Source organism: Streptomyces sp. NPDC079141 (assembly GCF_040686775.1).
GTDB lineage: Bacteria > Actinomycetota > Actinomycetes > Streptomycetales > Streptomycetaceae > Streptomyces.
In genome coordinates this window covers 1-56405 of record NZ_JBFBLP010000003.1, presented here as the reverse complement: position 1 = coordinate 56405, position 56405 = coordinate 1, and the positions used below count along the sequence as shown (strand labels likewise).

Genomic DNA, 56405 nt, shown 5'->3' with positions numbered 1-56405 from the left:
CACGCAGGGGCGTGATGAAGCGGGTCGCGATCACTTCCTTGAGCATCGCCCCAGGTTACTGGGGAGTCGTCGGCGGCCTGAACGGCGGACGCGCCTGGCCCGTACCTCTGAGTGTGATCCGAACGTGGAAGGGAAGGCCGGCATGACCAGCGAATCGCTCCAGCCGCTCGCGACCCCGAGCCGCCGAACCGTCGTGGCGGCGGTGGGCGCCGTGGGACTGTCCTTCGGGCTGAACGCGTGCGGGTCGGAGGACGAGTCGTCGTCCGCGTCCGCCGGGACCGTCGTGGCGAAGACCTCGGACATCCCCGAGGGCGGCGGCAAGGTGCTCAAGGACCACAAGGTGGTCGTCACCCAGCCGACGCAGGGCACGTTCAAGGCCTTCTCGTACGAGTGCACCCACCAGGGATGTCCGGTGACGGGCGTCTCCGGCGGCTCGATCACCTGCCCGTGCCACAAGAGCAGGTTCTCGATCGAGGACGGCAGCGTGCAGGGCGGACCCGCGCCGAAGCCGCTGCCCGCGCGCGAGGTCACCGTGGACGGGGACTCGATCACGCTTGCCTGAGCCGGCCCCGTGACCGCCTCAGGGCGCCGATCGCCTCGTCGGTGGTCACCAGGGTGGCGACCAGGGCGAGCGTGTGCCGGATCATCGCGGGGGTGTACTCGGCGGGCACGCCGGCTATCGCGTCCGTGGGCACGACGGCGGTGTAGCCGCGGTTCACGGCGTCGAACACGGCGTTGGGGATCGCCACGTTGGCGGAGACCCCGGTCACGACCAGCGTGCGGCAGCCCAGGTTGCGCAGCAGGGCGTCGACGTCGGTGCCCTGGATCGGCGACAGCCCGTGCAGCCGTCGTACGACGAAGTCCTCCTCGGTGACCTCGATCGGGGCGGCGATGCGGACGGCGGTGGTGCCGGACAGCTGCTGGACGGGGAGGCGTTCTGCGGCGCGGAAGAGGCGGGCGTTGCGGCTCGCGCCGCGGCCGTCGGGGCGGCGCTCGGCGACCGCGTGGACGACCTGAACGCCGGTCTCGTGGGCCACCTCCACCAGGCGGGCGACGTTGGCCAGGGCGCCCGAGGAGCGGGCCTGCTTGGCGAGTTCGGGCAGTGCGCTGTCCGGTCCGACGACGCCCTGCTGGCACTCGACGGTGAGCAGCACGGTGCGGTCCGGGTGGAGGAGTTCGCTGAGCTGGTCGTTCGACGGCATGTGTGCCCCCTGGGAGCCGGCGGTGTGGGGCGGGCGAGGTTAGCCACCATTGCGCGACGACGGAAGACGACCCATCCTTTTCTGACGTGATGTCAGAGGATCTCCTCATCGGGGAGGACCTTCTCTGGCACGACGTGGGAGAAGAGGGGGCCGTATGACCGTCACTCAGCGCCGGGGCCGGAAGATCATGATGACACCGGTCGAGCTGGACGAGTTCCTGACCACCCAGCGCACCTGCCGGCTCGCCACGGTGTCGGCGGACGGCGCTCCGCACGTGAGCACGCTGTGGTTCGCCTGGGACGGGACCTCGCTCTGGCTGTACTCGGTGGTGCGCAGCAAGCGCTGGGCCGACCTGCGGCGCGACCCCCGGGTGGCGGTCGTGGTCGACACGGGCGAGGAGTACGACGAGCTGCGCGGCGTCGAGCTGTCCGGCACGGTGGAGTTCGTGGGCGAGATCCCGCGCACCGGGGAGCTGCGCGCCGAACTCGACGTGCCGGAGACGCTGTTCGCCCGCAAGAACTTCGGCCTGGAGGAGATGCCGCACGACGGCCGGCACGCCTGGCTGCGACTGACGCCCGCCAAGACCGTGTCCTGGGACTTCAGGAAGCTGGCGACCCTGTAACGCTCTCCCCCGCCGCCCGCAGTGCCTTCACCGCCGCCCTGATCGAGGGGCGGCGGTCGGCGTCCGCGCGCCACACGACGTACACATGGCGCCGCACCCGCTGCTTGAGCGGCACGGTGACGACCTCGGGCGGCATCGGGTGGCGCCCGAGCAGCGGGACGACGCACACACCCAGCCCCGCGGCGACCAGCCCGAGCTGGGTGTGCGTCTCGGCGGCGCGGTGGCCGACGATCGGTTCGATGCCCTTGGAGCGCAGCGTGAACATCAGCCACTCGTGGCAGAACTCGCCCTGGCCCCAGGTGATCCACTCGTCCTCGGCGAACTCGGCGAGGTCCACCTCCGCCCGGCCGGCGAACCGGTGGCCGACCGGCATCGCCACATCGGCGGGGTCGTCCAGGATGGGCGCCTTCACCAGGCCGTCCGGCAGCGGCATCGGCTTGTTGTACCAGTCGAGCACCACGGCGAGGTCGAGATCGCCGCGCACCACACCGGCGACGCCGTTCTCCGGCTCCAGTTCGCAGGAGCGCAGCCGCAGCGCCGGGTGCTCCGCGCGCAGCGCCGCGAGGGCGGTCGGGAACAGCCCGCGCGCGGCGGTCGGGAACGCCGACAGTCTCAGCTCGCCGGCGACCTGACCGCGCTGCGCCTCCAGGTCGGACTGGGCGAGCTCGACCTGGGACAGGATCCGCGCGGCGTGCTCGGCGAGCAGCCGGCCCGCGTCCGTGAGCCGCACGCCACGGCCGTTCTTGGCGAGGAGCTGCTGGCCGACCTCGCGCTCCAGCTTGGACATCTGCTGGGAGACGGCGGACGTCGTGATGTGCAGCCCCTCGGCCGCGCCGCTGACCGAGCCGTGCCGGGCGAGGGCGTCGAGGGTGCGCAGGCGCTCCAGGTTCAACATGTAAGCAATACTACGAGATACGGCTCGGAAAAACTCACTTGTGCTACGAGGTTTTGGTGCCGCAGGGTGATCCCATGACCACCGCCACCGCTTCCCGTGCGGCGCTCGACTGGCGCCTGCGTTTCGCCACCCTCTCCCTGATCTGGGGCTTCAGCTTCCTGCTCATCAAGGTGGGCACCGAGGGCTTTGCGCCCTTCCAGGTCACGCTCGGCCGGCTGCTGTTCGGCACGGCGGTACTGGCGGTGGCGATGGCGGTGAAGCGGGAGCGGCTCCCGCGTGGGGCACGCACGTGGGCCCACCTGACGGTCGCCGCGTTCCTCCTGAACGCGCTGCCGTTCTCGCTGTTCTCGTACGCGGAGCTGACGATCCCGTCGACGCTCGCGGGCATCTGCAACGCGACCTCGCCCCTGTGGGGCATGGCCCTGTCCCTGATCGCCCTGTCCGAGGACCGACCCACCCGGCTGCGCGTCGCCGGCCTCGGCCTGGGCTTCCTCGGCGTCCTGACGGTGCTCGGCGCCTGGCAGGGCTTCACCGGCCTGGACGCCAGGGGCACGGGGATGGCCCTGCTGGCCTCGCTCAGCTACCCGATCGGCTGGATCTACGTCCGCCGCACACTCGCCGGCACCAACTCCTCGAACCTGTCCCTGACCGGCGCCCAGCTGCTGCTGGCCACCCTCCAACTAGCGCTCGTCACCCCCCTGTTCACCTCGTTCCCCACCCACTTCCCCGTCCTGCCCCTGCTCGCCGTCACCGCCCTCGGCGCCCTCGGCACCGGCATCGCGGTCCTCCTCCAGTACGGCCTGGTCGCCGAGGTCGGCCCCACAACGGCCCAGATGGTCACCTACTTCATCCCGGTCATCGCCACGGCCGCGGGCGTCGCCCTGCTCGGCGAATCCCTGACCTGGTCGACCCCCATCGGCGCGGCAATCGTCCTGGCGGGGGCAGCCTTGACGCAGATGCGGCCGCGGGCGCAGGGCAGCACCGGCGAGAAGCCCGGGCCTGACGGGACGACGACAGAGCGGGTGCCCGCCGAGGCGAGGCCTTAGACGAGCCCCCGACCCGGCGCCCGCCCCACCGCCGAAGCGATTGCGTCCGCGAGGCGCGTGGTGTCCGCGTGGGTCAGTGTCGAGATGGTGACGCGGATGCCGGGCTGGGCGCTGCCCATGCGGAAGCGGGCGCCGGGGGCGACGGCCCAGCCGACGTGGAGGAGGCGGGCCACGGCACCGGTTTCGTCGGGGACGGGGATCCAGACGTTCATGCCGCTGCGGCCGCGGGCCTCGATGCCACGCTCCGCGAGCGCGTCGATCAGCAGGTCGCGGCGTCGGCCGTAGGCCGCCGCCACCGACTTGGGGTCGATCACGCCGTCGTTCCACAGCCGTACGACCGCGCGCTGGACGATCAGGCTGACCCAGCCGGGACCGAGGCGCTGGCGGCCGCGCACCCGGTCGAGGGTGACGGGGTCGCCGGTGAGCACGGCGAGCCGCAGGTCGGGGCCGTAGGCCTTGGCGACCGAGCGCATGAAGGCCCAGTGGCGGGTGGTGCCGGCCAGCGGGTGCAGGGGCTGGTCGACGATCGCGTGCCCGTGGTCGTCCTCGATCAGCAGGGTGTCGGGGTGCTCGCGGAGCACGGATCGCAGCGCACGCGCGCGTGCGGCGCTCACCGCGGCGCCGGTCGGGTTCTGCGCCCGGTCGGTGACGACGAGGGCGCGCGCCCCGGCGTCGAGGGCGCGGCGTACGTCGTCGGGGAGCGGGCCGTCGTCGTCGACGCCGACGGGGGCGATCCGCAGACCGAGGGCCGGGATCAGATCGAGGACGCTGCCCCAGCCGGGGTCCTCGACGGCGACGGTGTCACCGGGCTTCAGATGTGCCGCGAGGACGCGCTCTATGGCGTCGAGCGAGCCGGAGGTGACGGCAATCGGCCCGTCCGGCACACCGTCCGCGTCCAGCCCGGTCCGGGCGGCGCGGGCCAGCTCCGGGTCCACGGGTTCGTCGCCGTAGAGCACCGGATGCCGGTCGCCCCGTTCGGCCGCGGCCGCGAACACGCCGGCCAGCGGCGGCAGCAGCGCCGGATCCGGGTTGCCGTTCGCCACGTCGCGCACTCCCGTGGGGACATCGACCCTGACGTACTCGCGCCCGGTGGTGGCGGGTCTGGGCCGCACCCGGCTGCCCCGGCGTCCGGCGGTCTCGATGACCCCGCGCTCGCGCAGGGTGCGGTACGCGGCGGCGACGGTGTTGGGGTTCACCCCCAGCTCGATCGCCAACTCCCGCATGGGAGGCAGCAGTTGTCCGGGCTCCAGCTCCCCCGCACCCACCGCCGCCTCGACGCTCGCCGAAATCTCCGCTGCACGCCGACCCGTGATCCGATATCCTCCTAGCACAAAGCAGATTATGCACTAGTGCAATGGAGATCGCAATGCCGGGGACCCAGCAGCCGACGTCACAGCCCGCCGCCTACACGCCGACCGACCGCACGGTCCCCACCCGTTCCGCCGAGCGCGCGTCGTACGACAAGGAACTGGTGCACTCGATACTCGACGAGGCCTACGTCTGCCATCTCGGCTTCGTCCGGGACGGCGCGCCGGTGGTGCTGCCGACGCTGTACGGCCGGGTCGGCGACCGTCTCTACGTCCACGGCTCGACCGGCTCGCGCCCGCTGCGGATGACGGGGCAGGCCGACCCGGGGCTGCCGGTCTGCCTGACCGTGACACACGTCGACGCGCTGATCCTGGCCCGTTCCGCCTTCCACCACTCGATGAACTACCGGTCCGTGGTCGTGCACGGCGTCGCCCACCAGGTGACGGACCCCGAGGAGAAGCGGATCGCCCTGGACGCGCTGGTCGACCACGTCGTGCCGGGCCGCTCCGCGGACTCCCGCCCCGCCAACAAGAAGGAACTGGCCGCCACGGCCGTCATCCGCCTCGACCTGAATGAGGTCTCCGCCAAGCTCCGCACCGGCGGCGTCAACGACGAGCCCGAGGACCTCGCGCTGCCGTACTGGGCCGGCGTCGTCCCGCTGCGCAAGGGCTACGACACGCCCCTCGCCGACGCCGACCTCGCCCCCGGCACCGAGGTCCCCGAGTACCTCAAGGCCCGGTGAGCTCCCCCGCCCGGCGGGTCTCCGCCGCCGCGAGCCCGGCGACCGACCCCAGCATCAGCAGGGTGCCGGCCAGCGTGGCGGCGGTCAGCCGTTCACCGAGCAGGACGACGGCGAGCCCTGCCGCGGCGACCGGCTCCAGCAGCATGATCACGGAGACCGTGGCGGACCGTACGACCGCGGCGCCCGCGAAGTAGAGGGCGTAGGCGAGCGCCGTGGGCACGGCCGCGATGTAGGCCAGCAGCCCCAGCAGCCGGACCGGTTCCGCGGTCTGCGGCAGCAGCCCCTCGGCCAGCGCGAACGGCAGCAGGCACAGGCTCGTGACCGCGAACGCCCCCACCGTCGCCCCGGAGACGTCGCCGTCGCCGCCCCAGTGGCGGGCGAGGAGGGTCATGACGGAGTAGCCGGCCGCCGAGACCAGGGCGAGGAGCACGCCCAGCGGGCGTACGGTCGCGCCCCCGCCGCCGAGCACGAGGACGGCCAGTCCGGCGAGCGCCCCGGCAACGGCGGCCAGGCCGCCCCGGCCGAGCCGTTCGCCGAGGGTCAGCCGGGCGCCCAGCGTGATGAGCACGGGACCGGCGCCGAGGGTGACGACGGTGGCCACGGCGAGGCCGGTGATCTCGACGGCGGCGAAGTAGGCGGTCTGGAAGACGGCCAGCCCGATGCCCGTCACGCCCGCCCGCAGGAGCCGCCGGCCGAGCGGTCCCGGCCGCCCGGCAGCAGCGCGCGGCCGCAGCAGGTGGACGGCCAGCAGCAGCGCGAGTCCGGTCGCGCAGCGCCAGAAGGAAAGGGCGACGGGCCCCATGTCACTGGTCCGGTAGACCAGCGAGGCGGCCGCGCCCGCGGTGCCCCAGGCGACACCGGCAACGATCAGATACAGCAGGCCTCGCCCGATGGGCAGGCCGGAAGCAGCATGCGACACGTGTTCTCTCCGCAGATACGCAGAAGGTCAAAAGGACTGCGTCTGCGGGCAGCACCGTCCGCCCCGGCGGCATGCCGGGGCGTCGACCGGAGGCCCGCCTCAGGCGGCCGGCGGCGGGAGGACGAGCGTGTGCGCGTACATGATCGGGACCCTAGGAGGCGGTGGTGCGGGCCGACAACTCCTTTTCCCCGGCGCCGCTGGCCACCGGCTCCGCGGACCCCTTGGCGGGGGCCGTGGACTGGGCGATGAGGGCGCCGAGCAGGACGACCGCGCCGCCGATGATCTGCGGAGCCGACAGGTGCTCGCCGAGCAGCACCCAGGCGAGCACGGTCGCGATGACCGCTTCGAGGCAGGCGACGACGCCCGCGACCTGCGGCGAGAGCCGGCGCACCGAGACCACGCCGGTGACGTAGGCGAGGACCGTGGCGACGAGGACGATCCAGGCCAGCAGCACTCCGGCCGCGACCAGTGTGCCGTTCATGTCCACGGTGTCGGTGAGGACGGACCGGTCCATGGTCCAGGGGCGGGCCACGACCGTCAGTACGGCGGCGCCGACGAGCAGGCCGTAGGCGATGACGCCGAGCGGGTCGGGCGCCTGCTCGGCCGCGTCGGTGCCCTGGTCGGACAGGACGAAGTAGCCGACCTGGCAGCAGGCCGCGCCGAGCGCGAGCAGCAGGCCCAGGGCGTCGAAGCCGAGGCCGGACCAGATCTCGACGACACAGGCGAGGCCGCCGACGGCGAGGACCACCCCGAGGGCGGCGGCGCGCGTCACCGGCCGCCGCTGCACGAACCGCACCCAGCCGAGCACGAGCGCCGGCGCGAGGTACTCGACGAGCAGTGCGACGCCGACCGGGATACGGGAGATGGAGGCGAAGTAGAAGGCCTGGACGCCGGCCACACCGAGCAGTCCGAACCCGGCGAGCAGTGCGGGGCGGCGGCGCAGGAGCGCGCGGTGGCGCACGGCGAGGGGCAGCATCACCAGCGCCGCGCCGGTCACCCGCAGCCACACCACGTGCAGCGGGTCCAGGCCCGCCTCGATCAGCGGCTTGGCCGCGACACCGGATCCACCGAAGGCGAGCGCGGAGATGAGGGCGAGGCCGAGCCCCATGCCCTCTCTGCGGCTGCCCTGACTGCTGTCTGTCGTACGCACCGGCACATGATGACAGGGGATGACATGAGCGTCACCCCCAATGACACCTGTCTCACCGGCTGGACGGCGGCAGGCCCTCTCAGCAGCCGGGCTCGACGCGTTCGTCGGGCCGGCTGTCGATGCGCTCGAAGACCTCGCCCGGGTCGATCCCGGCGCGGGCGAGCACCTCCACCGCCCGGGCCTCCTTGTCCACGACGATCGCCGCGAGCAGGTCGACCCCGCGCGCGGGTTCGTCGCCCCGGCGCGCGGCGCGCTCACAGGCGTACTCCATCGCCCCGGCGGCCAGCGGCGAGAAGCCCTCGGCCTCGGTCACCACGGGGACGGCGCCGGAGTCCTCGACGCTGCCCTGCCAGCGCAGTCCGTAGCCGATGCTGCGCTGGACGAGATAGCCGAGCAGCCGGGCGATCTGCGGGGCGCCGTCGAACACGGCGCGCACGTCGGGGTCGTACTCCAGCAGGGAGTGCAGCAGATGGGCCGTGTCGACCTGACGGTCCGCGTCGCGCACCGCCCGGCGGCGGGCACCGGAGATGACCGCTGCCAGTTCGGCACTGAGCCTGGCATCGTTGTCCGGGCGCCGTCCGGCCTGGTCACGGGCCGGCTGGTGGGGGATACGCGGTTGCACGTCCCCACCTCATCAGCCGCTTGCCCTTGGGTCATCCCCGGAGGGATGCATTTTCGCGTCCCACACAGAGTGGACTCGGCGGGCCGGAATCTCCTCCTTGGGGATGAGATCACGCCGTTTCCCCCGAGGGGCGCGCGCCGCGTTGCTCCGCGCCCCGCGCGCAACCGTGGCCCCTCCACGCCCGTCCAACAGAGGTATGGAGAGCAGGTGCTGGCTGGTGGCGTTGCCGGCCGTCGACGGCAGACAGTACGTCTACCGGGTCTACGCCCCGGAGGACGCGCTGCTCGCCGACCTGTTCTGGGACGCGTGGCACTGCCACGACGAGAGCACCTTCCCGCGCGCGTGGGATCTGTTCGACGCGGCGGTGATACAGCTCGTCGGCTGAGGGTGCCCGGTGTCCCCGTACCGTCCCCGCACCTCCACATTTCCTGACGGTTCATCAGTATTGAATGTTGCAGGGCCTGCGGCTACGTTCCGCGACACCACAGCCCGAGACGAAGAGGTGGTCGCATGGCCGAAGTCAGCGCGGAGGCACGTATCGGGGCACCGGCCGACAAGGTGTGGGCGCAGCTCACGGACTGGCCCGCGTACGGCGAGTGGAACGCGACCCACACCAGTTTCCCGCTGGGCGGTCCGACGGCCCTCGAAGTGGGCGGCACCTTCCAGGAGAACATGAAGCTGATGGGTTTCCCGGCCGAGGTCGAGTGGACCATCGAGGAGCTGGAGCCGGCCCGGGTGCTGGCCCTGCGCGGCAAGGGGCCGATGGCGGTGAGCGTCGCCACGCGCTACACGCTGACGCCGTCCCCGGACGGGGACGCCACGACCGTCCGCATCGACGGGGAGTTCACCGGTGCCGCGGTGTCGTTGATGGCGGGCCGGCTCAAGGACTCGGGGACGGCGGCCCTGAACGAGTCGCTGCGCAAGCTGGCCGGGCTGGTGAGCTGACGGCCGTACGGCAAGGGCGCCCCGCGGATCGCTCCGCGGGGCGCCCTTCTCACGGCGGGGAGGCCGTCGCTTCTCGTCGGCCCTCGGCCGTCAGTCCTCGTCGGCGAGGATCAGGTACAGCTTCTTGCGGGCCTCGTTGATGACGGCGAGGGCCTTCTCGCGCTGTTCCTTGCTGCCGGTCTTCCAGACCTGGCCGAAGGCCTCCATCAGGCCGAAGCCGGCCTGCCGTATGTCGTTGACGACCTCCCAGTCGACCCCGCGCGAGGCCTCCTCCCAGGGGGCCTCGGGGCCGTCTTCGGCCGCCGTGCGACCGGCCCCGGTGAGCGAGAACAGCTTCTTGCCGCCCTCGCTCGCGCTGGTGATCAGGCCCTCGTCCTCCAGCAGTTGGAGGGTGGGGTACACCGAGCCGGGGCTGGGCTTCCACGCCCCGCCACTGCGCTCGGCGATCTCCTGGATCATCTCGTAACCGTGCATCGGCCGGTCCTTGAGCAGGGCGAGGATCGAGGCGCGTACGTCTCCGCGCCGTGCCCTCCCCCTCGGTCCGCCGCGACCCCTGGGCCCCCAGCCGCCCGGGCCGAAGCCCGGTCCGCCGAAGCCGGGACCACCCGGCCCGAAGGGCCCGAAGGCACCACGCCGACCGTCGAATCCACCCCGGCCCTCGAAACCGCCGCGGCCCTGACGACCGGCACCACCGTGTCCACGTTCGAATCCATGGGAACGCATCGCAATCACTCCATTCAGTCGTTGATCAGTCGCGATGCTTCAACGATATATCGGAATACTTCGCGTGGCAAGGCCCGGGAGTCTCAGGTGATGTGGGCCCGGAGCGGGGAACGCCGGCTGCTGTCTCAGCTGATCCGCCGCAAGAGCCGTCGTCGGCCATGTCCGGTGTGGGTATTGTTCCGCCCGTGGGCGGCGGGGCGCCCCGAAGGGGGAGCAGTGGAGACGAACAGTGAGCGGTCGCGGCTGGTCGCGACCGGGGGCGACCATCGGGTGACACCGGCCGAACTCTTCTTCGACCTGGTGTTCGTGTACGCGATCACACAGGTCACGGCGCTGATGGCGGCTGACCCGAGCGGGCTGCGGCTGCTCGGCGGGATGGTCGCGATGGCGCTGCTGTGGTGGTGCTGGTGCTGTTTCGCCTGGCTGGGGAACGTGGTGCGGGCCGACTCCGGCGCGATGTTCACCGTGTTGGTGTCCGTCATGGCCGTTGTCCTGATCGTGTCGCTGACCGTGCCCGAGATCTACGACGACGCGCCCGGCGGACTGCCCGCCCCGCTGGTCTTCGTCCTCTGCTACGGCGCCGTCCGCGTCCTTCACCTGGTCACATACCGGCTCGCCGAACCCACCGACCAGGCCCTGCACCGCGTCCTGCGCCGCACGGCCCTGCTCTCGGTGGCCCCGCCCTTCGCCCTGCTCCTCGTGGGCGCGGCCTTCACCGGCATGGCTCAGATACTGATCTGGCTCGCCGCGGTGGCCATCGACTACCTGGGTATCTTCCTCACCGGAAAGTCGGGCTGGCGGGTCGCCTCACCTGGCCACTTCGCCGAACGCCACGGCCTGATCGTCATCATCGCCCTCGGCGAGTCGATCGTAGCCATCGGTGTCGGCGTGTCCGGCTTCCCGCTGAGCACCCCGGTCGTGGCCGCCGCCGCACTGGGACTGCTCGTCTCTGCAGGCCTGTGGCGCCTGTACTTCCGTCAGCTCGCCGAGACGGCCGAGCAGCGGCTGACCACTCTGTCCGGCGACGACCGCACCCGGCTGGCCCGTGACGCGTACACCTTCCTCCACCTTCCGCTGGTGGCAGGAGTCGTCATCACGGCCCTCGGCATGAAGAAGGCCCTCCAACAGGTCGCCGACACCGACCACTACGACCTGGCCGAACCCCTGCACGGCATCGTCGCCTGGGCCCTGCCCGGAGGCGTCGGTGTGTTCCTCCTCGCCTCGGCCGCCGTGCTGCTGCGCACCGCGAACCACCGCTCCCCGGCCCTTCTCGTCAGCGGGGCCGTCTGTCTCGCCGCCGGCCCCGCTGTCACCCTCGTCCCGTCCCTCGTCGCCCTGGCCCTCCTGGCCGCGCTGGTGACGGCCCTGGTTCTCGTTCAGGACTCCTTGGCCCGGCCGCATGTGACCGTGGTGGCTACCCCATCGGACCAGATCGGCTGAGACAGGGGCCGGCTCAGCAGAGACGGCACAGTCCTTGTGGACCGTGAACTCACTTCAGGTGCCGGTCGAAGAACCGGGTCCCGTCCTCCAGCTCGAACCACGGGGTGCCGGTGTGCCCGCCCAGATTGGCGTGCAGCGTCTTCTCCTCGGTGCCGAAGGCGTCGAACAGGTCCAGGGCCCGCTGACGGGGGTTGCCTTCGTCGTCCCACTGCAGCAGCAACAGCAGCGGGACGGTGATCTGCCGGGCCTCCTCGCGCTGGGCGCGGGGCACGTAACCCCCGGCGAAGAAGCCGGCGGCCGCGATACGCGGCTCGACCACCGCCAGCCGAATGCCGACGGCGGTCCACCCCGAGTACCCGACCGGGCCACCGATCTCGGGCAGTGAGAGCAGGGCATCCAGAGTGGTCCGCCAGTCCGGGACCGCCTTCTCGACCAGCGGGCCGACCAAGGACTCGAAGATCTCGTCGACCGGCTCGCCGGCCTGCATCGCCCGGCGCAGATCGGCGCGGGCCCGCTCGTCGGCGGCGGAACGGGGCCGTTCACCGCACCCGGCGGCGTCGATGCTTGCCACCGCGTAGCCGCGCGCCGCGGTGTACCGGGCCCGGGCCACCAGCCGGGGTTCCGCCTTGGGCAGGCCGTTGTTGTGGGCCATCAGGATCAGCGGGGCCGGTTCGGATCCGGGCGTCCACAGGGTGCCGGGGATCTCGCCGAGGATGAACTCGCGTTCGAGGACGCCGTCGTCGAGGCGCCGTTCGGAAGTGAAATGCATGGTCGTGCCCTTCGGGAGTGCGCGTGAACGGCGCTCCCGGACGACCTATCGCCCGACCGTGACCCCAGAGGGGAGCACCCATGTCGATACTGCGTTCACGGGTACCACCTCCTCGTCCTCTCGCACGGTCACCGGGAAGTTAGCAGGGGTCGCCGGGCCCCGCCAACGGGTTTTCGCGGGGGCCGCGGAGCCACTCTGACGGTCGCGGCGGGTGTCGGTGGCTCCGGCTACGGTTCCTGCGTGAACGGATCGAATGCGTCAGCCGGCGGCCCCGGCCACCCCCACCCGTTGCTGCCTCTCTTGGGCGCCGATGACGAGGCAGTCGCGTTCTTCGCCGGGATCGCGGATCTCGACGCGACGGACCCGGCCTCCCACGAACTGGAGGACGGGATCCGGCTCGCCTCCGGAGCCCGGTTGGAGCAGTTCGCGCGGGCAGGCTCGGGGGACGCCTATTGCTTCGTCGGCGAGGGCGGCAAGGAACGCCCGGTGGTGTACGTCAGCCTCGACGGCGAGGCCGGACCGATTGCGCTCGGGCTGCCGGAGTTGGTGCGGCTGTGTCTCGTGGCACCGTGGTGGCGGGATGCTCCCGGACGGACGACCGAGGCACTCCGGGCTGTCGCCGACGAGTACCTGGCGGACCTGCCCGACTTCCACGGGCAACGCGACCGCGCGGCCCGGGCGCTCGGGATCGATCCGGCCGGGCTGCCGTCGGAAGCGGCTGTCCTCTCCCGGTTCGCGGAGCTGTCCCGGGGGCCGGTCGCGGCAGCCTGCCTCGTCGTCGGACACGAGGGTGCGCCGCTCGACCCCTTGTTCGGCGCGGTCCCGGACCGCCCCTGACCGACCGTCCGAGTCCGAGCCGAGTTCCGGGCGGGCCCCTCACGACCCGGACCGCAGCCGGCGGCAAGCGGTCAACGTCCCACGAGGCGGACCGGCCAAGTCGGTCCAGATACCCGGAATTGGCCTTGGCCTGCGGCTTTCCCGGGCCTCTACCGTCGTGCCATGCGTATCCGAATCGTCGACGCCTTCACCGATCGCCCGTTCTCCGGGAACCCGGCCGGAGTCCTCCTCCTCGACAGCTTCCCGGCCGACGACTGGCTCCAGAAGGTGGCCATGGAGGTGAACCACGCCGAGACCGCGTTCGCCCACCGTCTGTCCGACGACGCGGAGGCCGACTGGGCGCTGCGCTGGTTCACGCCCGCCACGGAGGTCGCGATGTGCGGCCATGCCACGCTCGCGACGGCCCACGTCCTGCACACCACCGGCGCCCATGAGGGCCCGGTGCGGTTCGCCACCCGTAGTGGCGTGCTCGTTGCGACGCCCGGCGCGGACGGCTCCTGCACGCTGGACTTCCCGACGGCACCGCTGACCCCGGCCGAGATCCCCGCCGGGGTCGCCCAGGCGCTGGGCGCCGAGCCGCTGTCCGCCTTCGACACCGGCCCGAACGTGGGCGACCTGCTGGTCGAGCTCGCCGACGAGAAGACGATCCACGCGCTGAGGCCCGACCACAAGGCCCTCGGCGCCTTCTCGGAGCGCGGCATCATCGCCACCGCCCGCGCCGAGGACCCCGCACGCGGCTACGACTTCGTCTCCCGCTGCTTCTTCCCGAACGTCGGCATCGACGAGGACCCGGTCACCGGCAGCGCCCACACCGCGCTGGCCCCGTTCTGGTCCGAGCGCCTCGGCCGCGCCGAGCTCACCGGCCTCCAGGCCTCCCCGCGCGCCGGCCGCGTCCGCACCGAACTGCGCGGCGACCGCACGCTGCTGAGCGGCCGCGCGGTGACCGTCATCGACGGCGAGCTGCTGGCCTGAGGCAGGGGCTGCCGGCGGTTCAGGCCGTCGGCAGCCAGTCCACCTTTCCGGCGAGCAGGGCGTAACCCACGAACGCGCCGATGTCGAGCAGCGAGTGGGCCACCACCAGGGGCCCCACCCGGCCCCAGCGGCGGTAGAGGTAGACGAACACCACGCCCATCACCATGTTGCCGATGAAGCCGCCGATGCCCTGATAGAGGTGGTAGGAGCCGCGCAGCACGGAACTGGCCAGCAGTGCGGCGCCGGGCGTCCAGCCCAACTGGCCGAGCCGGCGCAGCAGATAGCCGACGACGATGACCTCTTCGAGGATCGCGTTCTGCAGTGCCGAGAGGATCAGCACCGGGTACTTCCACCAGACCTCGGGCAGCGCCTCGGGCACCACCGTCAGATTGAAGCCGAGACCCCGTGCGGCCAGGTAGAAGGCGATGCCGGAGCTGCCGATGACGGCGGCGATCGCCGCGCCTCGGCCGAGGTCCGGCCACGGCCGGGTGCGGTCGAAACCGAGGGTCCGCAGGCTCTCGCTCTCGCGCTGCAGGAAGTGCGCGACGAGGAGCACGGGAATCAGCGACGTGGCGATCCCGAAGAGCTGCCAGGCGAGATCGAGCCAGGGACGTCCGGGCGCGGCCGAGGCGTTGAGGGTGGCCGCCTGGTCCTTGAGGCCGCCCGGTTTGGTGACCGATCCGACAAAGCTGATCAGGGCGGACACGCCGCTCGCACCCAGCGAAAGCCCCAGCACGAGCAGCGTCTCGTCACGGAAGACCCGCCGCGAGGGCCGCTCCCGCGGAAAGGATTCGGCCACAGGGCCCGCCTCAGCCTGCACACCGGCCTCCAGACATGGGACGTCACAGCTTGCCCGACCAGTATGAGGCGGGCGGCAGGGACCCCCGTCCACGGGTACGCCGCCGCACCGTGGCTGCCGCGACCGGCCCTGTTCCACCCGGGGGACGGCTCGCTCCGGCTGGACCACCCCTATGTGCTGCTCGACGCCTCCAGGCCGCCCCTCACCCCAGCGGCACCGGCTCCGGCAGCCCCACCGGCCAGGTGTGGACGGGCTCGCCCAGGTGCATCAGCTCGCAGTAACGCCGGGTCGTGGCGGCCAGCGCGGACTCCCGGGACAGCCCCAGTTCCAGGAGGCGGTGGAAGGTCGCGGACTGCCAGGAGGCGCCGTTGGAGCGGCGGCGGCACCGCTCCTCGATGACACCCAGATAGAGGTCCCGGTCGGCGGGCTCCACGCCCCAGGCGTCCAGGCCCGCCTCGGCCAGCGGCAGCAGCTCGTCGCGTACGAGGCTGACGGCGTCGACCTCCACCGTGCCGCCGTACCGGCCGCGGCGCGGCCACTGCAGACGGGCGTCGATGCCGTGCCGGCAGGCGGCGTCGAAGTTGGCGGCGGCCGCCTCGAACGGCAGCCGGGTCCAGACCGGGCGCGACTCCTCGGCGAGGGCGCGGACGACGCCGTAGTAGAAGGCGGCGTTGGCGACGACGTCCGTGACGGTGGGGCCGGCGGGCAGGACGCGGTTCTCGACGCGCAGGTGCGGGACGCCGTCGGCGATGCCGTAGACCGGGCGGTTCCAGCGGTAGACGGTGCCGTTGTGCAGGACGAGTTCGGCGAGTGTGGGGACGCCGCCCTCGTCGATCACCCGCAGCGGGTCCTCGTCGTCGCAGATCGGCAGCAGGGCCGGGAAGTAGCGCAGGTTCTCCTCGAACAGGTCGTGCGCGGAGGAGATCCACCGTTCCCCGAACCAGGTGCGCGGGCGTACTCCCTGGGCCTGGAGCTCGGGCGGGCGGGTGTCGGTGGACTGCTGGAACAGCGGGGGCCGGGACTCGCGCCACAGCTCACGGCCGAACAGGAAGGGTGAGTTGGCGCCGACGGCCACCTGGGCGGCGGCCACGGCCTGCGCGGCGTTCCAGACGTCGGCGAAGCGGGCCGGGGTGACCTGGAGGTGCAGTTGGACCGAGGTGCAGGCCGCCTCGGGCGCTATGGACTTCGAGGTGCAGACGAGGTGCTCCACGCCTTCGATGTCGAGCACGAAGTCCTCGCCGCGGGCGGCGACGATCTGGTCGTTGAGCAGCGTGTAGCGGTCGACGTCGGAGAGGTTGGAGGAGACCAGGTCGTCGCGGTCGAGGGTCGGCAGAATGCCGATCATCACGATTCCCGCGGCCAGCTCCCCGGCTTTTCGGTGGGCATATGCCAAGGATGTGCGGAGTTCCTCGGCGAGCCGGTCGAATACCCGGCCACCCAGGCGATGTGGGGCTATGTTGACTTCCAGATTGAACATGGCGAGTTCTGTTTGGAAATCGCGGCTCGCGATCCGCTCAAGAACCTCTGCATTCAACATTCTCGGCAGACCGTCGGCTCCAGCGAGATTCAATTCGATCTCAAGCCCCATGAGATTCTTGGGGCGATCGAACCGCTGCTGGGCCAGGAGCCGCTCCAGGCCCGTCAGGCACTGCCGGAGCTTGTCCCGGTAGAGCTGCCGATCGGACAGGTCGAACCGGCCTGCCACGACCTTCTCCCCCATCGAAGCGTCCCTCCTCGAATGGGCGGACCGGCGATCCGGCCGCCGGCGTCCCGGGTCCGGATGGGATGATGCCCAGCCGAAGCGATCGATAACGTCCCGGACGGGCCCGCCGCCCGCTAGGCTGTCGCACGTGACCGGCGGCACATTCGCCGGGCATGGAGCAGAGCGCAGTTTCGAGTGATGCACGATCTCGTGAAAAATGCCGACGACAATTGGCCGACCGCTTCTCGTGCATTTCCCGAGGTCATCGCCTCCTGACCGTTCCGGAATCGGGATGATTCCCGCGTATCGCCGACCGAATGCGCCCTTGTCGAGTGGGCTGGAATCGGCTAGACGAAACACCGACTGAACACTTGTCGTATAAACTCCGCGAACAAGGCAGAAGGTTGATGCCCGGTCCGAGAACCTGCCGTAGGGGATGACGTACGGCAGGTCTCACGCACACCCACGTTTCCCGGGACTCGACCCTCGCCTCTGCACCCCCGCGAGCTGACAGCGCCGTCCGCCCCGCCCTCGCGCCACCGTGCCTGTCGAATGAGAGGCGACCCACCATGCCGCTGCATGTCCCCCCGGCTCCCGCCCCCGCACTGCGCTCCGTCCTCACCGCGCTCGGTTCCCCCACCGCGGTCCGCGAGGCCCGAACCCCGTCCCTGCGCACCGCCCAGGGACCCGCCACCCCCGAACTGCCCCTGCCGGTACACATTCTGGACGACATCACCGCGACGACCGCCTCCGCCACCCGGCTGGCCGGCTGGCGCTTTCTGATCCGCTGCGGCGACCGCGCCGTGGCCGCGGCCGAGACCCGGCTGACCCCCGACGGCTGGGCCTTCTCGCACTTCTTCGAGGGCCCCTACATCGCCTCCACCGAGCGCGCGCTGCGCCAGGCCGAGACGATGGCGCAGACCTACCAGCCGCGCCTGCTGTCGATCCCCGGCCTGTACATGCTCGCGCTGTGGCTGCACGGCGACTGCGCCGCCGACGCCACCGTCGGCCATCCCGCGCCCACCGATCTGCTCGTCCCGCTGGCCCCGGCACCGCCCGGCATCGCGGCCCACCGGCCGCACCGCGCCGCCGACCTCCTCCCGCTGCTCACCCTCCGGGTGGCACCGGCACCGCTCCTCGGTTCGCCGGCCTGAGACCCCGCTCGCGACGCCTCCGTACCCCGCCACCGGACACCCCGGTCGCGGGGTACGGCGCTGTCCGCTCCGACGAGCGCCAGGGCGCTCCCAAGAGCCGCTGACCGGTACGGACTAGCCCCATCCGGCCATGCCGAACCATCCGAAGTGACAGTGCAGTTGGACTGAACCGTCCGCGCGGGTGATGCGTCCTCAACCTGTGAGAAGCGGTGCTCCGAAATCCCTGCGGATTGACGCCCGTGGGGCAACACTGGGTTCGAGCCGACTTATCACAACGGGGGCAGGCCATGAACATCACGACAGAGCGAAAGATCCCACCCATGTGCCAGCACCAGCCATCGTGTCCCTCCGCAGACTCCGCCGACCGGGAATCCGCGCGCCTCCTGGCGCACCACCCCGAGCAGGGCTGGAGCCTGCTGTGCAACGGAGTTCTCCTCTTCGAGGACACCGGTGAGCTGCTGCCCGACGGCCAGATCATCGCCCCGCACCGCCCGCTGGGCGCCGACCAGGTGATGACCGCGGCCTGAGGGGCCGTCCGGACGGTCCGTCGAACCGTCCGGTGACTTTGGGGGCCGGCCCGCAGACCCGCTCTGCGCACCGGCCCCGACGTATGTCCGGACTTCCCTCCAGCCCTCGTTTTCCGGAAGACTTCTGGAAGTTTTCGACAGCAGGTCGACGGAGGTGGGGAGTTGGCAGCACACGAGACCGATCCCGGGGGCAAGGTCACCATCACGGAGATCGCGCGCCAGGCCGGGGTCTCGGTGCCGACCGTGTCACGAGTCGTCAACGGCCGGTCCGACGTGTCGCCCTCGACCCGGGCCCGAGTGGAGGAGCTGCTGCGCCGGCACGGCTACCGCAGGCGCCCCGGGGGCTCCGGGCACGGCGCCACCCTCCTCGACCTCGTCTTCAACGACCTCGACAGCCCCTGGGCGGTGGAGATCATCCGTGGCGTGGAGGAGGTAGCGCACGCCTCCGGGGTCGGCATCGTGGTGTCGGCGATCCACGGCAGGTCGGGCGACGCCCGTGAGTGGATGCGCAATCTCAGGGCCCGCGCCTCCGACGGCGTCGTCCTGGTCACCTCGGCGCTGGAGCCGGGCCTGCACGAGGAGTTGCGGGCGCTCGGCGTGCCGCTGGTGGTGGTCGACCCGGCGGGCTCCCCGGCGCTCGACGTACCCACGATCGGCGCCGCCAACTGGGCGGGCGGGCTGGCCGCCACCCAGCATCTGCTGGCCCTGGGCCACCGCAGGATCGGCCTGATCGCGGGGCCGCCGCGGCTGCTGTGCTCGCGGGCCCGCTTCGACGGCTACCGGGCGGCCCTGGAGGGCGCGGGCGTCACGGTGGACGACTCCCTGGTGGTGCCCGGCGACTTCCGGCCCGAGTCCGGGTGCTCGGGCTGCACCGCGCTGCTGGACCTGCCCGAGCCGCCGACCGCCGTGTTCGCGGCCAGTGACCAGATGGCGCTCGGCGCGATCGAGGCGCTGCGCCGGCGGGGCCTCAGGGTGCCGGAGGACATGAGCGTGGTCGGCTTCGACGACCTTCCGGAAGTCCGCTGGTCGGCGCCGCCGCTGACCACCGTGCGCCAGCCGCTCGCCGATATGGGCAAGCTCGCCGTCCGCACGGTGCTGCGGCTGGCCGCCGGGGAACGGCCTGACTCGCCGCGGGTGGAGCTGGGCACGGAACTGGTGGTGCGGGCGAGTACCGCACCACCTTCCGCGCGGTGAGCGTTACTTCAGCGCCTCCCGGATCGCGTGGTACGCGGGCTTCGGCTGGAGCTGCTCGTCCCAGGGCAGCGCCGCTCCCTCGCCCTCGAAGAACGCCGGGATCCACGAGTACTTGTCCGTGTAGTCCCACAGGGTGATGCCGACGCACCGGCGCACCGCGAGGCACGCCTCGGTCACGTTGCGGTACCACTCGGCCTGGGTGGCGAGCTTCTCCTCGTCCGCCGGCAGGTACATGCGGATGTCGACCTCGGTGAGCGAGGTGTCCAGGCCGAGCCGGGAGAAGCGGCGGAGGTTGTCCTCCAGCGTGGTCGGATAGCCGTACTGGAGCGCGAGATGGGCCTGGAGGCCGATGCCGTGCAGCGGCACGCCCTGGGCCCTCAGCTCCTGGGCGAGCTTGTAGTAGGCGTCGCTCTTCGGGCCGATGGCCTCGATGTTGTAGTCGTTGAGGTAGAGCTTCACGCGCGGGTCGGCCTGGTGGGCCCAGCGCAGCGCGTCGGCGATGTAGCCGGGGCCGAGCGTCTTGTAGAAGATCGTCTCCCGGTAGGTGCCGTCCTCGTTGAAGGCCTCGTTGACGACGTCCCAGGCGAAGACCTTGCCGCGGTAGTGCCGTACCTCGGTCTGGATGTGGTTCTTCAGGACGGCCCGCAGCTCGGGCGCGGTCCACTCGCGGCCGGTGAGCCAGTCGGGCAGCTGGCTGTGCCAGACCAGGGTGTGGCCGCGGACCTGCTGGTGGTTGGCGCGGGCGAGGTCGACGATCTCGTCGCCCGCGGAGAAGTCGAAGACGCCCTGCTGCGGCTCGGTGGCGTACCACTTCATGCCGTTGCCGGGGGTGATCTGGTCGAACTCGCTGCCGAGGAGCGACACATAGGGGGCGTCGGTCAGCTCGGGGTTGTCGGTGGCGCTGCCGAAGTAGCGGCCGTGGCGCTGGGCGAGTTCGGCGAGGGTGGGCGGCTCGTCGTCCTGCGCCTGGGCGGCCGTGCCGGTGACGGCGACCAGCAGGGCGGCGAGGACGCCGACGAGTCTGAGGCGGTTCTTGCGCATGGTGCGACTCCTCACGGAAGAGGGGTGTGGGTGAGCCGTACGTCCGTCGGCGGGTGTCATCCCTTGGTGGCGCCGGCGGTGAGGCCGCCGACGAGCTGGCGCTCGGCGACGGAGTAGAAGGCCAGGGCGGGGACCATGGCGAGGACGAGATAGGCGAAGACGCGGGCGGTGTCCGAGGAGTACTGGCCCTGGAACTGCTGGACGCCGATGGGGATGGTCCACCACGTCGAGTCGGTGAACACCAGCAGCGGCAGGAAGAAGTTGTTCCAGCTGGTGACCACCGCGAGGACCGAGACCGTGCCGAGCGCGGGCCGCGCCATGGGCAGCAGCACCCGCCAGAAGAAGCCGAGCGGACCGCAGCCGTCGAGGGTGGCCGCCTCTTCCAGCTCGCCGGGTATCTGCCGGAAGAAGCCGCGCAGAATGATGATGGTCATCGGCAGTCCGAAGGCGGCCTGGGGCAGGATCACGCCGAGGGGATTGTCCAGCAGGCCCATCGAGCGCAGCAGCAGGAACAGCGGCAGCGCCGCCACCGCGAAGGGGAACATCAGCCCCATGGTGAACAGGGTGAACAGCAGTTCCCGGCCGCGGAAGGCGAACCGCGCGAAGGAGAAGGCGGCAAGCGCGGAAGCGGCGACGACGATGACCGTGGTGCCCACCGCGATCAGGGTGGAGTTGCCGACCAGCCGCCAGAAGTCGTTTGAGGCCAGGATGTCGGTGTAGTTGCCGCCCACCCACGGGTCGGGCAGCCCGATGGGGTTGCGGGAGAGCTGGTCGGTGGACTTGAAGCCGGAGACGACGGCGTACAGCAGCGGTACGCCCATCAACGCGCCGACCGTGATCAGCAGGAGGTGCAGTGGCAGCGTGCGCCCCTGGTTCTTGCGTCGGACGGTCACTTGCTGCCTCCCCGCATGGTGGTGGTCGCACCCTCCAGGTCGCGGCGCAGCACGAATCGCTGGTAGGCGAGGGCGAAGACGAGGCTGATGCCGAACATGACCACGCTGATCGCGCTGGCGTAGCCGACCTGGTAGCGCTTGAAGCCGAACTGGAACATGGTCACGGCCATCGTCTCGGAGTGGTGGTCGGGACCGCCCGCGGTGACCACCCAGACCAGGTCGAAGAGCTGAATCGCCCCGATCACGGACAGGAACACGCTGATCCGCAGGGTGGGCGCGAGCAGCGGCAGGGTGACATTGCGGAAGCGCTGCCAGGGCCCGGCGCCGTCGATGAGCGCCGCCTCGTGCAACTCCCGCGGGATGGACTGGAGTCCGGCCAGGTAGAGCATCATGTGAAAGCCGAAGTACTTCCACATCATGACCAGGAAGAGGGTGGCCATCACCGTGTCCGGGTCGGCGAACCACTCACCGCCCAGACCGTCGAGGCCGATGCCGCCGAGGATCTGGTCGGCAAGGCCGTCGTCCGGGGCGAAGATCATGCTGAACAGCACGCCGGTGATGGCCTCGGACAGGACGTACGGAGCGAAGAAGAGCATCCGGTACACGGCCCGGCCGCGCATGCGCTGGTTGAGGGCAACGGCCATGGCGAGCGCGAACGGCAGTTGCAGCGCGAGCGACAGCAGCACCAGGACGAGACAGCGCCACAGGTCGCCGATGAACACCGGGTCGTCGAAGAGCCGGGTGAAGTTGTCGACGCCGATGTAGTCCTCGGGCATGCCGAAGCCGCCCCACCGGAAGAAGGCGGCGTACAGCGCGAACAGAATCGGCAACAGGACCAGGACGCCGAAGAGCACGAGGGCGGGCACCTGGAATCCGACCGCGGTGAGCCAGTTGAGCGTCCGCCGCCTGGCCCGCCCCCGGGCCGCCTGAGCGGCCGGGGGCGGGCGGTCGGCGCCGGGGCCGGTCCGCTTGTCCGGAAGGAACGTGGAAGTCATCGGCGCTTACTGCTCTTCCTTCGCGGTCTGCGTGATCGACTCGGCGACCTGCTCGGGAGACTTGGAGCCGGCGATCAGCGCTCCCACGCTGTCGTTGACCTCCTGACCGAGAGCGGGCGCGTACGCCTGGTCCAGATAGAGCTGGAAGCCGGTCGACGCCCTCAACTGCGTCTGAACGCCCTTGATGTTGGGGTCGGTGATGGCACTCTCGGCGGCCGGGACCACGGGCAGGACACCGGTCTTCTTGACCAGTTCCAGGTCGGTCGCCTCGGAGGCGAAGAACTTCAGGAAATCGACGGCCGCCTGCGGCGCGTCCCGCCGCAGGGCATGTCCGCCGCCCCCGCCGAACACCTCGGTGATGGCGCCCTTTCCGCCCTCGACCTCGGGGAACGGGAAGAAGCCGAGGTCGTCCCCGAGGCCCTTGCCGGCGTCCGCCTGCACGATCGGCGCCCACTGGCCCATGAGCTCCATCGCCGCCTTGCCGTTACCCACGGCCGCGGCCTGGCCGGTGGGGGTGGAGTACGCGGCGCCGAGGAACCCCTTCTGGAACGGCTGGAGGTCCACGAGTGCCTTGAGGTGCTCGCCGGCCTGGACGAACTCGGCTCCGCTGAAGTCCTTGTCCTCGTTGGCCTTCTCCAGCGCCGCGGCGCCCGCCGTCCGCATGGCGAGGTACGCCCAGTAGTACATGCCGGTCCAGGTCTCCTTGCCCGCCAGGGCGAGGGGCGTGACGCCGGCGGACTTCAGCTTGCCGACCGCGTCGAGGAATCCGCTCCAGGTGGTCGGAGGCGCGGCGATGCCCGCCTTCTTGAACAGCGCCTTGTTGTACCAGAAGCCGATCATGCCGATGTCGAACGGTATGCCGTACTGCTTCTCGTCGATCAGGTACGGCTCCATGGCGACCGGCAGCAGCTCGTCGGCCCACGGCTTGGTGCGGTCCGTGAGGTCCTCCACGAGTCCGGCGTCGACCTGCTGCTTGAGGACGCCGCCGCCCCAGGTGTGGAAGATGTCGGGGAGCTTGCCGGAGGCGGTCAGCGCCGTCATCTTCGACTTGTACGCTTCGTTCTCCAGCTGGACGATCTTTACCTTGACCTTGGGGTTCTGGGCCTCGAACTTCTTGGCCAGGGCCGCCCAGACGTCCTTGGCGGGCTGGGTCGTGGAGATGTTCCACCATTCGATCGTGGTCGTTCCGTCGGACGACCCTCCGTCCGAGTCGCCGCCACAGCCGCTCAGTGCCGTCATGCTCAGACCGGCCGCGGCCGAGGCCGCCAGGAAGCCGCGGCGGGACAGTGCCGGGTCGCCCATCATGCGCTCCTTGAGATACGGGACGGCGTCCACTCCGCCCACGCGGGAAATTCGAAAGTTTCGGCGCGAATCCAGAAAGGTTCGTTGCTGCCGCACCCTAGAGACAGCGCCTGATGGGTGGCAACCCCTCGTACACAGGGAATCCGCCAACGACTCCTCCGCGGCTTCCCACAGTTGGGCCGGCCGGCCGCGGTGTCCCGCTCCTGGCAGTCGAATGGATCGAAGGCCGCACTGCCTTCGGTGACGCGTATGTCGATCACCCGGCCGGTGCGGCCGCTCGCCATCCGAATGGACGGACAGCGCCCGTCGACTTCGGCCAATCGCACGGCGCCTTCGGCGGTTTCGACGGAGAATGCGATCGTGTCGGGGCGGCCGGCGCGGGCCCCGGGGCCGGGCGGCAGGAGATTGAAGAAGCCGCACGGGCAGGTACCGAGCAGCACCGCCCACCGGCTGCCGTCGGCCGCCCGGAAGAGGCCCGCGCGGCGAGCGCTCGGCAGCGACGAAGAAAATGCCCCCGCCACCGATGTCCGTGAGGGAAGATCGGGTCGGGGCGGAAGCCGGCCAGGACGGGTTGTCGTACGTCCGCATGCTTCAGCCCTTCCGGAGAACGGCCGAAACATTCGGTCTCATCGGCGAACATTACGAAGCGGGCTGCAGGAGAGACGCACGGGTCGGACAAGGCGGGCCCGGCGGACAACCGCCCCCGCCCTGCTCACGGTTCGAAGCGGTACCCCATGCCGGGCTCGGTGATGAGGTAGCGCGGATGCGCGGGATCGGTTTCGAGCTTGCGGCGCAGTTGGGCCATGTAGACCCGCAGGTAGTTGGTCTTGCTGCTCCGGGAGACCCCCCACACCTCCTGGAGCAGCTGCTTCTGGGTGATGAGCCGGCCCGGGTTGGTGACCAGGATCTCCAGGAGGTGCCACTCCGTCGGGGTCAGACGCACATCGCGCCCGTCGCGGACGGCCCTCTTGGCGAGCAGGTCGATGGTGAAGCCGTCCGTGGTCACCAGCGTCGAGTCAGACGTGACCGGCAGGTCCTGGGTGCGGCGGACGGCGGCCCGCAGCCGGGCCATGAGCTCGTCCATGCTGAACGGCTTGGTGATGTAGTCGTCGGCGCCCGCGTCCAGCGCGGCCACCTTCTCGTCGGACGCCCGCCGGGCCGACAGCACCAGGATCGGCACACGGGTCCAGCCGCGCAGGATCCTGATCACATCGACGCCGTCCATGTCGGGCAGCCCGAGGTCCAGCATCACGACGTCGGGCCGGCGTGCCGCGGCCAGCCGCAGGGCGGTGGCTCCGTCGGGCGCGGCGTCCACCCCGTAGTGGCGTGCCTGCATGTTGATCACGAGGGCCCGGACGAGCTGAGGGTCGTCCTCCACCACCAGCACGCGCGTCATCGGGGTACGCCTTTCCACTCGTACAACGGACTGCGGGAGCCGGCGGACCCGGGCAGTGCTCCGGGCCGCCGGCTCCCGCGGGGGTCGGGTAACGCCATCAGCTCTTCGCCACAAGTTCCTTGAGGGCGATGTTGAGTTCGAGGACGTTCACACGCGGCTCGCCGATGAAGCCGAGGGTGCGGCCTTCGGTGTGGTCCTCGACCAGCTGCTCGACCCGGTCGAGCGGCAGACCGTTGCGCTCGGCGACCCGGTGCACCTGGAGTTCGGCGTACTGGGGCGAGATGTCCGGGTCCAGGCCCGACGCGGAGGAGGTGACCGCGTCGGCGGGGACGTCGGAGGACTTGACCTTGTAGTCGGCCGTCGAGTTCTCCTTGACGACCTTCGCCTTGGCCTCCTTCACCCATGCAATCAGCTCGGCGTTGTCGGCGGAACGGTTCGTGGCGCCCGAGAGGATCAGCTTGTACTGGGTGTTGACCGAGTTCTCGCCCAGGCCGTTGGCCGGACGCGGCTGGAAGTAGTCCAGGCTGTAGCCCTGTTGCCCGATCAGCGAGGAGCCGACGACCTTGCCGTCCGCCTTGATCTCGGAGCCGTTCGCCTTGCCGCCGAACAGCCCTTGGGCGATGCCGGTGACGACCAGCGGGTAGATGACACCGGTCACCAGGGTGAGCACAAGGAGGGCGCGCAGTCCCGCCCCGAGCAACCGGGCTGTGTTCACAAAGGGGTTGTTCATGTCCTTCAGCCGATCCCGGGGATGAGAGAGATGAGTACGTCGATGAGCTTGATGCCGATGAAGGGTGCGACCAGACCGCCGAGACCGTAGATCCCGAGGTTCCGCCGCAGCATCTTGTCGGCGCTGACCGGCCGGTACTGCACGCCCTTGAGCGCCAGTGGCACCAGCGCGATGATGATCAGGGCGTTGAAGATGACCGCGGACAGGATCGCGGAGTCCGGCGAGGACAGGTTCATGATGTTGAGCTTGTCCAGGCCCGGATACACGGCCGCAAACAGCGCCGGGATGATCGCAAAGTACTTCGCGACGTCGTTGGCGATGGAGAACGTGGTCAACGCGCCCCGGGTGATGAGGAGTTGCTTGCCGATCTCGACGATCTCGATGAGCTTGGTCGGGTTGGAGTCGAGGTCGACCATGTTGCCGGCCTCCTTGGCGGCCGACGTGCCGGTGTTCATCGCGACGCCGACGTCCGCCTGGGCCAGCGCCGGGGCGTCGTTGGTGCCGTCGCCGGTCATCGCGACCAGCTTGCCGCCGGCCTGTTCCCGCTTGATGAGCGCCATCTTGTCCTCGGGGGTGGCCTCCGCGAGGAAGTCGTCGACGCCCGCCTCCTCGGCGATGGCCTTGGCGGTCAGCGGGTTGTCGCCGGTGATCATGATCGTCTTGATGCCCATGCGGCGCAGCTCCTCGAACCGCTCGCGCATGCCGTTCTTGACGACGTCCTTGAGGTGGATCACGCCGAGGATCCGGGCGCCGCGGTCGTCCTCGATCGCTACGAGCAGCGGTGTGCCGCCGGCCTCGGAGATCTTGTTGGAGATCGTGTCGGCGTCGTCGGCGACCGCGCCGCCCTGCTCCTTGACCCAGGTGATGACGGAACCCGAAGCGCCCTTGCGGATCTTCCTGCCGTCGACGTCCACGCCGGACATCCGGGTCTGGGCGGTGAACTCGATCCAGTGGGCGTGGGCAAGCTCGCCCTGGTGGCGCTCCCGCAGCCCGTACTTCTCCTTCGCCAGGACGACGACGGAGCGGCCCTCGGGTGTCTCGTCGGCCAGCGAGGACAGCTGGGCGGCGTCGGCGACCTCGGCCTCGGTGGTGCCGCGCACCGGCACGAACTCGGCGGCCTGACGGTTGCCGAGGGTGATGGTGCCGGTCTTGTCGAGCAGCAGCGTGGAGACGTCACCGGCGGCCTCGACCGCGCGGCCGGACATCGCCAGGACGTTGCGCTGGACCAGGCGGTCCATGCCGGCGATGCCGATCGCGGACAGCAGCGCGCCGATGGTGGTCGGGATGAGGCAGACCAGCAGTGCGATCAGCACGACCATGGTCAGCTCGGTGCCCGCGTAGTCGGCGAACGGCGGCAGGGTGGCCACCGCGAGGAGGAAGACGATCGTCAACGAGGCGAGCAGGATGTTCAGCGCGATCTCGTTGGGGGTCTTCTGCCGGGCGGCACCCTCGACCAGGTTGATCATCCGGTCGATGAAGGTCTCACCGGGCTTCGTCGTGATCTTGATGACGATGCGGTCGGACAGGACCTTCGTCCCGCCGGTGACCGCGCAGCGGTCGCCGCCGGACTCGCGGATGACCGGGGCCGACTCACCGGTGATCGCCGACTCGTCTACGGAGGCGACACCCTCGACAACATCGCCGTCACCCGGGATGACATCGCCGGCCTCGCAGACGACCAGGTCGCCGACCTTCAGCTCGGTACCGGCGACCACGGTCCCGTCGACCTTGCGGGCCACGGTGTCGGTCTTGGCCTTGCGCAGGGTGTCGGCCTGCGCCTTGCCACGGCCCTCGGCGACGGCCTCCGCCAGGTTGGCGAAGATCACGGTCAGCCACAGCCAGGCGCTGATCGTCCAGCCGAACCAGTCGCCCGGGTCCTTGAAGGAGAAGAGCGTCGTCAGCACGGAGCCGACGAGGACCACGAACATCACGGGAGACTTAATCATCACCCGCGGGTCCAGCTTGCGGAAGGCGTCCGGCAGCGACTTGACCAGCTGCTTGGCGTCGAACAGCCCGCCGCCGACCCGCCCGTCGGGCTTGTGCCCGGTGGGCGCGTCCTGGTGGGGCGCAAGGGTGGGAGTGGACATGGAGTCCTGCTTCTTTACGTCGGTGGTCATGCCGCCAGCCCCTCGGCGAGCGGGCCCAGCGCAAGGGCCGGGAAGTAGGTCAGACCGGTGATGATCAGGATCGCGCCCACCAGAAGGCCGGTGAACAGCGGCTTCTCGGTGCGCAGGGTGCCCGCGGTGGCCGGGACCGGCTTCTGCCCGGCGAGCGAACCGGCCAGCGCCAGCACGAACACCATCGGCAGGAAGCGGCCGAGGAGCATGCACAGGCCGAGCGTGCTGTTGAACCACTGCGTGTCCGCGTTCAGACCGGCGAACGCCGAACCGTTGTTGTTCGAGGCGGACGTGTAGGCGTAGAGGATCTCGGAGAAACCGTGCGCCCCGCTGTTGGTCATCGAGTTCGCCGGCGTCGGCAGGGCCATCGCGAAGGCGGTGAAGACGAGCACCAGCGCCGGGGTGATGAGGATGTAGCAGGCCGCCAGTTTGATCTCGCGGGTGCCGATCTTCTTGCCCAGGTACTCGGGCGTACGGCCGACCATCAGACCGGCGATGAACACCGCGATGATCGCCATGATCAGCATGCCGTAGAGACCGGAGCCGACTCCGCCGGGCGCGATCTCGCCCAGCATCATGCCGAGCATGGTGATGCCGCCGCCGAGGCCGGTGAAGGAGGAGTGGAAGGAGTCCACGGCGCCCGTCGAGGTGAGCGTCGTCGAGGTCGCGAAGATCGCGGACGAGCCGACGCCGAAGCGGACCTCCTTGCCCTCCATCGCGCCGTTCGCCAGCTCGAAGGCCGGGCCGTGGTGCGCGAACTCGGTCCACATCATCAGGGCGACGAAGCCGACCCAGATGGAGGCCATCGTGGCGAGGATCGCGTACCCCTGCCGGACCGAGCCGACCATGACGCCGAAGGTGCGGGTCAGCGAGAACGGGATCACCAGAATCAGGAAGATCTCGAACAGGTTGGAGAAGGGCGTCGGATTCTCGAAGGGATGCGAGGAATTGGCGTTGAAGTAGCCGCCGCCGTTGGTGCCCAGCTCCTTGATGGCCTCCTGCGAGGCGACCGCGCCGCCGTTCCACTCCTGCGTGCCGCCCATGAACTGGCCGACCTCGTGGATCCCGGAGAAGTTCTGGATCGCACCGCAGGCGACCAGCACGACGGCGGCGACGGCGGCCAGCGGGACCAGGATGCGCACGGTGCCGCGGACCAGGTCGGCCCAGAAGTTGCCCAGCTCACCGGTGCGGGAGCGGGCGAAGCCGCGGACCAGCGCCACCGCGACCGCGATGCCCACGGCGGCGGAGACGAAGTTCTGCACGGCCAGACCGGCGGTCTGCACGACATGGCCCATGGCCTGCTCGCCGTAGTACGACTGCCAGTTGGTGTTGGTCACGAACGACACGGCGGTGTTGAACGCCTGGTCCGGATCGATCGCGGCGAAGCCCAGCGAGCCGGGCAGCACGCCCTGGAGCCGCTGAAGGCCGTAGAGGAACAGGACACCGACCGCGGAGAAGGCGAGCACGCCGCGCAGGTACGCGGGCCAGCGCATCTGTGTGTCGGGGTTGGCTCCGATGCCCTTGTAGATCCACTTCTCGACGCGCCAGTGCTGGTCGGAGGAGTAGACCTTGGCCATGTAGTTGCCAAGGGGGACGTAGGCGAGCGCCAGTGCCGCTGTCAGGGCGAGCAGCTGGAGGACGCCGGCGAGTACGGGACCCATATCGGCTCTCAGAACCTCTCCGGGAAAACAAGGGCGAGGACGAGATAGCCCAGCAGGGCGACGGCGACGACGAGGCCGACGATGTTCTCGACGGTCACAGCTTCGCCACCCCCTTGGCGACAAGGACCACGACCGCGAAGACCGCGACCGTGATGACGACGAAGGCCAGATCGGCCATCGTGAGCTCCTGGAGTTGAGGTTCGGTTGGACAACGACGGTTAGAGGAAACCGCTTCTCTGTCCGGAAACGACCGCCGTTGACGGGTCCCTTACGGGGCGCTGCGCGGCTTTGACGGGTCTCTTACGGCTCCCATGACGCCGGTCTCAGCGCAGCCGGAACCGCAGCCGGCAGATGACGGCGTCCGTCTCCCGCCGCACGGCGTGCGCGACGACGGCTCCGCGCTGGTTCTGCAGCAGCCGCTGCCACAGCCGCTCCGGCTCGGTCTCCGGGATCAGCACCGTGACCCGCGTGGCCGGCTCCGCCGCCGTGACCTCACGGACGTAGGCGGCGACGGGGCGACCCAGCGAGCGGCGTTCGCAGGTCAGCCGGACCAGCGGCACCCCCGGGTCCCACTCGGCCCAGGCCTGCTCCAGCGCGTGCAGCGCGGCCCGGTCCTCGGCGTCCGGGTGGCAGACGGTGACCGCGCGCACCTCGTCACCGAGGGAGGCGGCGGCGGTCAACGCCTCGGAGGTCAGCCGGGACAGCGAGGAGACGGGCACGATCACGACCGAGCGGTCGCGGTGCGGGGCCTCAGGTATCCGACCGAGACCGAGCCGCTCGCCGATCCGGCTGTAGGCGCGGTGCACGGTTTCGAAGGCGAGCACCAGCAGGGGCAGGGCGATGACGATCAGCCAGGCGCCCTCCTCGAACTTGGTCGCGGTGACGACGACCGCCGAGACGCCGGTGAGCAGGCCGCCGAAGCCGTTGAGCAGCGCCTTGCCGGGGATGCCGGCCTGACGCCAGTGCCGGACCATGCCCACCTGGGCGATGGTGAAGCCGACGAAGACGCCGATGGCGAACAGCGGCACCAGCGTGTTGGTGTCACCGCCGGAGAAGACCAGCAGCCCGGCGGAGACGACGGCCAGCGCGAGCACGCCGTGCCGGTGGACCTGACGGTCGGCCTTCAGGGCGAAGACGTGCGGCAGGTAGTTGTCGCGGGCGAGCAGCTTCAGCAGCACCGGGAGCCCGCCGAAGGAGGTGTTCGCCGACAGGGCCAGCAGGATCATCGTCGCGCACTGGATGACGTAGAAGGCCCAGTTGTGGCCGAGGGAGGCGTCCGCGAGCTGGGCGAGGACGGTGACGCCCTCGACCGGCTGGAGATGGAAGCGGGAGATCAGCACCGACAGGCCGATCAGCATCACGCCGAGCACGGCACCGAGGGCGACCTCCGCGTGCTGCGCACGCCGGACGCGCGGGACGCGGAAGGACGGGACGGCGTTGGCAATGGCCTCGACTCCGGTGAGGGCGCTGCATCCGGAGGCGAACGCCTTGAGCAGCAGCAGGGCGCCGACCGTGGTGGCGTTGTCGGCGAGCACCGAGGCGTGCCCCTCGGCGGTTGCGGTGCTGACGGGCCCGGACCGGAACAGACCGACGACGATCAGCACGAGGACCGACCCGACGAACACGACGGTCGGCACGATGAAGACCCTGGCCGACTCGACGATCCCGCGCAGGTTGACGCCGGTGATCAGCACGAGGACGGCCAGGCACAGCCACAGCCGCTCGTCGTAGAGCCCGGGGAAGGCCGAGGTCAGGGCGGCCACACCGGCCGTGACGGCGACGGCGACATTGAGGACGTAGTCCAGGACGAGCGAGGCGGCGGCCACCAGACCGGTCCGGGCGCCCAGGTGCCGCCTGGCGACGGCATACGAGCCCCCGCCGTCCGGGAAGGCCGCGATGACCTGCCGGTACGAGGCCACCAGCACCGCCAGCAGAGCCGCGATCGCCAGCGTGACAGGAAGGGTGAACCCCAGGCCGTGGGCGCCGGCCGCGGCGAGGACGAGGACGATCGCCTCGGGGCCGTAAGCCACCGAAGCCATCGCGTCCAGGGACAGGGCGGCGAGACCTGTGACGGCGGTGAGCCGGTGGCGTTCGCCGGTATCCGGCGGCTCCTCGTCGGCAGGGGTGGCGCCGGGCTCGACGGTCAGGACGGACATGGACGGGTGCCCCCTCGTACGGTGTCGATGACGCACCCAGGTTCTGTCCGGACCGCGGGGCCGCCGAGCGCCCCTTGCGGGTTCTTCGCGCCGATCCGGGCGGCTTTGACGGAACGTTGACAACGGGTCTTCCGACGGCCGCGCTTCAGGGGCGTCAAGAACGGGCAACGGCCCGTCAGAGTCGCGTCAAGGTGCGTCGGCCTCGCGTGAGCGGTCTCTAGCGTCGGCCCCATGGGACACCGCGACCACGCGCCGGACGGCATCTTCAGCACCCCTGTACGGCAGGAGGACACGGTGGTCCACGACCGCCAGTGGGGGCCCGAAGTGCGCAGCTCGGTCGGCCACTCGGCCGCGCTCCTCACCCTGCTGCTGATCGTCGACCACGGGGCCGGCACCCTCACGCCGGAGCGCGGGACGCTGTGGGTCACGCTCGCCGCGCTGCTCTTCGTCGTGCTGTGCCCGGCCCGGGTGAGCGCGGGCGCCGGCTGGCTGGAGACACGCCGGCTGCTGCGCACCCGCCGTGTACGCACCGATCTGCTGGTCTCCGTGCGCTGTCTCGACGGCGTGGCCCGACGGCTCGTACTGCGGGACGCCCTCGGCGGCCGACTGGAGCTCGACCCCCGGATCCTCGTCGACAACCCCGACCTGTGGCACCGCCTCGACGAGGACGCCCAACGGTCCCTGGCCACCGGATCCCTGCTCTGCGGGGCGACCGCACTGCGCCAGGTGGCGCGACGCATCGAGTGCGAGACCGCCGAGACGGTCTTCAAGGTCTCGGGACTGGAGTAGCCCGCACGCGAGCGGGGGTGGCGATCAGCCCACCGCCCCCAGAGGTCCGGCTCGTCTCGTCCTGGTCACCGAGCCGCTGGAAGGGCCCAGAGGCGCTCGCGTCCGGTGTACACCTTCTGCGACTTGGCAAGGGACGCCCACGCAAACCGTTCGTTGCGGCCACGGTCGAGCAGGATCAGCACTACGTCGTTCAGAGCCGGGCCGAGATCGACCGCACCGGAGGTGTCGAGATCGGCAAGCAACTCCTCATCACCCGGGGCGCGTTGACCACCTTCTCCATCACCAACGACGTCGCCAAGTACTTCGCGATCATCCCCGCGATGTTCGCCGGCACCCACCCGGGCCTGAAGTCGCTGAACAGCGTGGGCCTGCACAGCCCGACCTCGGCCATCACCTCGGCGATCATCTTCAACGCGCTGATCATCGTCGCGCTCATCCCGCTCGCCCTGCGCGGCGTCCGCTACACCCCCGCCTCCGCCCACGACCTGCTGCGCCGCAACCTGCTCGTCTACGGCCTCGGCGGCCTGGCCCTGCCCTTCATCGGCATCAAACTCATCGACGTCCTGATCTCCGGGGTGCCCGGCCTCGGCTGAGCCCCCACACAGCCCGTCAGGAACACGTATGCGCACGTCAGAGGCGTGTCAGGGAACCTCGGCCGAGCTTGTCCGGAACGTGCGGAACGGCTTCCATGGTGGCCGTGAACAGCGCCTGGCTCCTCTTCGACCGGCCGCCGAGTCCCGCTCGGCCGCTCCGTCGTGCGCCGCGCTGCCCGGAGACGACCGCGTCCCGTTGACGCTCGTCCCCGTGACCCGAGGGGCGCCGTGATTCGGTCCGGCGCCCCTCGTCCTTTCAACTCCGCACGTCCGCAGCCCCCTTGAAAGGGGCTGCGGCGCGTGCCCGTACCTCCGGATGGACCATGTCTGACTCCGACCTCTCCTCCCGTACCGTGCTCGTCACCGGTGCCGTCTCCGGCATCGGGTTCGAGACCGCCCGGCAACTCGCGCAGCGCGGTGCCACCGTGCTGGTGCACGGCCGCACCGCCGAGGACGCCCGTGCTGCGGCCGACGCCCTCGTCGCCACAGCCGGCGTCGACGCGAACCGGCTGTGTACGTTCGCCGCCGACTTCGCGCGCCTCGACGAGGTGGAGACCCTCGCCCACAAGGTCGTCGCCGAACACCCGCGCCTGGACGTCCTGGTGAACAACGCGGGCATGGCCGCGCCCGAGCGGCACACCGTCACCGCCGACGGCAACGAGATCGCCTTCCAGGTCAACTTCCTCGCCCACTACCTGCTGACCTGCCTGCTGGAGCCGGCGCTCACCAGCGACCCGGGCGGACGCGTCGTCAACGTGTCGTCGTCGCTGCACCGTACGGCCTCCATCGCCTGGTCCGACCCGAACCGCGCCCGCCGCTACTCACGCCTCGCCGCGTACGCCCAGTCCCAGCTGGCCCTGACCGTGTTCACGGCAGACCCGCGCGTCACCGCCGTCTCCGTGCACCCGGGCGTCTGCGACACCGCCCTGCTCCCGCTGTACGCCCACGAGGGCGTCACCGCCGCCGAGGGCGCGGCCCACGTGGTGCGGCTGTGCGACCCGGCCGTCGAGATCGTCAACGGCGCGTACTACGACCGCGGCGAGCGCGTCGACCCGGCCCCGGCCGCGACGGAGGACCGCACGGTCAAGCGCCTCAGCAAGCTGGCCGACCTGCTGGTCGGCCGCAGCGCCGCTTGAACTTCACAGCACGGAAAGGGACTTGAGAACGATGTCGAAGCGCGCCCGCAAGAAGAAGGCCCGCCGCAAGAAGAAGGCCAACCACGGCAGCAAGGCCGGCCAGCGCTAGGGCCTGTCCGGCAGGTCAGGCCGCAGGAGAAGCAGCGGCCTGTTCCGACGGACCGGCTTCGGCCCGAGCCGTCACCCAGGGCGGGCGCGAGAAGCCGTACTCGCTTCCTCGCGCCCGCCCTTTCCTGTCAACCGTCAGCGAGGTTCCCATGATTGAACTCTCCCCCGGCCGTCTTCCCGCCCTCACCCGCTGGTTCCCCGCGGCCACCCCCGGCCCCGCCGCCGTCGGCGAGCACGTCCTGGCCACCGGCGTCGGCCGCTGGTGGGCCGACCGGGCCGACCGGCCGCGGGCCGTCGCCGTGTCCTGCGCCGGCCATGTCGTCCTGCGCGGCGCCCCGGACGCGCTGACGCCGGAGGCGCTTGCGCCACTTGCGGGCAGCCGCATCGAGGCACCCGAGCGCTTCCTGCCCGCCCTCGGCGCCGCCTTCGACCGGCTCACCCCCTGGGAACGGATGATCTGGACCCTCCAGGCGGAGCCGCAACCCGCCACCGTCCCGCTCGGCGTGACCCTGCGCCGGCTGCAGCCGGCCGACACCGACGCCCTGGCGGACCTCGGCCCGGACGCCTCCTGGCTCTCCGCCAGCTGGGGCGGACCGCTGGGCCTCGCCTCCTCGGGCCACGGCTGGGCGGCCCTCAGCCGCAAGGGCCGGATTCTGGCCGTGGCCTGCACCTACTTCCGGGGCAGCCGGTACGAGGACGTGGCGGTCTTCACCGTGCCGGACCACCGCCGCCACCGCCTCGCGCTCGCCTGTGTCACCGCCCTGTGCCAGGACATCGCCGCCCGCGACCGCGTCCCCGGCTGGAACTGCTCCGTCCTCAACCGCGCGAGCCGCCTGCTCGCCTGGACCGCGGGCTTCCGCCTGGTCCGCGAGTACGTCCACTACGCGGTCGGCGGCCCGGCACACCGCACCCCGCTCAGCGCCGCCGGCGGGCCGACCGGACACCGCCGTACATGACGCTGGGTGTCCGCTCCGGCCGTACCGCCCAGCCGCACCCCCTACAGCCCAACGGCTGCGAAAGGGGTCCTGGAGTTCACTTCTTGACGTGCAGCCCACGGCGACAAGGTCGTTCTTAACGGAAGCTTGACGCCCACGAGCCCCTCCCGCGTGGGCCCAGGCGTAACTCTCCGCTTACGCTGATGTCGCCGTCCGCCCGATGGCCGGAACCGCACCCCGAGCCGCACATCAGGAGCCCGCCCATGTCCACCACGGAACACGCCCCGTCCAGCCGCATACGCGCCTGGATGCTGGAGGGCCTGTCCGACATGGGCAAGGGCCACGGCCCCCAGGGCCCGCACGCCGAACCGGAACCCGCCCACAAGGGCCAGCCCTGGTACCGGGTGATGTGCCTGACCGGCGTCGACTACTTCTCGACCCTCGGCTACCAGCCCGGCATCGCGGCCCTCGCGGCCGGCCTGCTCTCGCCGATCGCGACCATCGTGCTGGTGATCGTCACTCTGGCGGGCGCGCTGCCCGTCTACCGGCGCGTTGCCGAGGAGAGCCCGCACGGCGAGGGCTCGATCGCGATGCTGGAACGGCTGCTGTCCTTCTGGAAGGGCAAGCTGTTCGTCCTCACCCTGCTGGGCTTCGCGGCCACCGACTTCCTGATCACCATCACCCTGTCGGCGGCCGACGCCTCGACCCACCTCGTCGAGAACCCGCACCTGAACGAGGCCCTGCACGACCAGCAGATGCTGGTCACCCTGGTGCTCATCGCCCTGCTGGGCGCCGTCTTCCTCAAGGGCTTCCTGGAGGCGATCGGCGTCGCGGTGGCCCTGGTGGTGGTCTACCTCGGGCTCAACGCCGTCGTCGTGACCGTCGGTCTGTGGCACGTGGTCAGCGAGGGGCACGTGGTCACCGACTGGTCCAGCGCCCTGACCGCCGAGCACGGCAATGTCTTCGTGATGATCGGCATGGCCCTCATCGTGTTCCCGAAGCTGGCCCTCGGCATGTCCGGCTTCGAGACCGGCGTCGCGGTGATGCCCCACGTCAAGGGGGACCCGGGCGACACCGAGGAGCACCCCAAGGGCCGCATCCGGGACACCAAGAAGCTGCTCACCGCGGCCGCCCTGATCATGAGCGTCTTCCTGATCGCGACCAGCTTCATCACCACCCTCCTGATCCCCGAGGAGGACTTCGAGGAGGGCGGCCCGGCCAACGGACGCGCCCTGGCCTACCTGGCGCACGACTACCTCGGCGGCGCTTTCGGCACGGTCTACGACGTCTCGACCATCGCCATCCTGTGGTTCGCCGGCGCCTCCGCGATGGCCGGCCTGCTGAACCTGATGCCGCGCTACCTGCCCCGCTACGGCATGGCCCCGCAATGGGCGCGCGCGGTCCGCCCGATGGTCATCGTCTTCACCCTGGTCGGCTTCCTGGTGACCTGGATCTTCGACGCCGACGTCGACGCCCAGGGCGGCGCGTACGCCACCGGCGTCCTGGTCCTGATGTCCTCCGCGGCCATCGCCGTGACCATCGCCGCGCGGCGGGCGGCCCAGCGCAAGTGGACGATCATCTTCGCGACCATCTCGGCGGTCCTGCTCTACGTCACCGTCGTCAACGTCATCGAGCGCCCCGACGGCGTGAAGATCGGTGCCTGCTTCATCGCCGGCATCATCCTGATCTCTCTGCTCTCCCGCCTGCTGCGCGCCTTCGAGCTGCGCGTGACCAGCGTGACGCTCGACGACATGGCGGAACGATTCGTCCGAGACATGGCCAGCCGGAAGATCCGGTTCATCGCCAACGAGCCCGACAACCGCGACAAGGCCGAGTACCGCGACAAGATCGAGCAGATCCGGCACGACAACGACATGCCGGAGCAGGAGGACTTCGTCTTCGTCGAGGTCACGGTCGGCGACCCCTCCGAATTCGAGGCGGGGCTGACGGTACGCGGCGAGGTGCTGCACAACCGCTACCGCGTACTGACCCTGGAGTCCTCCTCGATCCCGAACGCGCTGGCAGCTCTCCTCCTCCACGTCCGCGACACGACGGGCCGCACCCCGCACATCTACTTCGAGTGGACCGAGGGCAATCCCTTCGCCAACTTCCTGCGCTTCTTCCTCTTCGGCCAGGGCGAGGTCGCCCCGGTCACCCGCGAGGTCCTGCGCGAGGCCGAACCGGACCGGGCTCGCCGCCCCCGCGTCCACACGGGCTGACACCTGTCCCCAGGGGCCGACGACCTATCGTGACCGGCATGCAGTCCTACACGATCGGCCAGGCCGCACGACTCCTCGGCGTCAGCCCGGACACCGCACGCCGCTGGGCGGACGCGGGCCGGGTGGCGACCCACCGCGACGACAGCGGACGGCGACTCATCGACGGGCGGGCCCTGGCCGCGTTCTCGGTGGAGCTCGCCAAGGCGGGGTCCGGCGACGAGGAGGCCCCGTACACCTCGGTCCGCAACGCCTTCCCCGGCATCGTGACCGCGATCAAGCTCGGTGATGTGGCGGCCCAGGTCGAGATCCAGGCCGGCCCGCACCGCCTCGTCTCCCTGCTGACCCGCGAGGCCGTGGAGGAACTGGGTCTGGAGGTCGGCATGGAGGCCACGGCGCGCGTGAAGTCGACAAACGTGCACATCGACAGGACCTGACAAGACTCAACCAGACGCCCCTCCACCTCCGCACGTACGAGCATCCAGTCGCCGTATGCCTTGCTCATGCGATGAGACAGGAGACTTTCCCCTCGCAGATGCGCCAGTATGATCGGCGCACCGGCGGAGTTCCCACGCACTCCGCCCCAGGGAGACAGAGGGAGCGCCACCGTGATGACCCGTTACGCCCGCCGGACCCGCCGGACCCTGCAGGCGACCGGCGCGGGAGCCGCCGTACTGCTCCTGCTGAGCGCCTGCTCCTCGACCTCCGACTCCGCCGACTCCGCCGACCCTTCGAAGCCCTCCGGCACGATCACCGTCTTCGCCGCCGCCTCCCTCCAGGAGAGCTTCACCGAGCTCGGCGCACGGTTCGAGAAGGAGCACCCGGGCACCAAGGTCACCTTCAGCTTCGGCGGCAGCGACACGCTCGCGGCGAACATCACCGGCGGCGCCCCGGCGGACGTGTTCGCCGCGGCGAGCCCCAAGACGATGGCGATCGTGACGGACGCGGAGGACGTGACCGGCACACCGGCCACCTTCGTCCGCAACGAGCTCCAGATCGCCACGCTGCCGGGCAACCCCGACAAGATCTCCTCCCTCAAGGACCTCACCAAGTCCGGGCTCAAGGTCGTCCTCTGCGACGAGACCGTCCCGTGCGGCGCCGCCGCGCAGACGGCACTGGAGGCGGCCGGCCTCAAGGTCACCCCGGTCTCCTACGAACAGGACGTCAAGGGCGCCCTGACCAAGGTCGAGCTGAAGGAGGCCGACGCCGCACTCGTCTACCGGACGGATGTGAAGGCAGCGGGCGACAAGGTGGAGGGCGTGGACTTCCCCGAGTCGGCCGAGGCCGTGAACGACTACCCGATCGCCCGGCTCAAGGACGCGCCCAATCCGACGGCGGCCGAGGCGTTCATCGAACTGGTGCGGTCGACCGAGGGCCAGAAGGTCCTGACCGAGGCCGGCTTCCTCAAGCCATGAGCCGCCCCACCGCACCCGCCGGACAGGCCCGCACGGTCCCGCTGCCGCTGCTGCTCCCCGCCCTCGCGGGACTGGCCTTCCTGCTCCTCCCCCTGGTCGCCCTGCTCGTACGCGCCCCCTGGCGCACCTTGCCGGAGCAGCTGACCAGCCCCGAGGTCTGGGAGGCCCTGCGCCTGTCACTGGTCTGCGCCACGGCGGCGACCGCCCTCAGCCTGCTGATCGGCGTCCCCCTGGCCTGGCTGCTGGCCCGCACGGACTTCCCCGGCCGAGGCTTCGTGCGCGCCCTGGTCACCCTGCCCCTGGTCCTGCCCCCCGTGGTCGGCGGCGTGGCCCTGCTCCTCGCCCTCGGCCGCAACGGAGTCGTGGGCCAGTGGCTGGACTCCTGGTTCGGCATCACGCTGCCGTTCACCACCGCGGGCGTGATCCTGGCGGAGACGTTCGTGGCGATGCCGTTCCTGGTCATCAGCGTGGAGGGCACCCTGCGCGCCGCCGACCCCCGCTACGAGGAGGCGGCCACCACCCTCGGCGCCTCCCGCTTCACCGCGTTCCGCCGGGTCACCCTCCCCCTCATCGCCCCCGGTATCGCGGCCGGCGCCGTCCTGGCCTGGGCCCGCGCCCTCGGCGAGTTCGGCGCGACGATCACCTTCGCCGGCAACTTCCCCGGCCGCACGCAGACCATGCCCCTCGCGGTCTACCTGGCCCTCCAAACCGACCCAGCAGCAGCCATCGCCCTGAGCCTGGTCCTCCTGGCCGTCTCCATCACAGTCCTGGCAGCCCTGAGAGACCGCTGGCTGACGGCACCATGACTCCAACCACCACCCAGCCTGCGGACATACGCGCCACTCACGCCGACACCTACCCGACCAGACTCCACCGGCCAACCACCCAGCCTGCGAACACGCCCACTACCCGCACCCACCCGAGCAGACGGTTCCGATGCAGCCGCCGACCCTGCGGGCATCCAAACCGCCCGGACCGACACCCACCCAACCAGACGGCACCGACGAAACCGCCGACCCCGCGGGCACACACACCACTGAGACAGCGCCCACCCAACCAGACAGCACCGACGAAACCGCCGACCCCGCGGGCACACACACCACTGAGACGGCGCCCACCCAACCAGACAGCGCCGACGAAACCGCCGACCCCGCGGGCACACACACCGCTGAGACGGCGCCCACCCAAGCAGACAGCACCGATGCGGGCGTCGTCTGCGGGCATGAGTGCCGCCTAGGGCGGCACGGGTGGGCGCAGGCGGCACCCCGCAAGCGCCGGGCCGCGCGACCCACCCCCGGCCGGCACCAACCCCGGCGCACCCCAAGCCACCCCCAACCCCCGCCGCCCCTGGACACGCCCACATGACGAACACCGACCGCCCCGCACAAGCCCAAACCACCCCCACCCCCACCCCCGCCAACACCCCCCAAGGCCTGGACACCCACCTCACCGTCCACCGCGGCAGCTTCAACCTGGACATCACCCTCACCGCCACCCCCGGCGAAGTCCTCGCCCTCCTAGGCCCCAACGGCGCCGGCAAAACCACCGCCCTACGCGCCCTCGCCGGCCTCGTCCCCCTCTCCCCCGGCAGCCACCTCCACCTGGACGGCACCCCCCTCGACCACACACCCCCGGAAAACCGGCCGGTCGGCGTCGTCTTCCAGGACTACCTCCTCTTCCCCCACCTCTCCGCCCTCGACAACGTCGCCTTCGGCCCCCGCTGCCACGGCACCCCCAAGGCAGAGGCCCGCGCCCAGGCCACCGCCTGGCTCACCCGCATGGGCCTCGCCGACCACACCACCACCAAGCCCCGCCACCTCTCCGGCGGCCAGGCCCAACGCGTGGCCCTGGCCCGCGCCCTTGCCACCCACCCCCGCCTGCTCCTCCTCGACGAGCCCCTCGCCGCCCTGGACGCCCGCACCCGCCTGGAGGTCCGCGCCCAACTCCGCCGCCACCTCGCGGAGTTCGAGGCGGTCGCCGTCCTCGTCACCCACGACCCCCTGGACGCCATGGTCCTGGCGGACCGCCTGGTCGTCATCGAGGACGGCAGAGTCGTCCAGGAGGGCACCCCCGCCGACATCGCCCGCCACCCCCGCACCGACTACATCGCCCAACTCGTCGGCCTGAACCTCTACAAGGGCCGAGCGGACGGCCACATCGTCCACCTCGACACGGGCCCCGCCATCACCACCACGGAGGACCTCTCCGGCCCGGTCTTCGTCGCGTTCCCACCCAGCGCCGTGACCCTGTTCCGCGACCGCCCCTCAGGCTCCAGCGCCCGCAACCTCTGGCACTGCGAGGTCGCCGGCCTGGAAACCCACGGCGACCAGATCCGCGCCGACCTCACCGGCGAACTCCCCCTCGCCGCCGACCTCACCACGGTCGCCGCGGCCGAACTCGACCTGCACCCCGGCGCCTCGGTCTGGGCCACGGTCAAGGCGACGCAGACACACGCATACCCGGCGTGACCCACTGGGCGGACTACGGTAAGGAGCGCCGTACACACCCCCACAAAACCACACAAACCCCGAGGCACTCCTTGAGCCTGAGCATCCGCAACCAGCTCCCCGGCACCGTCACCGCCATCACCCGCGGCGAGGTCATGGCAACGGTCAGGATCCAGCTGACCGACGGCCGGCCCCTCACCGCGGCGATCACCCGTGACGCCGTCGACGACCTGGCCCTCGCCACCGGCTCCGCCGTACACGCCCTCGTGAAGTCGACGGAGGTCTCCCTCGCCACGGCCCCGGTCGAGGGCCTGTCCATCCGCAACCAGCTCCCCGGCACCATCACGGACGTCACCACCGGCGGCGCGACAGCCGCGATCCGGATCACCACCGACACCGGCGACCTCACCGCCGTCATCACCAATGACGCGGTCACCGACCTCGGCCTGACGACCGGCATCCCCGTCATCGCACTGATCAAGTCGACCGAGGTGGCACTGGCCACCCCGTGACACGCAAAAGGGGGCCCCGCCTGCCCGGCGGAGCCCCCTGAGCGTCAGCTCACTCAGTCCTCGTACGCGTCCAGCGGCGGGCAGGAGCACACGAGGTTCCGGTCACCGAAGGCCTGGTCGATCCGGCACACCGGCGGCCAGTACTTGTCCGCGGCGGAGACCCCGCCCGGGAACACGGCCTCGTCACGGCCGTACGCGTGCTCCCACTCGCCACCCAGCGCGGCGGCGGTGTGCGGAGCGTTCCGCAGCGGGTTGTCCTCCGCGGCCCACTCGCCGGCGGCGACCTTCTCGATCTCCGCACGGATCGCGATCATCGCCTCGCAGAACCGGTCCAGCTCGATCAGGTCCTCGGACTCCGTCGGCTCGATCATCAGCGTGCCGGCCACCGGGAACGACATCGTCGGCGCGTGGAAGCCGTAGTCGATGAGCCGCTTGGCGACATCGTCGACGCTGACGCCGGTCGCCTTGGTCAGCGGCCGCAGGTCGATGATGCACTCGTGCGCGACCAGCCCGCCGGGCCCGGTGTAGAGCACCGGGTAGTGCGGCTCCAGTCGCTTGGCGATGTAGTTGGCGCTGAGCACGGCCACCTGCGTGGCCCGCTTGAGTCCCTCGCCGCCCATGAGCCGGACGTAGGCCCACGAGATGGGCAGGATGCCCGCGGAGCCCCACGGCGCCGCAGAGATCGGCCCCACACCCGTCTCCGGGCCGGCGGCCGGCTGCATCGGGTGGTTCGGCAGGTACGGCGCGAGGTGCCCGCGCACCGCCACCGGCCCGACGCCCGGACCGCCGCCGCCGTGCGGGATGCAGAAGGTCTTGTGCAGGTTCAGGTGCGAGACGTCACCACCGAAGTGCCCTGGCTTGGCGAGCCCGACCAGGGCGTTGAGGTTGGCCCCGTCGACGTACACCTGGCCACCGGCCTCGTGCACCTGCGCGCAGATGTCGGCGACATGCTCCTCGAACACACCGTGCGTGGACGGGTACGTGATCATCAGCACCGCCAGCTCGTCGCGGTACTGCTCGATCTTGGCCCGCAGGTCCTCGACGTCGACCTCGCCGTCCTCGGCGGTCTTCACGACGACGACCTTCATGCCCGCCATCACGGCACTCGCCGCATTCGTGCCGTGCGCGGAGGACGGAATCAGACACACGGTCCGCTGCTCGTCCCCGTTGGCCCGGTGGTATCCGCGTACGGCGAGCAGACCGGCGAGCTCACCCTGCGAGCCGGCGTTCGGCTGGAGGCTGACCTTGTCGTACCCGGTGACCTCGGCGAGACGTTCCTCCAGCTCACGGATGAGCGTGAGGTAGCCCTGCGCCTGCTCGGCCGGCGCGAAGGGGTGCAGCTGCCCGAACTCGGGCCAGGTCACCGGCTCCATCTCGGTCGTCGCGTTCAGCTTCATCGTGCACGAGCCCAGCGGGATCATGCCGCGGTCGAGCGCGTAGTCGCGGTCGGCCAGCTTGCGCAGGTAGCGCAGCATGGCGGTCTCGGAGCGGTACTGGTGGAACACGGGGTGGGTCAGGATCTCGTCGTCGCGCAGCAGCCCCTGCGGCAGCGTGTCCTCGGCCCGCGCGTCCAGCGCCTCGATGTCACCCTCGACCCCGAACGCGGCCCACACAGCGCCCAGCTGCGCCCGCCCGGTGGTCTCGTCACAGGAGACGGAGACCTGGTCGGCGTCGACGAGGTGCAGGTTGACGCCGTTCTGCCGGGCAGCGGCGACGACCTCGGCGGCCCGGCCCGGAACCCGCACGGTGACCGTGTCGAAGTAGGAGCCGTGCACGACCTCCACCCCGCCCGCGATGAGCCCCGCGGCGAGGATCGAGGCGTACCGGTGGGTCCTGCGGGCAATCGCCTTCAGCCCGTCGGGCCCGTGGTAGACGGCGTACATGCCGGCCATCACGGCGAGCAGCACCTGCGCGGTGCAGATGTTGCTGGTCGCCTTCTCCCGACGGATGTGCTGCTCACGCGTCTGCAGCGCCAGCCGGTAGGCCCTGTTCCCGTCGGCGTCGACGGACACACCCACGAGCCGCCCGGGCAGGCTGCGCGCGAACTTCTCGTGCACGGCCATGTAGCCGGCGTGCGGACCACCGAAGCCCATCGGCACACCGAACCGCTGCGTCGTACCGACCGCGATGTCCGCACCGAGCTCACCCGGCGACGTCAGCAGCGTCAGCGCGAGCAGATCGGCGGCGACGGTGACGAGCGCTCCGAGCTCATGGGCCTGCTCGATGACAGGCTTGATGTCGCGTACGACACCGGAGGCGCCCGGGTACTGGACGAGCACGCCGTTGATCTCACGCGAGGTGATCCCGGCCGGGATGCCGTCGCTGAGGTCGGCGACGACGACCTCCACGCCGGTCGGCTCGGCACGCGTCTCGATGACGGCGATGGTCTGCGGCAGGACGTCCGCGTCGACCAGGAACAGGCCCTTCTTGTTCTTGCCCATGCGCCGGGACAGGGCCATGGCCTCGGCCGCCGCCGTGCCCTCGTCGAGCAGCGAGGCGCCGGAGGTCGGCAGACCGGTCAGATCGGCGACCATGGTCTGGAAGTTCAGCAGGGCTTCGAGCCGCCCCTGCGAGATCTCCGGCTGGTACGGCGTATAGGCCGTGTACCAGGCAGGATTCTCCATGACATTGCGCAGGATCACCGGCGGGGTGAAGGTCCCGTAGTACCCGAGTCCGATCATGGAGTCGAGCACCTGGTTCCGATCGGCCAGCGAACGCAGCTCCGCCAGCACCTCGGCCTCGGTACGCGCATCCGGCAGGTCGAGCGCGTCGGCGTTCTTGATCACATCCGGCACGGCGGCGGCGGTGAGCTCGTCGAGCGAGCCGTACCCGACCTGGGCAAGCATCTTGGCCCGAGCCTCATGATCAGGACCAATATGACGCTGCTCGAAGGGAATCCCCTTCTCAAGCTCGGCGAGCGGAATGCGATGGGCGGTCATTGCGGAGGCCTCCTGGTCTGACGCGACCTTCGAGGGCACCACGGAACGGGTGCCCGGACGGCCTCCCCCTCTGTCATCTCAACCTGAGAGCTTCACCGGGTGCTCGCGAGGGCACCCGGCTTTCACCGTCGGTGAGAGCGGAAGCCGTCGACACCCGCCCTGCTTTCCAGAGTGACCTCGTCCGTGCGGTACGTGTGCCTGAGAGATTCCGGGGAGGATTTGCTCCTTCGGCGCCTCCGGATGGGGTCCGGAGGACTCTCCCGCACGGGGTCAGCAGCCGCTGTCAGCCTACCAGCGAGGTCAACGCCCAGGCGTTCGAGTGGCCGGGCGCCCGAATGTGCTCTTTCGTAGTGCTTACGGATGAGTTGCGACCAAGTGGAGGGCACGTGCAGACCGACATCGATCCGCGCAACCTGATCGGCCGCAAGGCGTTCGACCGCAACGGCACCAAGATCGGCACAATCGACGAGGTCTACCTCGACGACGCGACCGGCGTGCCGGAGTGGGCGGCCATACGCACCGGCCTGTTCAGCCGGGACGCATTCGTCCCCCTGGAGCCCAGCGAACTGGTCGAGGGCACCCTGCACGTCCCCTTCGACCGCACCCTGATCAAGGACGCCCCCGACTTCGGCGTAGGCCGCCACCTCTCCCCCGAACAAGAACTCCAGCTCTACCACCACTACGGCCTGGACGTCGCCCCACCCCCACCCCTCCCGGACCACGACTTCGGCAAACTGGCAGGCACAGAAGACGCAGACGCCTGAACCCCACACAGCTCAGCCCACCACCCACCCCAGCAGCCAACGCCGAGGCAGCCGCTGAGACGGCACCCACCCAAGCAGACGCTGCCGACGCGGCCGTCAGTCAGACGCTGCCGATGCAGCCGTCAGTCTGCGGGCATGCGTGCCGCCTGGGGCGGCACGGGTGGGCGCAGGCGGCACCCCGCAAGCGCCGGGCTGCGCACCCACCCCCCGGCAGCACAACCGGCGGCACCCCCCACCAACGCCGGTCGACAGCACCGACGCAACCCCTCACGCCCCAACGCCCCGCACCGAACCCCCCGACACCAACGGCAACGGCTCCGCCGCCTCCAGCCCAGGATCGTCAACCCGAAACGTCCGCACCCGCCCCGGCCCCGAATCCGGCGTCTCGAACCGCACTGTCACCCGCCCCAGCCCGCTCCCCTGCACCCACCCATGCCCGAACTCGGCATGCCGCACGTCATGCCCCGCCACCCACCGCCGCTCCTCGGACGCCACCCGCTCCTCGACAGGCGCATCCGGAGCGTCCTCCTCCAAGAACCCTTCCCCCCGCTCCCCCGCCGCCTGCGCGAACAGATCCTCCTGCGTGTAGTCGGCCAGCCCGCTGACCCCCACCCCCAGCAGCCGCACCCCACCCGTCGTATCCACAGCCTCCAGCAACCGCGCCGCGGCCTCCCGCACCACCGCCGGATCATCCGTCGGCCCCCGCAAGGTCTCGGACCGCGTCAGGGTCGAGAAGTCATACCGCCGCACCTTCAACACGATGGTCCGCCCCGACAGCCCGGCCCCCCGCAACCTCCGCACACACCGGTCGGCCAGCCGCTGAACCTCCAGCCCCACCCGAACCCGGTCATGGATGTCCACGTCGTACGTGTCCTCCACCGACACCGACTTCGTCTCCCGCTCGGCCACCACGGGCCGCTCGTCGTGCGCCAGCGCCATGGCGTACAACGCATGCCCGTGCGCCTTCCCCAGCAGCCGCACGAGCTCGTCCTCACCGGCCTCGGCGATCTCGTCGACCGTGGTGATCCCGGCCCGCCGCAGATGGTCCCCCGTCGCCGGCCCCACCCCCGGCAGCGTCCGCACCGACATCGGTCCGAGCAGCGCCCGCTCGGTCCCCGGCTCGATCACCACAAGACCGTCCGGTTTGGCCTGCTCCGAGGCAATCTTCGCGAGCATCTTGGAGGCCGCGAGCCCCACGGACCCCGTGAGCCCGGTGACCGCCCGTATGTCGGCGCGCAGTCTCACCCCCACCAACCGCGCCGACTCCTCGTCCCAGGCCGCACCCCCGGCCTCCAGATCCACGAACGCCTCGTCCAGGCTGAGCGGCTCCACCAGCGGCGACAGCTCCCGCAGCAGCCCCATCACCTGCTCGCTGATCGTCCGGTAGAACCCGAAGCGCGGCACCAGATACGCGGCGTTCGGCGCAAGCCGCCGAGCCTGTGCCATGGGCATCGCCGAATGCACCCCGAAGACCCGCGCCTCGTACGACGCCGTCGCCACCACACCCCGAGGCCCGAGCCCGCCCACGATGACGGCCTTCCCACGCAGGCTCGGCTTGGACGCCTGCTCCGCCGAAGCGAAGAAGGCATCCATGTCGAGGTGCAGGATCGTGGGCGCGCTTCTCACATCTCCGATGCTGCCCTACGCCACTGACAATGCCCCGCGTACCGCCCCGGGCAGGGCCTCACACCGCCCGGTTACGCCGCCGCGCCAGCTCGTCCGCCGGATTGTGCCCGACGAGCGTCTCCCCGGTGTCGATCCGCTCCCCGTGCAGCTGCGACAGCGCGCTCTCCACATCCCGCCACACCACGCCGACGGCGATCCCGAAGATCCCCTGCCCGCCCTGGAGCAGCGCGTGGACCTCGTCGGGAGAGGTGCACTCGTAGACCGTGGCGCCGTCGCTCATCAGCGTCATGCGCTCCAGATCACGGAACCCGCGCTCACGCAGGTGCTGGACCGCGGTGCGGATGTTCTGCAGCGACACACCGGTGTCGAGGAACCGCTTGACGATCTTCAGGACTACGACGTCCCGGAAGCTGTACAGCCTCTGCGTCCCCGACCCGTAGGCGGGCCGCACGCTCGGCTCGACGAGCCCGGTACGGGCCCAGTAGTCCAGTTGCCGGTAGGTGATGCCGGCGGCCGCACAGGCCGTCGGCCCGCGATAGCCGATCTGCTCGGACGCCATGGACGTCGCCCCTCCGCTGCTCGGCACGGCCGCCGGTCGCTGCGGAGCATGGTCGGCCGCGCTGCCGTGAAGCGGGTACGGACCGCTCGCCCCGAGACCGCGTCCGGGGGCACCCCCAGCCGTACCGTCGCCGCTGCTTCTCACGCCGACCTCCGTCCTTGACCTGCCTTCTCGACGGTAGGCAGTCACCAGGGGTGCGTCAACGATCGCCACACTCGGCACGCCGAGTGATAATCACCCTAGGAGTGGTTTCCCGTACCCCACCGCGGGGAAAGGCTAGCCGAATGCGCTCGGGCCGGGCCGCAGGACGCTCTCACTCGCCGCTGGCAATTGCCGACGCCCGAGCCGACAGCCGACCGTAGGCCACCCGCACCGGACCGTCCGTCCGCTGCCCGCCCACGCGCGCTCACTGGCTGCTGGTGCCGAAGTCCTCGGGCGAGATCTGGTCGAGGAACTCGCGGAACTTCTCCACCTCGTCCTCCTGCTCGTCCGGAATCGCGATACCCGCGTCGTCGAGCACGCCGTCGCTGCCGTAGATCGGCGTCCCGGTGCGCAGGGCCAGCGCTATGGCATCGGACGGGCGGGCGCTCACCTCGACCCCACTGGCGAAGACCAGTTCGGCATAGAAGACGCCCTCACGCAGGTCCGTGATGCGCACTTCGGTGAGCTCCTGGCCGACGGCCTCCAGCACGTCCTTGAACAGGTCGTGGGTCAGCGGTCGCGCGGGGGCCATGCCCTGCTGGGCGAAGGCAATCGCCGTCGCCTCCCCCGGCCCGATCCAGATGGGGAGGTAGCGGTCGCCTCCCACTTCACGCAGGAGCACGATCGGTTGGTTGGAGGGCATTTCGACCCGGACACCTACGACATCGAGCTCGTTCACACAGCAACCCTAGGCCGTGCCCGGGACGTTTGGGTAGTCGGGCAGGAAACGGGCGGCCCATCCTGCCTTCGGGAGCGGACCGGCTCAGGGCAGCCGCACTCCGAGGGCGGTCTTCACCAACGCGGCGTGCAGTTTCACGGTGAGCCCCGCCAGCTCCTTCGTACGGGCCTCGGCGTGCGCCCTGGTCTGCGGGTTCCGGTGGCGCCTCAGCGGGGCCACGACCTGGTCCACCAGCCCGGCCTCCCGGTCGGCGGCCGCCTTCATCACGCGCAGATGCCGCGGCTCGATCCCGAACCGCCCCAGCTCGGCCACGAGCGAGGCCACGGTGACCGCCTCCGCGTCGTACGCCCCGTCCGGCAGCGGGGCGATGAGCCCGTACGACTCCCACTCCTGGAGCTCCTGCTCACCGATCTCGGCCGCGGCCAGCAGCTCGGCCCGCCCGATGCGCGCCGCCGTGGGCCCCTCGGAGAACTCCGGGACGCTCTCGCCGTCGCGCTGACGCCCCACGGTCGGCAGCGGTACGGCCTCACCGCGCTCCATGGCGTCCAGATGCTCCCGGATCACCTTGAGCGGCAGATAGTGGTCCCGCTGCATCCTCAGGACATGACCGAGCCGCTCGACGTCGTCGGCGCTGAACTTGCGGTACCCGGAAGGAGTCCGCTGCGGCTCGATAAGCCCCTCCGACTCCAGGAAACGGATCTTGGAGATCGTCACTTCGGGGAACTCGTCACGCAGCACGTTCAGCACCGTGCCGATGCTCATCAGCCCACTGTCCGGGGCGGCGGTGCCGTGCCCGGCACCACCGCTCGGTGTTTGAAGCATGGACCTTCCCTGGGGTCCGCCCGGAGCGAGTCCGGGGGAGCGTCAGTAGCCCCGCTGGCTCGCGTAGAAGACCAGCCGGTACTTGCCGATCTGCACCTCGTCACCGTTCGACAGAGCGACCTGGTCGATCCGCTCGCGGTTGACGTACGTGCCGTTCAGACTGCCCACGTCCGCCACCGTGAACGAGCCGTCCTGAGCGCGACGGAACTCCACGTGCCGACGGGAGACCGTGACGTCGTCCAGGAAGATGTCGCTCTGCGGATGGCGCCCGGCCGTGGTCAGGTCACCGTCCAGGAGGAAGCGGCTGCCCGAGTTCGGTCCGCGGCGCACGACCAGGAGCGCGGACCCCAGGGGCAGCGCCTCGACAGCGGCCTGCGCCTCGGGAGAGAGCGCCGGCACCGCCGTCTGACCGGTGGCCTCGGCGTCGTAGGCCTCAAGGCCGGAGATGGAGATCGTGGACGTCGTCTCGGACGGACGCTCCGGCACGGCGCCCGGCCGCAGCGGAGCACCGCAGTTGGAACAGAAGCGGCTGTTCTCCGCGTTGCGGTTACCGCACCTCGTACACACCAGGGCCGACATCGACGGATCCTCCTGCCGCGGCTGCCCCGCCGGGGCATTGGACGCGTACGGGTCGGCGGAGAACCCTCCACCCGTACTTGAGGTTGACGGTTGCCCGAAACCTATGCCTCCGGACTGGGCAGGGTCAACAGACGGCACGCCCTGACCTCCGGAAATGTCACCGCCCGGACCAGGCACCTGGTCCCGGAACAGCGGCCGCTGGCCCTCTGCGTCAGGCTGTGCGCGATGACGGGCGGTCGCGTTTTCGCTCCCCTGTCGCGCGCTCTTGCCGAACAACTTCGCAAACAACTTCACGGGCGATTCCCCTTGACTGAAACAGACCCGCCCGTGGGGCAGGACGAACCCTGACTGCACACACCGGCCGACCCGGACATCATCACAACGTCCGTCTCCACCAGACAGTTTCCACCACGCACCACCCATTCGGTGCGCCGACCCCCCGCAACCTCATGCCCTCGCCGGACGTCCCCCATGCACCCCCGGTTCACTGGGAGGACGACCGAGCGTAGTCAGGCCGCTCCGCCGCCCGCAAGGCGTCCACAACGATCTTGTCGGACCGCTCGACGGTCACGGTGGCCTGCTCCTTCTCCAGAGTCTGCACCACGCCTCCAGGGATGTTGAGCGCCGGTTCGAGGTCCTGCGGCTTGCCGATGACCTTGAAACGATAGGGCGCGTCGATCTTGTTCCCGTCGACGCTCACGCTGTTGCCGGAGTCCGTCAGATAGGTGCCGGCGACGACCCGCACGCCGTTCACCTGGATCGCCTCCGCACCGGCCGCGCGCAACTCCTGAATGGCGTCGAGCAGCATGTCCGCCTCGACCGTCCCCTTCGTGTCGTCGATCGTCATCGTGATGCCGGGTCCCTGCGCGGCCACCGTGCCCGCCAGAATGCCGAGTTGCCGCTCCTTCTCGACCGTCTGCTTGCGAGCCTCCTCGGCCTGGTTCGAGCTGTTCTCCAACTCGTCCCGCTGCTTCTCAAGACCCTGCTTCTCGTCCTCAAGACGCTGAGTACGGTCATCCAGTTCATCGAGGATCCGGACAAGATCCTCCTGGCGCGCCCCGCGCAGGGCACTGTCCCCGTCGCTGTTCGAGGCCACCTGGACGGCCAGGCCGAAGCCGAGGCCGAACAGCAGCAGGGCGACGATGAGTTGGGCCCTGGTGACCCGCGGCGGCCACAGCCCCTTCACCAGCCGCTGGCGGCCGGTCAGCCCGGGCGGCGCCTTCGGCGCACCCGCGGCGGTCTCGGCGGCCGCGGCCGGCACCTCGTCGGGCAGTTCCTTGCGCAGCCTGTTCTGCGCCGTCCCGTCCTGGTCGCTCATCGGCCTCACGCCCGGAAAACGTGCCGACGGATCGCCGCGGCGTTCGAGAAGATGCGGATTCCGAGGACGACGACGACGCCGGTGGACAGCTGGGCGCCCACGCCCAGCTTGTCGCCCAGGAACACGATCAGCGCGGCCACGACCACATTGGACAGGAACGACACGACGAAGACCTTGTCGTCGAAGATGCCGTCGAGCATGGCCCGCAGACCACCGAACACGGCGTCCAGTGCCGCCACGACGGCGATCGGCAGATAAGGCTCGACGACCGCCGGAACCTCAGGCCGGACCAACAGGCCGGCCACGACTCCCACGACGAGGCCCAGTACGGCGATCACGATGTGCCCTTCTCGGATTTCTCGGTGTACGGCTGTGCTGTACGTACGGTCACACTCGGTGCGGCGGGCAGCCGGAGGTCGTCCTCCACGGAGATGGCGGTCCGGATGCCGTAGTTCTCCTGCAGGGCGTGCAGATACAGCCCGTCGGCGCTGTCCTGGAACCTGGTGCTCAGCCGCTGACCGTCCCCCACCGCGAGCACCGTGTACGGCGGAACCAGCGGCTTGTTGTCGACCAGTATCGCGTCACCCGCGGCCCGGATCGCCGACAGCGCCGTCAGCCGCTGCCCGTTGATGGAGATGGCCTCGGCACCGGACTCCCACAGCCCGTTGACCACGCGCTGCATGTCCCGGTCGCGAACCCGCCCGGTGTCGGAGAACCCCGAGGTCTCGCGCGGATCCCCGTCACTGCCCCCGCCGGACTCCTTGGCGTCGTCCACGACCAGCTTCACCCCCGGACCATGGACTTCCACGGCACCCGACAGAATGCCCACGAGCTCCCCCTGCTCGCTGCCCCCGCTCTCCTTGAGGGCCTCACGCTGCCGCGCGCTCACGTCGTCCCGCAGCTCGTCGACCGTGTCCTCAAGCTCGTCAGCGGCCTCGGTCTCCTGATCGATACGGTCGATCAGCTCCTCGCGCTCCTTCGCCACCACCGGAGCCGCCACGCGCGCCTGTGCCGCACCGACCGTGACGACCAGGGCGGCCAGCACCAGTCCGGCGGCGAGCCCCAGCTTGGCCCGGAGGGTCCTGGGCAGACCGCCGTTGCCCGCGGCCTCCTTCCGGGCCGCCGCCTCGGCGTACCCGTCGTCGAGGCTGTGGTCCATGACGTTGGTGAGCAGCGACATGGATGCGTCCGGGCGCGAGGGGCGCGTAGGTGTGCTCCGAACGGGGGGCTGCTGCGGCATGCCGCACATCGTCGCACGTCGCGCCGCATACCTCCGAATGGCCCCACCGGCGTGCCGGACAGGCCCCCTTGGGGACACTTGTCCGGCACGCGCGCGTGTTACGTGCTCAGCGTCCGGCGCTGTCCACGACCGCCGACCACTCGTCGAGCAGGGCCTGCGCGGAGGCGTCGTCCGGCCCCTCCGCCCACAGATGGGTGACCGCCTCGGCGGGATCGGGCAGCACCATCACCCAGCGCCCGTCGGTCTCCACGACCCGCACCCCGTCCGTGGTGTCCACAAAGCGGTCTCCGGCCGCTTCGACGACCCGCCGCATGACGAGCCCCTTGACCGCCCAGGGAGTCGCCAGATCCCGCCTGAGGACGTGCGCCCGCGGTATCCGCGCATCGATCTGGCTGAGGGTGAGCTGCGTCCGGGCCACCAGCCCGATGAGCCGCACGAAGGCCGCCGCGCCGTCGAAGACGCTGCTGAACTCGGGGACGATGAAGCCACCCTTCCCGTCCCCGCCGAAGATCGTCGTCTCGTCCCGCCCGACCCTCGTCAGATCGTCGGGCGACGTCGTCGTCCACTCCACCTGAGTCCCGTGATATGCCGCCACCTGCTCGGCGATCCTCGTCGTGGTCACCGGCAGCGCCACACGTCCGCTGCGCCGCTCCGCGGCCACCAGGTCGAGCATGACTAGCAGCGCCCGGTCGTCCTCGACGATCCGCCCCTTCTCGTCGACGAGCGACAGTCGCTCGCCCACGGGGTCGAACCGTACGCCGAACGCGGCCCGCGCGGACGCGACGATCTCTCCCAACCGCACCAGCCCCGACCGCCGCGCGTCCGCCGTCTCCGTGGGCCTGGACTCGTCAAGACCCGGATTGATGGTCAGCGAGTCCACACCGAGCTTCCCGAGCAGGGAGGGCAGAACGAGCCCGGCACTGCCGTTGGAGGCATCGACGACGACCTTGAGCCCGGACTCGGCGATCCCGGTCGTGTCGACATTGCGCAACAGCGACCCGGTGTAGGAGTCGAACACGCTGGCCGGGAAGTGCAGATCCCCGATCTCACCCGGGAACGCACGCCGGTACTCCTGACGCGCGAACACCCGGTCCAGCTTCCGCTGACTGCCCTGCGAGAGATCGGCACCCCGGCCGTCGAAGAACATGATGTCCACGGAATCCGGCACTCCGGGCGTCGTCCGGATCATGATCCCGCCGGCACTGCCTCGCGCGGTCTGCTGCCGGGCAACGGGCAGCGGTACGTTCTCCAGGTCGCGTACGTCGATGGCGCTGGCCTGGAGCGCGGAGATGACCGCACGCTTCAGCGCCCGCGCACCACGCGAGTGGTCCCTGGCCGTGGTGACCGTGGACCCCTTCTTCAGGGTCGTGGCATACGCACCGGCGAGACGCACCGCCAGCTCCGGCGTGATCTCCACGTTCAGGATTCCGGAGACCCCACGGGCGCCGAAGAGATGCGCCTGGCCCCTGGATTCCCAGATCACCGACGTGTTGACGAACGCGCCGGCCTCAATGGTCTTGAACGGGTAGACCCGCACATTTCCCTGAATGATCGATTCTTCGCCGACCAGGCACTCGTCGCCGATGACGGCGCCGTCCTCGATCCGCGCCGCACGCATGATGTCGGTGTTCTTTCCGACAACACAGCCCCGCAGATTGCTGTGCTGCCCGACGTACACGTTGTCGTGCACAACGGCCTTGTGCAGAAAGGCCCCGCTCTTCACGACGACGTTCGAGCCGACGACGGTGTGCTCACGGATCTCGGCGCCGGCCTCGACCTTGGCGTAGTCCCCGATGTAGAGGGGCCCTCGAAGAACGGCATCCGGATGCACCTCGGCACCCTCCGCCACCCACACGCCCGGAGAAATCTCGAAGCCGTCGAGCTCGACCTCGACCTTGCCCTCCAGGACGTCGGCCTGGGCCTTCACGTAGCTCTCGTGGGTACCTACGTCCTCCCAGTACCCCTCCGCCACATACCCGTAGATCGGCTTGCCATCCTTCATCAACTGCGGGAAGACATCACCGGACCAGTCGACAGGCACATCGGCCTCGACATAGTTGAAGACCTCGGGCTCCATGACGTAGATACCGGTGTTCACCGTGTCCGAGAAGACCTGACCCCAGGTCGGCTTCTCAAGGAAACGCTCGACCTTGCCCTCTTCATCGACAATGGTGATGCCGAATTCCAATGGATTGGGCACACGCGTCAAGCAGACCGTGACGAGCGCACCCTTCTCCTTGTGGAAATTGATCAGCTCGGTGAGGTCGAAGTCGGTCAGAGCATCGCCGGAGATCACCAGGAAGGCATCGTCCTTCAACGCCTCTTCGGCGTTCTTGACGCTTCCGGCGGTACCGAGTGGCTTCTCCTCGTTGGCATAGCTGAGCTCCATTCCGAGCTCTTCGCCGTCACCGAAGTAGTTCTTGACCAACGAGGCCAAGAACTGGACAGTTACGACGGTCTCGTTCAGCCCATGCCTTTTGAGCAGCCGCAGAACGTGCTCCATGATCGGCCGGTTGGCCACCGGTAGGAGCGGCTTGGGCATGCTTGAGGTCATGGGGCGAAGGCGTGTGCCTTCGCCTCCGGCCATCACGACGGCCTTCATGTCGGAAGCGTCCTCCTCTAAGAGACGACGGTCTAGCCGACTTCACCCGTCCAGATTGTCCCGCACTTTTCCGCCGCGGGCCATCGAGCCGCTGGGGCGCATCAATGGGCGGGGTCAATCGGCCATGGCGTCCGCACGAACCAGGCGGCGGACCTGAACCATGTAGAGGACTCCTGCCCACCAATAGAGCGTTGTACCCCATCCGGCGAACGCCCATCCGAAAATAGCAGCGAGTGACGGAAGCCACCCGCTTCCGTCGCTGAGCAGGAGCAACGGGAAGGCATACATCAGGTTGAAGGTAGCTGCCTTCCCCAGGAAGTTCACCTGGGGCGGCGGATAGCCATGACGCCTGAGGATGCCCACCATCACCAGCAGAACCAGTTCTCGCGCAAGAAGTACGGCAGTCAACCAGAGCGGCAGAATCTCGCGCCAGGTCAGTCCGACCAAAGTCGAGAGAATGTAGAGCCGGTCTGCAGCGGGATCCAGGAGCCGGCCGAGGTTGCTGATCTGGTTCCAGCGCCGCGCCAACTTGCCGTCCAGGTAGTCGCTGATCCCGCTCAGCGCCAACACCAGAAGCGCCCAGCCGTCGCTCTCCGGCCCTCCGAACTCCGGCCTGAGGATCAACCACAGGAAGAGCGGCACGCCGGCGAGCCGCGCCATGCTGAGGATGTTGGGGATGGTGAGCACCCGGTCCGTCTGGACACGGGTCTCCTGGACCTCCACCCGGGGGCCTCCTGTGGGAAACGTGCGAACGATGCCCCCTGACCCTACCTCAACGCAAAAAAGCTCTGGCTCTTGGGCGGTATGCCCAAGAGCCAGAGCTGTAAAAGGAGTTCGGCGGCGTCCTACTCTCCCACAGGGTCCCCCCTGCAGTACCATCGGCGCTGTGAGGCTTAGCTTCCGGGTTCGGAATGTAACCGGGCGTTTCCCTCACGCTATGACCACCGAAACACTATGAAACTGTGAACTTCTGCCGCACCGTATGTGACCTATACGGGGCCGTTCGTGGTTTCAGAACCAACACAGTGGACGCGAGCAACTGAGGACAAGCCCTCGGCCTATTAGT

54 protein-coding genes, 1 rRNA gene, 1 pseudogene and 1 riboswitch (1 of these 57 running past the window's edge) are annotated in these 56405 nt (G+C 70.2%); of the genes and pseudogenes, 23 read left to right on the top strand and 33 right to left on the bottom strand.

Annotated elements, in window-relative coordinates:
- Positions 1 to 46, bottom strand: partial view of a HipA family kinase gene (locus tag AB0Q90_RS09915; RefSeq protein ID WP_363162146.1) — the beginning only. It extends 710 nt beyond the left edge of the window; only the first 46 of its 756 coding nucleotides appear in the window; its start codon is at positions 44 to 46; the stop codon falls past the left edge of the window.
- A 96-nt stretch (positions 47 to 142) separates the two neighbouring features.
- On the opposite strand from AB0Q90_RS09915, the gene AB0Q90_RS09910 reads away from it, so the two are divergent.
- Positions 143 to 562, top strand: coding sequence for a Rieske (2Fe-2S) protein (locus AB0Q90_RS09910; RefSeq protein WP_363162145.1), 420 nt, complete (start codon positions 143 to 145; stop codon positions 560 to 562).
- On the opposite strand, the gene AB0Q90_RS09905 is transcribed toward AB0Q90_RS09910, so the two are convergent.
- Positions 549 to 1202, bottom strand: a complete 654-nt coding sequence (locus AB0Q90_RS09905; protein WP_363162144.1) for a cysteine hydrolase — start codon at positions 1200 to 1202, stop codon at positions 549 to 551. The two genes, AB0Q90_RS09910 and AB0Q90_RS09905, sit on opposite strands and share 14 nt — an antisense overlap.
- A gap of 154 nt (positions 1203 to 1356) precedes the next feature.
- On the opposite strand from AB0Q90_RS09905, the gene AB0Q90_RS09900 reads away from it, so the two are divergent.
- A complete protein-coding gene (locus tag AB0Q90_RS09900; RefSeq protein WP_363162143.1) occupies positions 1357 to 1824 on the top strand; it encodes a pyridoxamine 5'-phosphate oxidase family protein in 468 nt (155 codons plus the stop codon).
- On the opposite strand, the gene AB0Q90_RS09895 is transcribed toward AB0Q90_RS09900, so the two are convergent.
- Positions 1802 to 2719: a LysR family transcriptional regulator gene (locus AB0Q90_RS09895; RefSeq protein WP_363162142.1), complete on the bottom strand. Its 918-nt coding sequence runs from the start codon at positions 2717 to 2719 to the stop codon at positions 1802 to 1804. The genes AB0Q90_RS09900 and AB0Q90_RS09895 overlap by 23 nt on opposite strands.
- A gap of 74 nt (positions 2720 to 2793) precedes the next feature.
- Between AB0Q90_RS09895 and AB0Q90_RS09890 the strand changes: the two genes are divergently transcribed.
- Entirely contained in the window at positions 2794 to 3765 is a 972-nt protein-coding gene (locus tag AB0Q90_RS09890) for a DMT family transporter (protein ID WP_363162141.1), read from the top strand.
- Here the strand turns inward: AB0Q90_RS09890 and AB0Q90_RS09885 are convergent.
- On the bottom strand, positions 3762 to 5096 hold the full coding sequence (locus AB0Q90_RS09885; RefSeq protein WP_363162140.1) for an aminotransferase class I/II-fold pyridoxal phosphate-dependent enzyme: 1335 nt from the start codon (positions 5094 to 5096) through the stop codon (positions 3762 to 3764). The two genes, AB0Q90_RS09890 and AB0Q90_RS09885, sit on opposite strands and share 4 nt — an antisense overlap.
- A 35-nt stretch (positions 5097 to 5131) precedes the next feature.
- Here AB0Q90_RS09885 and AB0Q90_RS09880 point away from each other — a divergent pair, with 35 nt between their 5' ends.
- A complete protein-coding gene (locus AB0Q90_RS09880) occupies positions 5132 to 5815 on the top strand; it encodes a pyridoxamine 5'-phosphate oxidase family protein (protein WP_363162297.1) in 684 nt (227 codons plus the stop codon).
- Here the strand turns inward: AB0Q90_RS09880 and AB0Q90_RS09875 are convergent.
- From AB0Q90_RS09875 to AB0Q90_RS09865, 3 genes are all read right to left on the bottom strand, one after another.
- Positions 5802 to 6734: a DMT family transporter gene (locus AB0Q90_RS09875; protein ID WP_363162139.1), complete on the bottom strand. Its 933-nt coding sequence runs from the start codon at positions 6732 to 6734 to the stop codon at positions 5802 to 5804. The two genes, AB0Q90_RS09880 and AB0Q90_RS09875, sit on opposite strands and share 14 nt — an antisense overlap.
- A 151-nt stretch (positions 6735 to 6885) precedes the next feature.
- Complete coding sequence (locus tag AB0Q90_RS09870) at positions 6886 to 7890, bottom strand: EamA family transporter (RefSeq protein WP_363162138.1); 1005 nt, start codon at positions 7888 to 7890, stop codon at positions 6886 to 6888.
- Positions 7891 to 7963: 73 nt separating this feature from the next.
- A complete protein-coding gene (locus AB0Q90_RS09865; protein ID WP_363162137.1) occupies positions 7964 to 8506 on the bottom strand; it encodes a Clp protease N-terminal domain-containing protein in 543 nt (180 codons plus the stop codon).
- A gap of 217 nt (positions 8507 to 8723) precedes the next feature.
- Between AB0Q90_RS09865 and AB0Q90_RS09860 the strand changes: the two genes are divergently transcribed.
- Together AB0Q90_RS09860 and AB0Q90_RS09855 are read left to right on the top strand one after the other, a co-directional pair.
- Complete coding sequence (locus tag AB0Q90_RS09860; protein ID WP_363162136.1) at positions 8724 to 8891, top strand: hypothetical protein; 168 nt, start codon at positions 8724 to 8726, stop codon at positions 8889 to 8891.
- Between the two features lie 125 nt (positions 8892 to 9016).
- A complete protein-coding gene (locus tag AB0Q90_RS09855; protein ID WP_363162135.1) occupies positions 9017 to 9451 on the top strand; it encodes an SRPBCC family protein in 435 nt (144 codons plus the stop codon).
- A gap of 90 nt (positions 9452 to 9541) precedes the next feature.
- On the opposite strand, the gene AB0Q90_RS09850 is transcribed toward AB0Q90_RS09855, so the two are convergent.
- Complete coding sequence (locus AB0Q90_RS09850; RefSeq protein ID WP_363162134.1) at positions 9542 to 10174, bottom strand: PadR family transcriptional regulator; 633 nt, start codon at positions 10172 to 10174, stop codon at positions 9542 to 9544.
- A 216-nt stretch (positions 10175 to 10390) separates the two neighbouring features.
- On the opposite strand from AB0Q90_RS09850, the gene AB0Q90_RS09845 reads away from it, so the two are divergent.
- Positions 10391 to 11614, top strand: coding sequence for a low temperature requirement protein A (locus AB0Q90_RS09845; RefSeq protein WP_363162133.1), 1224 nt, complete (start codon positions 10391 to 10393; stop codon positions 11612 to 11614).
- A gap of 49 nt (positions 11615 to 11663) precedes the next feature.
- Here AB0Q90_RS09845 and AB0Q90_RS09840 read toward each other — a convergent pair whose 3' ends face one another.
- On the bottom strand, positions 11664 to 12383 hold the full coding sequence (locus tag AB0Q90_RS09840; protein WP_363162132.1) for an alpha/beta hydrolase: 720 nt from the start codon (positions 12381 to 12383) through the stop codon (positions 11664 to 11666).
- A gap of 240 nt (positions 12384 to 12623) precedes the next feature.
- Here AB0Q90_RS09840 and AB0Q90_RS09835 point away from each other — a divergent pair, with 240 nt between their 5' ends.
- Together AB0Q90_RS09835 and AB0Q90_RS09830 are read left to right on the top strand one after the other, a co-directional pair.
- A complete protein-coding gene (locus tag AB0Q90_RS09835) occupies positions 12624 to 13220 on the top strand; it encodes a hypothetical protein (RefSeq protein WP_365732894.1) in 597 nt (198 codons plus the stop codon).
- A 162-nt stretch (positions 13221 to 13382) separates the two neighbouring features.
- On the top strand, positions 13383 to 14192 hold the full coding sequence (locus AB0Q90_RS09830; protein WP_363162130.1) for a PhzF family phenazine biosynthesis protein: 810 nt from the start codon (positions 13383 to 13385) through the stop codon (positions 14190 to 14192).
- Positions 14193 to 14211: 19 nt separating this feature from the next.
- Here AB0Q90_RS09830 and AB0Q90_RS09825 read toward each other — a convergent pair whose 3' ends face one another.
- Entirely contained in the window at positions 14212 to 15012 is an 801-nt protein-coding gene (locus AB0Q90_RS09825; protein WP_363162129.1) for a type II CAAX endopeptidase family protein, read from the bottom strand.
- Positions 15013 to 15193: 181 nt separating this feature from the next.
- Entirely contained in the window at positions 15194 to 16711 is a 1518-nt protein-coding gene (locus AB0Q90_RS09820; protein WP_363162128.1) for a glutamate--cysteine ligase, read from the bottom strand.
- 551 nt (positions 16712 to 17262) lie between these two features.
- Here AB0Q90_RS09820 and AB0Q90_RS09815 point away from each other — a divergent pair.
- The 3 genes from AB0Q90_RS09815 to AB0Q90_RS09805 all read left to right on the top strand — a co-directional run bounded on the left by AB0Q90_RS09815 (position 17263) and on the right by AB0Q90_RS09805 (position 19568).
- A complete protein-coding gene (locus AB0Q90_RS09815; RefSeq protein ID WP_363162127.1) occupies positions 17263 to 17847 on the top strand; it encodes a hypothetical protein in 585 nt (194 codons plus the stop codon).
- A gap of 320 nt (positions 17848 to 18167) precedes the next feature.
- Positions 18168 to 18374: a DUF5999 family protein gene (locus tag AB0Q90_RS09810; RefSeq protein WP_363162126.1), complete on the top strand. Its 207-nt coding sequence runs from the start codon at positions 18168 to 18170 to the stop codon at positions 18372 to 18374.
- A 162-nt stretch (positions 18375 to 18536) separates the two neighbouring features.
- Positions 18537 to 19568, top strand: a complete 1032-nt coding sequence (locus AB0Q90_RS09805; RefSeq protein ID WP_363162125.1) for a LacI family DNA-binding transcriptional regulator — start codon at positions 18537 to 18539, stop codon at positions 19566 to 19568.
- Between the two features lie 3 nt (positions 19569 to 19571).
- Here the strand turns inward: AB0Q90_RS09805 and AB0Q90_RS09800 are convergent, their stop codons facing one another.
- From AB0Q90_RS09800 to AB0Q90_RS09755, 10 genes are all read right to left on the bottom strand, one after another.
- Positions 19572 to 20609 carry an endo-1,4-beta-xylanase gene (locus AB0Q90_RS09800; RefSeq protein WP_363162124.1) on the bottom strand — a complete coding sequence of 346 codons (1038 nt, stop codon included), beginning with the start codon at positions 20607 to 20609 and terminating at the stop codon, positions 19572 to 19574.
- Between the two features lie 56 nt (positions 20610 to 20665).
- Entirely contained in the window at positions 20666 to 21430 is a 765-nt protein-coding gene (locus AB0Q90_RS09795; RefSeq protein WP_363162296.1) for a carbohydrate ABC transporter permease, read from the bottom strand.
- Between the two features lie 68 nt (positions 21431 to 21498).
- Entirely contained in the window at positions 21499 to 22497 is a 999-nt protein-coding gene (locus AB0Q90_RS09790; protein WP_363162123.1) for a sugar ABC transporter permease, read from the bottom strand.
- 6 nt (positions 22498 to 22503) lie between these two features.
- Positions 22504 to 23799 (bottom strand): extracellular solute-binding protein, encoded by a 1296-nt coding sequence (locus AB0Q90_RS09785; RefSeq protein WP_363162295.1) that lies wholly within the window; start codon positions 23797 to 23799, stop codon positions 22504 to 22506.
- 712 nt (positions 23800 to 24511) lie between these two features.
- On the bottom strand, positions 24512 to 25195 hold the full coding sequence (locus tag AB0Q90_RS09780; protein ID WP_363162122.1) for a response regulator: 684 nt from the start codon (positions 25193 to 25195) through the stop codon (positions 24512 to 24514).
- Positions 25196 to 25292: 97 nt separating this feature from the next.
- Positions 25293 to 25925 (bottom strand): potassium-transporting ATPase subunit C, encoded by a 633-nt coding sequence (locus AB0Q90_RS09775; protein ID WP_363162121.1) that lies wholly within the window; start codon positions 25923 to 25925, stop codon positions 25293 to 25295.
- Between the two features lie 5 nt (positions 25926 to 25930).
- Positions 25931 to 28042, bottom strand: coding sequence for a potassium-transporting ATPase subunit KdpB (gene kdpB / locus AB0Q90_RS09770; RefSeq protein WP_363162120.1), 2112 nt, complete (start codon positions 28040 to 28042; stop codon positions 25931 to 25933).
- Positions 28039 to 29703: a potassium-transporting ATPase subunit KdpA gene (gene kdpA, locus AB0Q90_RS09765; RefSeq protein ID WP_363162119.1), complete on the bottom strand. Its 1665-nt coding sequence runs from the start codon at positions 29701 to 29703 to the stop codon at positions 28039 to 28041. Before kdpA ends, kdpB begins: the two co-directional genes overlap by 4 nt.
- Positions 29704 to 29711: 8 nt before the next feature.
- Positions 29712 to 29801: a K(+)-transporting ATPase subunit F gene (gene kdpF / locus AB0Q90_RS09760; RefSeq protein ID WP_018543380.1), complete on the bottom strand. Its 90-nt coding sequence runs from the start codon at positions 29799 to 29801 to the stop codon at positions 29712 to 29714.
- A 225-nt stretch (positions 29802 to 30026) separates the two neighbouring features.
- Positions 30027 to 31859 (bottom strand): APC family permease, encoded by a 1833-nt coding sequence (locus AB0Q90_RS09755; protein ID WP_363162118.1) that lies wholly within the window; start codon positions 31857 to 31859, stop codon positions 30027 to 30029.
- A gap of 231 nt (positions 31860 to 32090) precedes the next feature.
- Between AB0Q90_RS09755 and AB0Q90_RS09750 the strand changes: the two genes are divergently transcribed.
- The 10 genes and pseudogenes from AB0Q90_RS09750 to AB0Q90_RS09705 all read left to right on the top strand — a co-directional run bounded on the left by AB0Q90_RS09750 (position 32091) and on the right by AB0Q90_RS09705 (position 42010).
- A complete protein-coding gene (locus tag AB0Q90_RS09750; protein WP_363162117.1) occupies positions 32091 to 32648 on the top strand; it encodes a hypothetical protein in 558 nt (185 codons plus the stop codon).
- A 224-nt stretch (positions 32649 to 32872) separates the two neighbouring features.
- Positions 32873 to 33241: pseudogene (locus AB0Q90_RS09745) on the top strand (potassium-transporting ATPase subunit B); the annotation flags it as partial.
- A gap of 323 nt (positions 33242 to 33564) precedes the next feature.
- Complete coding sequence (locus tag AB0Q90_RS09740; RefSeq protein ID WP_363162116.1) at positions 33565 to 34377, top strand: SDR family NAD(P)-dependent oxidoreductase; 813 nt, start codon at positions 33565 to 33567, stop codon at positions 34375 to 34377.
- Between the two features lie 257 nt (positions 34378 to 34634).
- Entirely contained in the window at positions 34635 to 35441 is an 807-nt protein-coding gene (locus AB0Q90_RS09735; RefSeq protein ID WP_363162115.1) for a GNAT family N-acetyltransferase, read from the top strand.
- 242 nt (positions 35442 to 35683) lie between these two features.
- Positions 35684 to 37639 carry an amino acid transporter gene (locus AB0Q90_RS09730; protein ID WP_363162114.1) on the top strand — a complete coding sequence of 652 codons (1956 nt, stop codon included), beginning with the start codon at positions 35684 to 35686 and terminating at the stop codon, positions 37637 to 37639.
- Positions 37640 to 37668: 29 nt separating this feature from the next.
- A complete protein-coding gene (locus AB0Q90_RS09725; protein ID WP_363162113.1) occupies positions 37669 to 38073 on the top strand; it encodes a helix-turn-helix transcriptional regulator in 405 nt (134 codons plus the stop codon).
- A gap of 174 nt (positions 38074 to 38247) precedes the next feature.
- Positions 38248 to 39051, top strand: coding sequence for a molybdate ABC transporter substrate-binding protein (gene modA / locus AB0Q90_RS09720; protein WP_363162112.1), 804 nt, complete (start codon positions 38248 to 38250; stop codon positions 39049 to 39051).
- Positions 39048 to 39857 carry a molybdate ABC transporter permease subunit gene (gene modB / locus AB0Q90_RS09715; protein ID WP_363162111.1) on the top strand — a complete coding sequence of 270 codons (810 nt, stop codon included), beginning with the start codon at positions 39048 to 39050 and terminating at the stop codon, positions 39855 to 39857. Before modA ends, modB begins: the two co-directional genes overlap by 4 nt.
- A gap of 555 nt (positions 39858 to 40412) precedes the next feature.
- Positions 40413 to 41519 (top strand): ABC transporter ATP-binding protein, encoded by a 1107-nt coding sequence (locus tag AB0Q90_RS09710; protein WP_363162110.1) that lies wholly within the window; start codon positions 40413 to 40415, stop codon positions 41517 to 41519.
- 71 nt (positions 41520 to 41590) lie between these two features.
- The gene (locus tag AB0Q90_RS09705; protein WP_363162109.1) at positions 41591 to 42010 is read left to right on the top strand and encodes a TOBE domain-containing protein; all 420 of its coding nucleotides are present in this window, start codon (positions 41591 to 41593) and stop codon (positions 42008 to 42010) included.
- 53 nt (positions 42011 to 42063) lie between these two features.
- Here AB0Q90_RS09705 and gcvP read toward each other — a convergent pair whose 3' ends face one another.
- Entirely contained in the window at positions 42064 to 44949 is a 2886-nt protein-coding gene (gene gcvP / locus AB0Q90_RS09700) for an aminomethyl-transferring glycine dehydrogenase (RefSeq protein WP_363162108.1), read from the bottom strand.
- 176 nt (positions 44950 to 45125) lie between these two features.
- Positions 45126 to 45222: riboswitch (glycine riboswitch) on the bottom strand.
- A gap of 113 nt (positions 45223 to 45335) precedes the next feature.
- Here gcvP and AB0Q90_RS09695 point away from each other — a divergent pair.
- Entirely contained in the window at positions 45336 to 45713 is a 378-nt protein-coding gene (locus tag AB0Q90_RS09695; protein ID WP_363162107.1) for a PRC-barrel domain-containing protein, read from the top strand.
- Between the two features lie 267 nt (positions 45714 to 45980).
- Here the strand turns inward: AB0Q90_RS09695 and AB0Q90_RS09690 are convergent, their stop codons facing one another.
- From AB0Q90_RS09690 to rrf, 11 genes are all read right to left on the bottom strand, one after another.
- On the bottom strand, positions 45981 to 47306 hold the full coding sequence (locus AB0Q90_RS09690) for a DNA polymerase IV (RefSeq protein ID WP_363162294.1): 1326 nt from the start codon (positions 47304 to 47306) through the stop codon (positions 45981 to 45983).
- Between the two features lie 91 nt (positions 47307 to 47397).
- The gene (locus AB0Q90_RS09685) at positions 47398 to 48042 is read right to left on the bottom strand and encodes a MerR family transcriptional regulator (RefSeq protein ID WP_363162106.1); all 645 of its coding nucleotides are present in this window, start codon (positions 48040 to 48042) and stop codon (positions 47398 to 47400) included.
- Positions 48043 to 48304: 262 nt separating this feature from the next.
- Entirely contained in the window at positions 48305 to 48778 is a 474-nt protein-coding gene (locus AB0Q90_RS09680; RefSeq protein WP_004002801.1) for a bifunctional nuclease family protein, read from the bottom strand.
- 84 nt (positions 48779 to 48862) lie between these two features.
- Complete coding sequence (locus tag AB0Q90_RS09675) at positions 48863 to 49600, bottom strand: MerR family transcriptional regulator (protein ID WP_363162105.1); 738 nt, start codon at positions 49598 to 49600, stop codon at positions 48863 to 48865.
- A gap of 42 nt (positions 49601 to 49642) precedes the next feature.
- Entirely contained in the window at positions 49643 to 50602 is a 960-nt protein-coding gene (locus tag AB0Q90_RS09670; RefSeq protein ID WP_363162104.1) for an FHA domain-containing protein, read from the bottom strand.
- Between the two features lie 61 nt (positions 50603 to 50663).
- Positions 50664 to 51497 carry a DUF881 domain-containing protein gene (locus tag AB0Q90_RS09665; RefSeq protein WP_363162103.1) on the bottom strand — a complete coding sequence of 278 codons (834 nt, stop codon included), beginning with the start codon at positions 51495 to 51497 and terminating at the stop codon, positions 50664 to 50666.
- Between the two features lie 5 nt (positions 51498 to 51502).
- Positions 51503 to 51835, bottom strand: a complete 333-nt coding sequence (locus tag AB0Q90_RS09660) for a small basic family protein (RefSeq protein ID WP_003988855.1) — start codon at positions 51833 to 51835, stop codon at positions 51503 to 51505.
- Positions 51832 to 52746, bottom strand: coding sequence for a DUF881 domain-containing protein (locus tag AB0Q90_RS09655; RefSeq protein ID WP_363162102.1), 915 nt, complete (start codon positions 52744 to 52746; stop codon positions 51832 to 51834). Before AB0Q90_RS09655 ends, AB0Q90_RS09660 begins: the two co-directional genes overlap by 4 nt.
- Positions 52747 to 52843: 97 nt before the next feature.
- Complete coding sequence (locus AB0Q90_RS09650) at positions 52844 to 55339, bottom strand: mannose-1-phosphate guanyltransferase (RefSeq protein ID WP_363162101.1); 2496 nt, start codon at positions 55337 to 55339, stop codon at positions 52844 to 52846.
- Positions 55340 to 55453: 114 nt separating this feature from the next.
- The gene (locus tag AB0Q90_RS09645; protein WP_363162100.1) at positions 55454 to 56062 is read right to left on the bottom strand and encodes a CDP-alcohol phosphatidyltransferase family protein; all 609 of its coding nucleotides are present in this window, start codon (positions 56060 to 56062) and stop codon (positions 55454 to 55456) included.
- Between the two features lie 109 nt (positions 56063 to 56171).
- Positions 56172 to 56288, bottom strand: a 5S ribosomal RNA gene (gene rrf, locus AB0Q90_RS09640).
- Positions 56289 to 56405: the final 117 nt, after the last annotated feature.

Excerpts from the sequence above, each read along its gene's own strand:
- AB0Q90_RS09910 (WP_363162145.1), top strand. The coding sequence starts at position 143 with ATGACCAGCGAATCGCTCCAGCCGCTCGCGACCCCGAGCCGCCGAACC.
- AB0Q90_RS09905 (WP_363162144.1), bottom strand. The coding sequence starts at position 1,202 with ATGCCGTCGAACGACCAGCTCAGCGAACTCCTCCACCCGGACCGCACC.
- AB0Q90_RS09900 (WP_363162143.1), top strand. The coding sequence starts at position 1,357 with ATGACCGTCACTCAGCGCCGGGGCCGGAAGATCATGATGACACCGGTC.
- AB0Q90_RS09895 (WP_363162142.1), bottom strand. The coding sequence starts at position 2,719 with ATGTTGAACCTGGAGCGCCTGCGCACCCTCGACGCCCTCGCCCGGCAC.
- AB0Q90_RS09890 (WP_363162141.1), top strand. The coding sequence starts at position 2,794 with ATGACCACCGCCACCGCTTCCCGTGCGGCGCTCGACTGGCGCCTGCGT.
- AB0Q90_RS09880 (WP_363162297.1), top strand. The coding sequence starts at position 5,132 with ATGCCGGGGACCCAGCAGCCGACGTCACAGCCCGCCGCCTACACGCCG.
- AB0Q90_RS09855 (WP_363162135.1), top strand. The coding sequence starts at position 9,017 with ATGGCCGAAGTCAGCGCGGAGGCACGTATCGGGGCACCGGCCGACAAG.
- AB0Q90_RS09850 (WP_363162134.1), bottom strand. The coding sequence starts at position 10,174 with ATGCGTTCCCATGGATTCGAACGTGGACACGGTGGTGCCGGTCGTCAG.
- AB0Q90_RS09840 (WP_363162132.1), bottom strand. The coding sequence starts at position 12,383 with ATGCATTTCACTTCCGAACGGCGCCTCGACGACGGCGTCCTCGAACGC.
- AB0Q90_RS09830 (WP_363162130.1), top strand. The coding sequence starts at position 13,383 with ATGCGTATCCGAATCGTCGACGCCTTCACCGATCGCCCGTTCTCCGGG.
- AB0Q90_RS09820 (WP_363162128.1), bottom strand. The coding sequence starts at position 16,711 with ATGGGGGAGAAGGTCGTGGCAGGCCGGTTCGACCTGTCCGATCGGCAG.
- AB0Q90_RS09815 (WP_363162127.1), top strand. The coding sequence starts at position 17,263 with ATGCCGCTGCATGTCCCCCCGGCTCCCGCCCCCGCACTGCGCTCCGTC.
- AB0Q90_RS09810 (WP_363162126.1), top strand. The coding sequence starts at position 18,168 with ATGTGCCAGCACCAGCCATCGTGTCCCTCCGCAGACTCCGCCGACCGG.
- AB0Q90_RS09800 (WP_363162124.1), bottom strand. The coding sequence starts at position 20,609 with ATGCGCAAGAACCGCCTCAGACTCGTCGGCGTCCTCGCCGCCCTGCTG.
- AB0Q90_RS09795 (WP_363162296.1), bottom strand. The coding sequence starts at position 21,430 with ATGGGCGTACCGCTGCTGTACGCCGTCGTCTCCGGCTTCAAGTCCACC.
- AB0Q90_RS09790 (WP_363162123.1), bottom strand. The coding sequence starts at position 22,497 with ATGACTTCCACGTTCCTTCCGGACAAGCGGACCGGCCCCGGCGCCGAC.
- AB0Q90_RS09785 (WP_363162295.1), bottom strand. The coding sequence starts at position 23,799 with ATGGGCGACCCGGCACTGTCCCGCCGCGGCTTCCTGGCGGCCTCGGCC.
- AB0Q90_RS09780 (WP_363162122.1), bottom strand. The coding sequence starts at position 25,195 with ATGACGCGCGTGCTGGTGGTGGAGGACGACCCTCAGCTCGTCCGGGCC.
- AB0Q90_RS09775 (WP_363162121.1), bottom strand. The coding sequence starts at position 25,925 with ATGAACAACCCCTTTGTGAACACAGCCCGGTTGCTCGGGGCGGGACTG.
- kdpB (WP_363162120.1), bottom strand. The coding sequence starts at position 28,042 with ATGACCACCGACGTAAAGAAGCAGGACTCCATGTCCACTCCCACCCTT.
- kdpA (WP_363162119.1), bottom strand. The coding sequence starts at position 29,703 with ATGGGTCCCGTACTCGCCGGCGTCCTCCAGCTGCTCGCCCTGACAGCG.
- AB0Q90_RS09755 (WP_363162118.1), bottom strand. The coding sequence starts at position 31,859 with ATGTCCGTCCTGACCGTCGAGCCCGGCGCCACCCCTGCCGACGAGGAG.
- AB0Q90_RS09750 (WP_363162117.1), top strand. The coding sequence starts at position 32,091 with ATGGGACACCGCGACCACGCGCCGGACGGCATCTTCAGCACCCCTGTA.
- AB0Q90_RS09740 (WP_363162116.1), top strand. The coding sequence starts at position 33,565 with ATGTCTGACTCCGACCTCTCCTCCCGTACCGTGCTCGTCACCGGTGCC.
- AB0Q90_RS09735 (WP_363162115.1), top strand. The coding sequence starts at position 34,635 with ATGATTGAACTCTCCCCCGGCCGTCTTCCCGCCCTCACCCGCTGGTTC.
- AB0Q90_RS09730 (WP_363162114.1), top strand. The coding sequence starts at position 35,684 with ATGTCCACCACGGAACACGCCCCGTCCAGCCGCATACGCGCCTGGATG.
- modA (WP_363162112.1), top strand. The coding sequence starts at position 38,248 with ATGACCCGTTACGCCCGCCGGACCCGCCGGACCCTGCAGGCGACCGGC.
- modB (WP_363162111.1), top strand. The coding sequence starts at position 39,048 with ATGAGCCGCCCCACCGCACCCGCCGGACAGGCCCGCACGGTCCCGCTG.
- AB0Q90_RS09710 (WP_363162110.1), top strand. The coding sequence starts at position 40,413 with ATGACGAACACCGACCGCCCCGCACAAGCCCAAACCACCCCCACCCCC.
- gcvP (WP_363162108.1), bottom strand. The coding sequence starts at position 44,949 with ATGACCGCCCATCGCATTCCGCTCGCCGAGCTTGAGAAGGGGATTCCC.
- AB0Q90_RS09690 (WP_363162294.1), bottom strand. The coding sequence starts at position 47,306 with ATGGATGCCTTCTTCGCTTCGGCGGAGCAGGCGTCCAAGCCGAGCCTG.
- AB0Q90_RS09675 (WP_363162105.1), bottom strand. The coding sequence starts at position 49,600 with ATGCTTCAAACACCGAGCGGTGGTGCCGGGCACGGCACCGCCGCCCCG.
- AB0Q90_RS09670 (WP_363162104.1), bottom strand. The coding sequence starts at position 50,602 with ATGGGTGGTGCGTGGTGGAAACTGTCTGGTGGAGACGGACGTTGTGAT.
- AB0Q90_RS09665 (WP_363162103.1), bottom strand. The coding sequence starts at position 51,497 with ATGAGCGACCAGGACGGGACGGCGCAGAACAGGCTGCGCAAGGAACTG.
- AB0Q90_RS09655 (WP_363162102.1), bottom strand. The coding sequence starts at position 52,746 with ATGTGCGGCATGCCGCAGCAGCCCCCCGTTCGGAGCACACCTACGCGC.
- AB0Q90_RS09650 (WP_363162101.1), bottom strand. The coding sequence starts at position 55,339 with ATGAAGGCCGTCGTGATGGCCGGAGGCGAAGGCACACGCCTTCGCCCC.